The sequence below is a fragment of the Actinoplanes utahensis genome (assembly GCF_016862455.1).
Taxonomy (GTDB): domain Bacteria; phylum Actinomycetota; class Actinomycetes; order Mycobacteriales; family Micromonosporaceae; genus Actinoplanes; species Actinoplanes utahensis.
Map to the genome: position 1 here is coordinate 1 of NZ_BOMZ01000042.1, position 56988 is coordinate 56988.

Annotated in this window: 51 protein-coding genes (1 of these 51 only partly in view); 21 read left to right on the forward strand and 30 right to left on the reverse strand. The window is 72.0% G+C overall.

Annotation, left to right across the window (positions count from 1 at the left end; all coding sequences use genetic code 11):
• Nucleotides 1–209 (reverse strand): ATP-binding cassette domain-containing protein (locus Aut01nite_RS15285; RefSeq protein WP_204037543.1); only part of this gene is annotated, 209 nt, incomplete at its 3' end.
• Nucleotides 210–322: 113 nt separating this feature from the next.
• Between Aut01nite_RS15285 and Aut01nite_RS15290 the strand changes: the two genes are divergently transcribed.
• The 3 genes from Aut01nite_RS15290 (at nt 323) to Aut01nite_RS15300 (ending at nt 2817) form a co-directional block, all read left to right on the forward strand.
• On the forward strand, nt 323–1519 hold the full coding sequence (locus Aut01nite_RS15290) for a sensor histidine kinase (protein WP_043531856.1): 1197 nt from the start codon (nt 323–325) through the stop codon (nt 1517–1519).
• Nucleotides 1516–2196 carry a response regulator gene (locus Aut01nite_RS15295; RefSeq protein WP_043531857.1) on the forward strand — a complete coding sequence of 227 codons (681 nt, stop codon included), beginning with the start codon at nt 1516–1518 and terminating at the stop codon, nt 2194–2196. Before Aut01nite_RS15290 ends, Aut01nite_RS15295 begins: the two co-directional genes overlap by 4 nt.
• Before the next feature lie 90 nt (nt 2197–2286).
• Nucleotides 2287–2817: a phospholipase gene (locus Aut01nite_RS15300; RefSeq protein WP_043531859.1), complete on the forward strand. Its 531-nt coding sequence runs from the start codon at nt 2287–2289 to the stop codon at nt 2815–2817.
• 48 nt (nt 2818–2865) lie between these two features.
• Here Aut01nite_RS15300 and Aut01nite_RS15305 read toward each other — a convergent pair whose 3' ends face one another.
• Genes Aut01nite_RS15305 through Aut01nite_RS15335 form a run of 7 tightly spaced genes read right to left on the reverse strand, consistent with a single transcriptional unit; the run spans nt 2866 to nt 9680 of the window.
• On the reverse strand, nt 2866–4251 hold the full coding sequence (locus Aut01nite_RS15305; protein ID WP_152629068.1) for an alkaline phosphatase family protein: 1386 nt from the start codon (nt 4249–4251) through the stop codon (nt 2866–2868).
• Nucleotides 4245–5378 (reverse strand): metabolite traffic protein EboE, encoded by a 1134-nt coding sequence (gene eboE, locus Aut01nite_RS15310; RefSeq protein WP_043531861.1) that lies wholly within the window; start codon nt 5376–5378, stop codon nt 4245–4247. Before eboE ends, Aut01nite_RS15305 begins: the two co-directional genes overlap by 7 nt.
• Nucleotides 5378–6229, reverse strand: coding sequence for a TatD family hydrolase (locus tag Aut01nite_RS15315; protein ID WP_043531863.1), 852 nt, complete (start codon nt 6227–6229; stop codon nt 5378–5380). The genes eboE and Aut01nite_RS15315 overlap by 1 nt, the downstream gene beginning before the upstream one ends.
• A 10-nt stretch (nt 6230–6239) precedes the next feature.
• Nucleotides 6240–6767, reverse strand: coding sequence for an EboA domain-containing protein (locus Aut01nite_RS15320; protein ID WP_043531864.1), 528 nt, complete (start codon nt 6765–6767; stop codon nt 6240–6242).
• Nucleotides 6764–7651, reverse strand: coding sequence for a sugar phosphate isomerase/epimerase family protein (locus Aut01nite_RS15325; RefSeq protein WP_152629070.1), 888 nt, complete (start codon nt 7649–7651; stop codon nt 6764–6766). Before Aut01nite_RS15325 ends, Aut01nite_RS15320 begins: the two co-directional genes overlap by 4 nt.
• Nucleotides 7648–8538, reverse strand: coding sequence for an SCO3242 family prenyltransferase (locus Aut01nite_RS15330; protein ID WP_043531866.1), 891 nt, complete (start codon nt 8536–8538; stop codon nt 7648–7650). The genes Aut01nite_RS15325 and Aut01nite_RS15330 overlap by 4 nt, the downstream gene beginning before the upstream one ends.
• A complete protein-coding gene (locus Aut01nite_RS15335; RefSeq protein ID WP_043531867.1) occupies nt 8538–9680 on the reverse strand; it encodes an inositol-3-phosphate synthase in 1143 nt (380 codons plus the stop codon). The genes Aut01nite_RS15330 and Aut01nite_RS15335 overlap by 1 nt, the downstream gene beginning before the upstream one ends.
• Before the next feature lie 288 nt (nt 9681–9968).
• Here Aut01nite_RS15335 and Aut01nite_RS15340 point away from each other — a divergent pair, with 288 nt between their 5' ends.
• Together Aut01nite_RS15340 and Aut01nite_RS15345 are read left to right on the forward strand one after the other, a co-directional pair.
• Nucleotides 9969–12080 carry a galactose oxidase-like domain-containing protein gene (locus Aut01nite_RS15340; RefSeq protein WP_083999905.1) on the forward strand — a complete coding sequence of 704 codons (2112 nt, stop codon included), beginning with the start codon at nt 9969–9971 and terminating at the stop codon, nt 12078–12080.
• Nucleotides 12081–12172: 92 nt separating this feature from the next.
• Nucleotides 12173–12682 (forward strand): GNAT family N-acetyltransferase, encoded by a 510-nt coding sequence (locus tag Aut01nite_RS15345; RefSeq protein WP_161790746.1) that lies wholly within the window; start codon nt 12173–12175, stop codon nt 12680–12682.
• Between the two features lie 42 nt (nt 12683–12724).
• Here the strand turns inward: Aut01nite_RS15345 and Aut01nite_RS15350 are convergent, their stop codons facing one another.
• From Aut01nite_RS15350 to Aut01nite_RS15360, 3 genes are all read right to left on the reverse strand, one after another.
• Nucleotides 12725–13930, reverse strand: coding sequence for a hypothetical protein (locus tag Aut01nite_RS15350; protein ID WP_043531869.1), 1206 nt, complete (start codon nt 13928–13930; stop codon nt 12725–12727).
• A 59-nt stretch (nt 13931–13989) separates the two neighbouring features.
• Nucleotides 13990–15390 carry a M28 family peptidase gene (locus tag Aut01nite_RS15355; RefSeq protein WP_236643113.1) on the reverse strand — a complete coding sequence of 467 codons (1401 nt, stop codon included), beginning with the start codon at nt 15388–15390 and terminating at the stop codon, nt 13990–13992.
• A 164-nt stretch (nt 15391–15554) separates the two neighbouring features.
• Nucleotides 15555–15947, reverse strand: coding sequence for a PPOX class F420-dependent oxidoreductase (locus tag Aut01nite_RS15360; protein ID WP_043531873.1), 393 nt, complete (start codon nt 15945–15947; stop codon nt 15555–15557).
• A 63-nt stretch (nt 15948–16010) separates the two neighbouring features.
• Here Aut01nite_RS15360 and Aut01nite_RS15365 point away from each other — a divergent pair, with 63 nt between their 5' ends.
• The 5 genes from Aut01nite_RS15365 (at nt 16011) to Aut01nite_RS15385 (ending at nt 20261) form a co-directional block, all read left to right on the forward strand.
• Entirely contained in the window at nt 16011–16451 is a 441-nt protein-coding gene (locus Aut01nite_RS15365) for a MarR family winged helix-turn-helix transcriptional regulator (RefSeq protein ID WP_043531875.1), read from the forward strand.
• Nucleotides 16452–16656: 205 nt separating this feature from the next.
• Nucleotides 16657–18924: a sensor histidine kinase gene (locus Aut01nite_RS15370; protein ID WP_236643114.1), complete on the forward strand. Its 2268-nt coding sequence runs from the start codon at nt 16657–16659 to the stop codon at nt 18922–18924.
• Nucleotides 18921–19346 (forward strand): roadblock/LC7 domain-containing protein, encoded by a 426-nt coding sequence (locus Aut01nite_RS15375; protein WP_043531877.1) that lies wholly within the window; start codon nt 18921–18923, stop codon nt 19344–19346. Before Aut01nite_RS15370 ends, Aut01nite_RS15375 begins: the two co-directional genes overlap by 4 nt.
• On the forward strand, nt 19343–19681 hold the full coding sequence (locus Aut01nite_RS15380) for a DUF742 domain-containing protein (protein WP_043531879.1): 339 nt from the start codon (nt 19343–19345) through the stop codon (nt 19679–19681). Before Aut01nite_RS15375 ends, Aut01nite_RS15380 begins: the two co-directional genes overlap by 4 nt.
• Nucleotides 19665–20261 (forward strand): GTP-binding protein, encoded by a 597-nt coding sequence (locus tag Aut01nite_RS15385; RefSeq protein WP_043531881.1) that lies wholly within the window; start codon nt 19665–19667, stop codon nt 20259–20261. Before Aut01nite_RS15380 ends, Aut01nite_RS15385 begins: the two co-directional genes overlap by 17 nt.
• Before the next feature lie 158 nt (nt 20262–20419).
• On the opposite strand, the gene Aut01nite_RS15390 is transcribed toward Aut01nite_RS15385, so the two are convergent.
• A complete protein-coding gene (locus tag Aut01nite_RS15390; RefSeq protein WP_043531883.1) occupies nt 20420–21010 on the reverse strand; it encodes an acyltransferase in 591 nt (196 codons plus the stop codon).
• 251 nt (nt 21011–21261) lie between these two features.
• Between Aut01nite_RS15390 and Aut01nite_RS15395 the strand changes: the two genes are divergently transcribed.
• The 3 genes from Aut01nite_RS15395 to Aut01nite_RS15405 are packed head-to-tail and all read left to right on the forward strand — an operon-like array spanning nt 21262 to nt 24403.
• Entirely contained in the window at nt 21262–22326 is a 1065-nt protein-coding gene (locus Aut01nite_RS15395; protein ID WP_043531885.1) for a Gfo/Idh/MocA family protein, read from the forward strand.
• Nucleotides 22323–23288 (forward strand): NAD-dependent epimerase/dehydratase family protein, encoded by a 966-nt coding sequence (locus Aut01nite_RS15400; protein ID WP_201775628.1) that lies wholly within the window; start codon nt 22323–22325, stop codon nt 23286–23288. Before Aut01nite_RS15395 ends, Aut01nite_RS15400 begins: the two co-directional genes overlap by 4 nt.
• 8 nt (nt 23289–23296) lie before the next feature.
• Nucleotides 23297–24403 carry a DegT/DnrJ/EryC1/StrS family aminotransferase gene (locus Aut01nite_RS15405; protein WP_043532131.1) on the forward strand — a complete coding sequence of 369 codons (1107 nt, stop codon included), beginning with the start codon at nt 23297–23299 and terminating at the stop codon, nt 24401–24403.
• 67 nt (nt 24404–24470) lie between these two features.
• Here Aut01nite_RS15405 and Aut01nite_RS15410 read toward each other — a convergent pair whose 3' ends face one another.
• Nucleotides 24471–26201, reverse strand: a complete 1731-nt coding sequence (locus Aut01nite_RS15410; protein ID WP_043531887.1) for a class II glutamine amidotransferase domain-containing protein — start codon at nt 26199–26201, stop codon at nt 24471–24473.
• 165 nt (nt 26202–26366) lie between these two features.
• Between Aut01nite_RS15410 and Aut01nite_RS15415 the strand changes: the two genes are divergently transcribed.
• Nucleotides 26367–27602: an acyltransferase family protein gene (locus Aut01nite_RS15415; RefSeq protein ID WP_043531889.1), complete on the forward strand. Its 1236-nt coding sequence runs from the start codon at nt 26367–26369 to the stop codon at nt 27600–27602.
• Nucleotides 27603–28494: 892 nt separating this feature from the next.
• On the opposite strand, the gene Aut01nite_RS15420 is transcribed toward Aut01nite_RS15415, so the two are convergent.
• Together Aut01nite_RS15420 and Aut01nite_RS15425 are read right to left on the reverse strand one after the other, a co-directional pair.
• The gene (locus tag Aut01nite_RS15420) at nt 28495–29709 is read right to left on the reverse strand and encodes an MFS transporter (RefSeq protein ID WP_052164463.1); all 1215 of its coding nucleotides are present in this window, start codon (nt 29707–29709) and stop codon (nt 28495–28497) included.
• A gap of 8 nt (nt 29710–29717) precedes the next feature.
• Complete coding sequence (locus Aut01nite_RS15425) at nt 29718–30827, reverse strand: DegT/DnrJ/EryC1/StrS family aminotransferase (RefSeq protein ID WP_043531894.1); 1110 nt, start codon at nt 30825–30827, stop codon at nt 29718–29720.
• Nucleotides 30828–31057: 230 nt separating this feature from the next.
• Here Aut01nite_RS15425 and Aut01nite_RS15430 point away from each other — a divergent pair, with 230 nt between their 5' ends.
• From Aut01nite_RS15430 to Aut01nite_RS15440, 3 genes are read left to right on the forward strand one after another with little or no spacing between them, the layout of a single operon-like run.
• On the forward strand, nt 31058–31996 hold the full coding sequence (locus tag Aut01nite_RS15430) for a thiamine pyrophosphate-dependent dehydrogenase E1 component subunit alpha (RefSeq protein ID WP_043531897.1): 939 nt from the start codon (nt 31058–31060) through the stop codon (nt 31994–31996).
• A complete protein-coding gene (locus Aut01nite_RS15435) occupies nt 31993–33003 on the forward strand; it encodes an alpha-ketoacid dehydrogenase subunit beta (protein WP_043531899.1) in 1011 nt (336 codons plus the stop codon). The genes Aut01nite_RS15430 and Aut01nite_RS15435 overlap by 4 nt, the downstream gene beginning before the upstream one ends.
• A gap of 9 nt (nt 33004–33012) precedes the next feature.
• Nucleotides 33013–34122, forward strand: coding sequence for a biotin/lipoyl-containing protein (locus tag Aut01nite_RS15440; RefSeq protein WP_043531901.1), 1110 nt, complete (start codon nt 33013–33015; stop codon nt 34120–34122).
• Nucleotides 34123–34233: 111 nt separating this feature from the next.
• Here the strand turns inward: Aut01nite_RS15440 and Aut01nite_RS15445 are convergent, their stop codons facing one another.
• The 8 genes from Aut01nite_RS15445 to Aut01nite_RS15480 all read right to left on the reverse strand — a co-directional run bounded on the left by Aut01nite_RS15445 (nt 34234) and on the right by Aut01nite_RS15480 (nt 45905).
• A complete protein-coding gene (locus Aut01nite_RS15445; protein ID WP_043531903.1) occupies nt 34234–35535 on the reverse strand; it encodes a lipase family protein in 1302 nt (433 codons plus the stop codon).
• A gap of 158 nt (nt 35536–35693) precedes the next feature.
• Complete coding sequence (locus Aut01nite_RS15450; RefSeq protein ID WP_043531905.1) at nt 35694–36725, reverse strand: glycosyltransferase family 2 protein; 1032 nt, start codon at nt 36723–36725, stop codon at nt 35694–35696.
• Between the two features lie 59 nt (nt 36726–36784).
• Entirely contained in the window at nt 36785–39979 is a 3195-nt protein-coding gene (locus Aut01nite_RS15455; RefSeq protein WP_043531907.1) for a N,N-dimethylformamidase beta subunit family domain-containing protein, read from the reverse strand.
• A gap of 94 nt (nt 39980–40073) precedes the next feature.
• Nucleotides 40074–41297 (reverse strand): hypothetical protein, encoded by a 1224-nt coding sequence (locus Aut01nite_RS15460; RefSeq protein WP_043531909.1) that lies wholly within the window; start codon nt 41295–41297, stop codon nt 40074–40076.
• The gene (locus Aut01nite_RS15465; protein WP_043531911.1) at nt 41294–42094 is read right to left on the reverse strand and encodes a glycosyltransferase; all 801 of its coding nucleotides are present in this window, start codon (nt 42092–42094) and stop codon (nt 41294–41296) included. Before Aut01nite_RS15465 ends, Aut01nite_RS15460 begins: the two co-directional genes overlap by 4 nt.
• A gap of 13 nt (nt 42095–42107) precedes the next feature.
• The gene (locus Aut01nite_RS15470) at nt 42108–43577 is read right to left on the reverse strand and encodes an oligosaccharide flippase family protein (RefSeq protein WP_083999912.1); all 1470 of its coding nucleotides are present in this window, start codon (nt 43575–43577) and stop codon (nt 42108–42110) included.
• A gap of 2 nt (nt 43578–43579) precedes the next feature.
• Nucleotides 43580–44953 carry an O-antigen ligase family protein gene (locus tag Aut01nite_RS15475; RefSeq protein WP_052164465.1) on the reverse strand — a complete coding sequence of 458 codons (1374 nt, stop codon included), beginning with the start codon at nt 44951–44953 and terminating at the stop codon, nt 43580–43582.
• Complete coding sequence (locus tag Aut01nite_RS15480; protein ID WP_043531913.1) at nt 44928–45905, reverse strand: YveK family protein; 978 nt, start codon at nt 45903–45905, stop codon at nt 44928–44930. The genes Aut01nite_RS15475 and Aut01nite_RS15480 overlap by 26 nt, the downstream gene beginning before the upstream one ends.
• A 183-nt stretch (nt 45906–46088) precedes the next feature.
• Between Aut01nite_RS15480 and Aut01nite_RS15485 the strand changes: the two genes are divergently transcribed.
• From Aut01nite_RS15485 to Aut01nite_RS15500, 4 genes are all read left to right on the forward strand, one after another.
• Entirely contained in the window at nt 46089–46772 is a 684-nt protein-coding gene (locus Aut01nite_RS15485) for a hypothetical protein (protein ID WP_043531915.1), read from the forward strand.
• A gap of 82 nt (nt 46773–46854) precedes the next feature.
• The gene (locus Aut01nite_RS15490; protein WP_043531917.1) at nt 46855–48132 is read left to right on the forward strand and encodes a glycosyltransferase family 4 protein; all 1278 of its coding nucleotides are present in this window, start codon (nt 46855–46857) and stop codon (nt 48130–48132) included.
• Nucleotides 48129–48974 (forward strand): glycosyltransferase family 2 protein, encoded by an 846-nt coding sequence (locus tag Aut01nite_RS15495; RefSeq protein ID WP_043531919.1) that lies wholly within the window; start codon nt 48129–48131, stop codon nt 48972–48974. Before Aut01nite_RS15490 ends, Aut01nite_RS15495 begins: the two co-directional genes overlap by 4 nt.
• Nucleotides 48967–49629 carry a polysaccharide deacetylase family protein gene (locus Aut01nite_RS15500; protein WP_043531921.1) on the forward strand — a complete coding sequence of 221 codons (663 nt, stop codon included), beginning with the start codon at nt 48967–48969 and terminating at the stop codon, nt 49627–49629. Before Aut01nite_RS15495 ends, Aut01nite_RS15500 begins: the two co-directional genes overlap by 8 nt.
• Here Aut01nite_RS15500 and Aut01nite_RS15505 read toward each other — a convergent pair.
• The 7 genes from Aut01nite_RS15505 to rfbA all read right to left on the reverse strand — a co-directional run.
• Nucleotides 49626–50603, reverse strand: a complete 978-nt coding sequence (locus Aut01nite_RS15505) for a carboxypeptidase-like regulatory domain-containing protein (RefSeq protein ID WP_043531923.1) — start codon at nt 50601–50603, stop codon at nt 49626–49628. The two genes, Aut01nite_RS15500 and Aut01nite_RS15505, sit on opposite strands and share 4 nt — an antisense overlap.
• A 151-nt stretch (nt 50604–50754) precedes the next feature.
• Nucleotides 50755–51669 carry a glycosyltransferase gene (locus Aut01nite_RS15510; RefSeq protein ID WP_043531925.1) on the reverse strand — a complete coding sequence of 305 codons (915 nt, stop codon included), beginning with the start codon at nt 51667–51669 and terminating at the stop codon, nt 50755–50757.
• Nucleotides 51666–52742 carry a GNAT family N-acetyltransferase gene (locus Aut01nite_RS15515; RefSeq protein WP_052164466.1) on the reverse strand — a complete coding sequence of 359 codons (1077 nt, stop codon included), beginning with the start codon at nt 52740–52742 and terminating at the stop codon, nt 51666–51668. The genes Aut01nite_RS15510 and Aut01nite_RS15515 overlap by 4 nt, the downstream gene beginning before the upstream one ends.
• A gap of 6 nt (nt 52743–52748) precedes the next feature.
• Nucleotides 52749–54077 (reverse strand): UDP-glucose dehydrogenase family protein, encoded by a 1329-nt coding sequence (locus tag Aut01nite_RS15520; protein ID WP_043531927.1) that lies wholly within the window; start codon nt 54075–54077, stop codon nt 52749–52751.
• The gene (locus Aut01nite_RS15525; RefSeq protein ID WP_043531929.1) at nt 54077–55570 is read right to left on the reverse strand and encodes a sugar transferase; all 1494 of its coding nucleotides are present in this window, start codon (nt 55568–55570) and stop codon (nt 54077–54079) included. The genes Aut01nite_RS15520 and Aut01nite_RS15525 overlap by 1 nt, the downstream gene beginning before the upstream one ends.
• A 223-nt stretch (nt 55571–55793) precedes the next feature.
• Nucleotides 55794–56405: a dTDP-4-dehydrorhamnose 3,5-epimerase gene (gene rfbC / locus Aut01nite_RS15530; protein WP_043531931.1), complete on the reverse strand. Its 612-nt coding sequence runs from the start codon at nt 56403–56405 to the stop codon at nt 55794–55796.
• A protein-coding gene (gene rfbA / locus Aut01nite_RS15535; RefSeq protein ID WP_043531933.1) for a glucose-1-phosphate thymidylyltransferase RfbA crosses the window boundary here: on the reverse strand, nt 56402–56988 show its 3' portion. The gene runs 268 nt beyond the window's last position; the window shows 587 of its 855 coding nt (coding positions 269–855); the start codon falls outside the window, past its right edge — the gene reads right to left on this strand; it ends in the stop codon at nt 56402–56404. The genes rfbC and rfbA overlap by 4 nt, the downstream gene beginning before the upstream one ends.

Genomic DNA, 56988 nt, shown 5'->3' on the forward strand with positions numbered 1-56988 from the left:
TGGCGGATCTCGTCGTAGCGGCGGCCGCCGACCAGAGCCTGACCCGACGTCGGGCGGTGTAGGCCCAGCATCATCCGCATCGTGGTGGACTTCCCGGCCCCGTTCGGGCCGAGGAAACCGGTCACCACGCCCGGCCGGACCTCGACGGACAACCGGTCCACCGCGAGTGTCGATCCGTATCGTTTGGTCAGCTCCAGCAGCTCGATCATGTGGTCGATCGTGTCAGTCCGGGCGGTACCGCCGCGTCTGACCGAGGTCGGAACCTGAGGTACGACCTGAGTCATACGTCCGATCCGGCAGCGCGCCGTTATAGCGTGACCGCGTGACCCGGCTCTACGGATTCGAGGTGCGCGGCACATTGATCGATGCCGCTGCCGCCGTCCTGCTGACCTATTTCATCGCCACCGCCACCCTGGACCCGCCGGGCCCGCGGTTCACCGACTCGGCGTGGGTGGCGTGGCCGGCCGCCGCGGCGGTGTGCCTGCCCCTGGTGGTCCGCCGCCGGTGGCCGCTGCCCGCGCTGGCCGTCGCGGTCACGGCCGCCGCGGTCGCCACCGCCACCGGCGCGGCCGGGATCGGCGTCCTCGTGATGACCTGGGCGCCGATCGCCCCGATGCTGTACTCCGCGGCCGCCGCGGCCGGCCGGGTGATGTCGGTGGTCGCATTGACCGGCACCCTGGCCGCCGCCGCCGTCACCATCCCGTGGCTCTACATCCGCACCGGCACCACCCCCGACGACGCGCCGGGCAGCGAGGTGCCGCTGTGGTGGCAGGTCGAGCTGGGCCTGATCGTGGTCAGCCTGGCCACGGCCTGGGTCACCGGCCGGCTGATCCGGTGGCGGCGCGCGATCCGCGCCGACCACGCCCGCCGGGCGGCCCGGGACGCGGTCGCCGACGAGCGGCTGCGGATCGCCCGCGAGCTGCACGACATCGTCGGCCACAGCCTGAGCCTGATCGCGGTCAAGGCGACGGTGGCCAACCACATCGCCGAGGAGCGGCCGGCCGAGAGCCGGGCCGCCCTGCAGACCATCGAGAAGACCAGCAGGTCGGCGCTCACCGAGATCCGGCGGCTGCTGGACGTGCTGCGCGCCGACGACGACCAGGGCGCGGAGCTCGCCCCCTCCCCCGGCGCCGCCGACCTGGCCGACCTCGTGGAGCGGCTGCGGTCGCCGAAGTTCCAGGTCGACCTGACGGTGCAGGGCACCGGGGACCTGCCCACGGCGGTCGGGCTGACCGTCTACCGGATCGTCCAGGAGTCGCTGACCAATGTGATCAAGCACGCGGAGGCGAGCCGGTGCGCGGTGACGGTCCGGGCGGCGGACGGCGTGGTGCACATCGAGGTCGCCGACAACGGCCGGGGCCGTAAGCAGCAGAACAAGGGCCGCGCGGGGCAGGGACTCATCGGCATGCGCGAGCGTGTGACGATGTACGGCGGCACGCTGTCCACGGAGACCCGTCCCGAGGGCGGCTTCCGCGTGGCCGCCGACATCCCGTACACCACCACGGAGGACACCGTATGACCGAGACCGCGCCGGACATCGCCGTGCTCCTGGCCGACGACCACGCGCTGATGCGGGAGAGCTTCCGGGCACTGCTCGACGCCTCCCCCGGCTATGCGGCGGTGGGCGAGGCGGGCAACGGCGCCGAGGCGGTCCGGATGGCCCGGGAGCTGCGGCCGGACGTGGTCCTGATGGATGTCCGGATGCCGGAGATGGACGGCATCGAGGCGACTCGGCGGATCTGCTCGGCGCCGGAGACCGCGGACGTGAAGGTGCTCATCCTGACCACCTTCGACCTGGACGAGTACGTGTACTCCGCGCTCCAGGCCGGGGCCAGCGGCTTCCTGGTCAAGGACGCCACGGCGGCCGAGCTGCTCAACGGCATCCGGCTGGTGGCCGCCGGCGAGGCGCTGCTGGCCCCGCGGGTGACCCGGAAGCTGATCGCCACGTTCACCGGGCAGGGTGGCCCGGCGGCGGCGCCGCGCGGGCTGGAGGTGATCACCGAGCGTGAGCGTGAGGTGCTCGGCCTGATCGCCCGCGGGCTGTCGAACACCGAGATCGCCGAGCACCTGCACCTGGGTGTGGGCACGGTGAAGACGCACATCACCCGGCTGCTGAGCAAGCTCGGCGCCCGGGACCGCGCGCAGCTGGTGATCACCGCGTACGAGTCGGGGCTGGTGCGGCCGAACGCCCGCTGATCCGGAGTCGTTCGGCCACGCCTGAAAGACATAGATACGTACCAATACGCGTTGTTACGTTTCTCCCGTCCGAAACTCTGGGAGGTAGCAATGCGCACCACACTCAAGACCATGGTCGTCGCGGCGGCCGCCGTCATCGGCATGCAGGCGGCCCTGCCGGGCGTCGCGTTCGCGGCGGCCACCGAGGCGCAGCGCGTCGCGCAGGCCACCGCCTGGAGCCAGGCGACCACGGCCAGCCGGCAGTCCTGGGACGCCGGCCGGCAGAACCAGGGGGCCTGGGCCGACTACGGGTTCGACTGGTCCACCGACTATTGCTCGACCAGCCCGGACAAGCCGCTCGGCTTCGACTTCAAGCTGTCCTGCCACCGCCACGACTTCGGCTACCGCAACTTCAAGGCGCTCGGCATCTTCGACGCCAACAAGGACCGCATCGACAACGCGTTCCTGGCCGACCTGCGGGCGGTCTGCGACGGCTACAGCGGACTGCAGCGCTCCACCTGCCGCGGCCTGGCGAACACGTACTACGAGGCGGTCCGGGTGTTCGGGTTCACCGCCGTGTCGGAGGAGCAGATCAACGAGGCCGCGCAGACGGCCCTCGCGGAGTTCGGTCTCGCCTCCTGATCTCCCCGGGCCGCCGGCCGTCGCGGTCGCGACGGCCGGCGGCCCGGGTCATCCGGCCAGACCGGCCAGGCGCAGCAGCAGATCCTTGACCTCGGTCGCGGCGAGAGCCTCCCGGCCGTACGCCGGGTCGCCGCAGATCAGCACCGGCCCGTCCCGCGGATCGTCGGGCAGCCGCCCGTGCGAGCCGCGGACCGCCCGGGCGCCGGCGTCCAGGCCGATGGCGTTCATCGTGTACCGCATCCCGGCCTTCTTGCGCAGCAACGCGGCCGCCACCCGGCCCTTGGCCCGCAGCGGGTTCGCCGGATCGAGGAGCAGCTCCGCCGGGTCGTAGCCCGGCTTGCGGTGGATCTCCACCAGACGGGCGAAATCGGGGGCGTACGCGTCGTCGAGCCAGTAGTAGTAGGTGAACCACGCGTCCGGGTCGGCGACCAGGACCAGCTCACCCGCCCGCGGATGGTCCAGCCCGTACTCCGCCTTCCCCGCCGCGTCCAGGACCTGGTCCACGCCGGGCAGCGCCGCACAGATCCGCGCCACCCGGTCCACGTCGCCCGGATCCCGGACGTAGACGTGCGCGACCTGGTGATCGGCGACCGCGAAGGCGCCGGACGTCCACGGGTCGAGGTACTCCATCCCGGCCTGGGTGTGCACCCGCAGCAGTCCCTCGGCGCGCAGCGCCCGGTTGACGTCGACGGGACGGCTCACGTCGGTGATGCCGTACTCGGACAGGACCACGGCGGTCACCCCGCGCGCCGCCGCGGCGTCGAGCAGCGGCGCCAGCACCGCGTCGAGCCGCCGGGCCGCCTGGACCGCCTGCGGCGACGACGGGCCGTACCGTTGCAGGTCGTAGTCGAGATGCGGCACGTAGGCCAGGGTCAGGTCGGGGGCGTGCGCGGTCAGGATCCGCTCGGTGGCCCGGCAGATCCAGTCGGACGAGGCGATCCCGGCGGCCGGGCCCCAGTAGGAGAAGAGTGGGAAGGTCCCCAGCTCGCCGGTCAGCTCGTCGTGCAGCTCCGGCGGGTCGGTGTAGCAGTCCGGCTCCTTGCGCCCGTCCGCGTGGTAGACCGGCCGGGGCGTCACCGTCCAGTCGACGTCCGCGCCCATGGCGTACCACCAGCAGACGTTCGCCACCGTGTAACCGGGATGCGCCCGGCGCGCCGCGGTCCACAGCTTCTCGCCGCCGACCAGGGCGTTGTGCTGCCGCCAGAGCAGCACCTCGCCGAGGTCCCGGAAGTACCAGCCGTTGCCCACGATCCCGTGGTCGCGCGGCGTCTCACCGGTGAGGAAGGTGGACTGCACCGAGCACGTGACGGCCGGCAGCACCGTGCCGAGGCGCGCCTGGAACCCCTGGCGGGCCAGGGCCGACAGCGCCGGCATGTGCTCCAGCAGGCGCGGGGTGAGCCCGACGACGTCGAGCACCAGCAGCGGTGTCACCACAGCGCGGTCACCTCGTCCCGGGCGAAGGCGAGCTCCGCCGCGATCCCGCCGGCCAGCCCGGCCGCCGACCGCGGCCGCTGCCCGGCCGGCAGCACGTCCCACGTGTAGGTCTCCACCTCCAGGTGGTCGCAGACCGGCGCCGGCCCGCCCACCAGGGACCGCAGGGCGTCGCGGAGCACGTCCACGGTGGAGGTCAGCGGCGGCTCGGGGGTCGCGTGCAACGGCACGTGGTAGTGCACCCGCCACGGGTCACCGGCCGGTCCCCGGTCCAGGGCCCCGGTCAGGTCGTCGGTGGCGAGGCCGTCCCGGCTCCGGGTCTGGTGCAGGAACCGTGGTTCCACGTACCGCCGCAGGGCCTGTTCCTCGGCGGCCGGATCGGCGCTGGCCAGAGCGGCGGACACCTGCACCTTGACGACCGGCAGGCCGGCCGCGTGCAGGCCGGCGAGCGCGGTCGCCGGGTCCTCCCAGGCGCAGGCCAGGTGGGCCAGGTCCAGGCAGACCCCGAGCCGCCGGGTGTCCACGCCGGACAACCAGGTGACGGCGTCGGCGGTGGTCTCGACGACGCAGCCGGGCTCGGGTTCGAAGGCGACCCGGACGGTACGGCCGGTGCGGTCCGCCACCGCCGCGAGTCCCGCGGCGAGGTCGTCGAGGTTGCGCCGGCAGCTGTCGTAGCGTTCGGTGTCCCAGGGTTCGCGCCAGGCCAGCGGCAACGTGGAGATCGATCCGCGGGCCGCGTCGTCGGGCAGCAGGCCGGCCAGGATCCCGGCCAGCCTCAGGGTGTGATCGAGCCGCTCGGGCGTGGTCCAGTCCGGGTGGTAGACGGCGTGTTTCACCACCGGCGCCTGGAACGCCCGGTACGGGAATCCGTTGAGGGTCACCACCTCGAGACCCCGCGCGCGCAGTTCGGCGGCGAGCCGGCGCACCGTCGCGGGGTCGGCGGCGAGTTCCGCGGCCACCGGGGCGGCCAGCCACAGGCCGAGGCCGAGCACGTCCGTCCCGAGCCGCTCCCGCACCGGCACGGCGTAGTCGTCGAGCTGGCCCAGCACCCCGGCCAGGTCCTCGGCCGGGTGCACGTTCGTGCAGTACCCGAGGTGCAGCGTGGTGCCGTCCGGATGTCGCAGCCGCATCAGCTGCCGCCCCGGGCGATCGAGCTTCCGGCGAAGGTGGCCGCCGGCGCCGGCTCCACGGTCAGGTCGAGTTTGCCGGACTGCCCGTAGAACGTCACCGGGTTGCGCCAGAAGACCGTGTCGACGTCCTCGGCGCTGAAACCGGCGGCCAGCATGGCCTCCGCGGTCCGGCGGGTGAGCAGCGGATCCGAGGTGCCCCAGTCGGCCGCCGAGTTCACCAGCACCCGCTCGGTGCCGTACTCGCGCAGCAGGGCGACCATCCGGTCCGGTGACATCTTGGTCTGCGGATAGATGGAGAACCCGGCCCAGCAGCCGGTGTCGCGCACCGCCCGGACGGTGACCTCGTTGAGGTGGTCGATGACGACCAGGCCCTCATCGATGCCGGACTCGGCGACCACGTCCAGGCTGCGCCGCAGGCCGCGGTCCTTCTCCCGGTGCGGGGTGTGCACGAGCACCGGCAGGCCCGCGTCCACGGCCATGGCGAGCTGGGCGGTGAACGCCGCGTCCTCGGCCGGGGTGATCGCGTCGTACCCGATCTCCCCCACCGCGACCACGTTCTCCTTCAGCAGGTACCGCGGCACCAGGTCGAGCACGGCCGTGCACCGCGGGTCGTTGGCCTCCTTCGGGTTGAGCGCGATGGTGGCGTGGTGCCGAACGCCGAACTGCGACGCCCGGTACGGCTCCCAGCCGACCAGCGCGTCGAAGTAGTCGGCGAAGGATCCCGGGTTGGTGCGCGGCTGCCCGATCCAGAACGCCGGCTCCACCACCGCTCGCACCCCGGCCGCCGCCATCCGCACGTAGTCGTCGGTGGTCCGGGACGTCATGTGGATGTGCGGGTCGAAGATTCGCATCAGATTCCCCTCACTGGCGGGTTTCGGTCAGCAGTGCGGCGGCGTCGGCCGGCAGGGCCCGGCCGGCCGCGTCCCGCTCGGCCGCCAAGCCGCCGAGCATCGCGATCAGTTCCGGGTCGGCGCGCCGGTCCAGGTCGTGCACGCCGGCGAGCGGAATGCCGAGGAACACGCACTTGAGCACGCCCTGCCGCCAGGTCCCCTGATCGAGGGCGGTCGCGGCGGGTCCCAGGGCGGCGGCGACGAGGCGGGCGTCGTTGCTGCGCAACGCGTCTTCCAGCAGGGGTACGGCCACCGCTTGCGGAACCGACGGCAGCGCCGCGAGCACGGCCAGCCGCTCCCCACTGTCCCCGGTCCAGTACACGCCGGCCACGTGCGCCGGGCCGTCCGGCAGTTCCGCCAGCGCCGTCAGCAGGGTCACGCGGGCCGCGGCGGACGCCCGGCCGAGCCGCCGGGGCGCCTCGGCGAGCAGTCGTGCCGCCGCCGTGGGGTCCTGCCGGATCCCGGCCTGTGCCGCGGGCAGCCACTCGTCCGGCGTCATCGCTGCCCCGCCGCGTCCCGCAGGAATTCGATGGCCGACTCGGCCACCGCGGCCGCGGCGTGCGAGTGTCGGGGCAACTCGACGGCGACCAGCCCGCGGTAGCCGCCGTCGCGCAGCGCTCGCAGCACCGGCGGGAAGTCGATCTCTCCGGCGCCGAACTCGAGGTGCTCGTGCACGCCTCGGCGCATGTCGTCGATCTGCACGTTGACCAGGTACGGCGCCGCGTCGGTCACGCACTGCGGCACGTCCACCGGCTCCAGGCACCGGCAGTGCCCGATGTCGAGGGTGAGACCGAAGCGCGCGGGCGCGCCGAGCGCGGCCCGCAGCCGGTGCCAGCCGGCCAGGTCCTCGACGAGCATGCCCGGCTCGGGTTCGAACCCGAGCGTGACGCCGGCCCGGTCGGCGTGGGCGACCACGTCGGCGCACCCGTCGACGAGCCGCTGCCACGCCACCCGCGGCGGCACGCCGGCCGGCCGGACCCCGGCCCAGAACGACACCGCCTCGGCGCCCAGGTCGGCGCCGATCGCCACGGCATGGCGCAGGAAGTCGAGGCGTTTCGCCCGTTCGTCGTGCAGCAGGGTGGGCGCGTGCTTCTCCCGCGGATCGAGCAGGTACCGCGCGCCGGTCTCGATCACCACGGCCAGCCCGAGGTCGCGCAGCAGGTCGGCGGTCGCGGCGACCCGGCGGCCCAGGTCCGGGGCGAACGGGTCGAGGTGGCAGTGGTCCAGGGTCAGCGCGACCCCTTCGTAGCCGAGGTCGGCGAGCACCCGCAGAGCGTCGGTGAGGCGGTGGTTGGCGAAGCCGTTGGTGCCGTACCCCCAGCGCAGGGCCGGGGGTGCGGGGGTCGCCGGGCGGTCCGCCGGGGCGGTGGCGGTCAGGTTCATGTCGGTGACACCAGACGTGCCAGCCGGCGGCCCGCCGGCGCCGCGGCGGCGACCGCGAGGGCGGTGAGCGGGCGGCCCGCCCGGACGGTGAGGGCCGCCTGGAGCAGGGGGAACGAGGTGATCCCGGCGCTGACCGCGGCCCGTACCGGTCCCGCCTCGGGGGCGCGGACGGCGCGGGCCTGGGCGCCGCCGAACCGGCGCAGGTAGGCGCCGGCGAGGGCCGGGGCGAGCCCGGCGCCCAGCAGCCGGGCGGCGGGACGGGCGGTCCGGCCGCCACCGAGCGCGAGCGCCGCGCCGGCGATCGCCCCGGTCGCGGCCAGGGTCGTCGCCGGGACGGCGGGGTCGGTGCCGGTGACCTCGTCGCGGGAGAGCACGGTGACCGCGTACGTGTGTGCGGCGACCACCGTGGCCGCCGGCATCGCCCGGCGCAGACCGCCCGCGCCGCGGGGGCTCGCGCCGAGCAGGACGTCGAGGCCACGGCACGCCGCCATCACCGCCGGCCCGGCCGCCGTCTCCTTGGCGACCAGGTCGTACGTCCAGACGGCGGTGGCCAGCCCGGCGGCGGTGGCCAGCGCGCGGCGCCCGCCGGACGTGCCCGCCAGCAGCAGCCCGGCGGCGGTCAGGCCGCCCGCGACGGCCAGGGCGGCGCCGGGCCGCACCCGGCCGGACGGGATCGGGCGGCCGGGTCGTTCGGTCGCGTCCCGGTGCCGGTCGGCCCAGTCGTTGGCGGCCATCCCGGCCCAGTACAGGCAGGTCGACGCGGCGGCCAGCCCGCCGGTGACCGGTCCGGCCACACCCGCGGCGGCGGCGCCGGCGATGGTGTCGCCCGGCACGGACAGCGCGGCGGGAGCGCGGACGAGCTCCGCGAGATCGGCCAGCGTCGCCATCAGCGGAGGATCTCCGCGTCGTGGGCGAAGGTGACCAGGGTGGCCCACTGCTCGCCGAGGCTCGCGGCGCTCTCGCCGACCGGGTCCTTGAAGAAGAAGGCCAGCTCCGGTACGGGCCCGGACCGGCCCCGGTGCAGCGCCAGCGCGGTGAGCCGGGCCAGGTCGAGCACCAGCGGGGCGGCCAGCGCGGAGTCGCATCCGTGCCAGGTGAACTCCATCCGCATGCCGGTGCCGAGGAAGCCGGAGAAGGTGATCAGATCCCACGCCGTCTTGAAGTCGCCGAGCTCCGCGACGTAGTCGATGCGGGTCGCGCCCTCGGGCCGGTATCCGAGCGCCTCCTCCAGCACCCGGCTCTTGCTGGCGGTCTTGGCCGCGTTGGCGCCGGGTTCGGCCAGGCGCGCGCCGTCGCCGCCGCCGAGCAGGTTGGTTCCGGACCAGCTGCGCACCGCCAGGTTCCGCAGCGCGAACATCGGCGCGAGCACCGAGCGGACCAGCGTCTCGCCGGTCTTGCCGTCGTGCCCGGCGTACGGCATCCCGCGCAGCCGGGCCAGCGCGGCCAGGGCGGGCAGCCGCGCGCCGGTGGACGGGGTGAAGTCGACGAACGCGCAGCCGGCCTCGAACGCCGCGTACGCCATCAGGCTGCTGGGCGCCAGCACGTCGGTGGTCCGCTCCATCGCGGCCCGCAACGCCCCGAGCTCGGCCGGTACGGTGTCCTCGGCGGTCCGCGGCTCGGTGCTCGCCACGTTCACCACCACCACGTGGTCGAGCCGGTGCCGGTCCCGGAAGTCGCGGAGGTCGCGGGCCACCGCGGCCGCCGTCTCCGCCTGGACGGCCCGGACCGGCACCGGCCGCAGGTCCGCCTCGACCGTGAACAGCTCGGCGGCGATCGCGTTGACCAGGGTGGCCGGCACGACACCCGCGGCGGACAGCTCCTCGGCTCGTTTCAGCAGCGGCGTGTCGACGATGTCGTGGCCGCCGACGACGATGTCGTCGAGTTCCGGCAGTCCCGCGTCGCGGAACTGGGGCAGCTCGGTGACGCAACCGGCCGGGTCCGTGAGGCCGGCCCGGACCGCCAGCAGCCCGGTGATCGCCGTGACGGCCACCGACCCGCGGACACCTACCAACCACAATCCGGTACGCATGGCGTTCCACTCCCTTTCAGACGCAGGGGACGGGCGGGAATACCCCGAACACTAGGAATCTGCTGATCACGGGCCAACCCCTACGCGCGGCGGCAGCCCCTCACGCCGCGCGGTGATCCGCTACCGGGAGTCCGCCGTTCGGCCGACGGCCGCGCGATGATCGGCCATGCGGAACCAGCCCATATTAAGCGTTGTTAATATTGATGAGTACCTTAGTCGGCGTTATGGTGACCGAATCGGAAACCGGAAACGGGCGGTGTGCATAAAACGATCTCGGGGGAAATCATCATGCGCCTGGGCCATGGCATCATCGCTTTTCTATTCTTCTTCTCGGCCGTATCGGTCAGCGTCCCGGGCACCCGTTCCGCGGCCGCTCACGAGCACGCGGGCCATACCGGTCACGAGCACGCCGCGCACGAGCCCGCCGCGTACGAGAACGTCGCGCACGGGCACGCCGACGACGACGCGGACCACCGGGCCCAGGACCTCGTCGGCACACCGATGCGGGTCATCGAGGAACAGACCAAGGCCAACGCCGACCGGATCCAGCGCGCGACCGGCCTGCGTCCCGGCGTCACACCGAACCGCAGGATCGCCGCCGACCCCGGCGCCGACGGGGCGTGGAGCGCGGTCGTCAACACGCCGGTGGTGCCGGTCTTCACCGCGGTGCTGCCCAACGGCAAGCTGCTGATCTGGGACTCCGTCGGCGACAACCCGGTCGAGACGTACCCGTCGCACACCTTCACCCGGGCCATGGTCTTCAACCCGGCGAACAACACCGCCAAGCGCGTCGACCTCCAGGGCACCAACATCTTCTGCGCCGGGTTCGCGCATCTGCCCAACGGCGACATCCTGATCGCCGGCGGCAACGCCAACGCGCAGATGGCCGGGACGGTGCGGACCTACGTCTTCAACTGGCAGGCCGAGACGTGGACCCGGGGCGCCGACATGGCGGCCGCGCGGTGGTACCCGTCGGTGGCCACGATGGCGAACGGCGAAGAAGTGATCATCGGCGGCGGACCGTCGGTCGCCGAGGTCTATCAGACCAACGGCGCCATTCGGAAACTGACCGGTTTCGACAAATACAACCAGCGGATGTATCCGTTCATGGGCTCCCGGCCGGATACCCAACTGGGATTCTTCGGTCCCTGGCTGACCGGATTCACGATCACCACCTCCGCCGACGGAATCATCACCGGAACATCGACCCGGGACTCGGTCGCCCGGATCTACGGCAGCTACTCCACCTACGACGTCGGCAAGACCCTCGTGGTCGGCGGCGGCGACATCACCGAGAACGGGGCGACCCGGGTGCCGACCCGGACCGCCGTCCTGCTGGACGCCAACAACACCATCAACCCGGTGGTCACCGCGACCGGGTCGCTCTCGACCGGGCGCCGCCAGCTCAACGCGACAGTCCTCGCCGACGGGTCGGTGCTCGCCACCGGCGGTATGAACAGCGCCGCCGTCGACGGGCTGGTCGACCTCCAGCACGCCGTCACCACGGCGGAACGCTGGGACCCGGCCACCGGGCAGTGGAGCGTCCTGTCCGGCGCCGCGCGCATCCGGCAGTACCACTCCACCGCCGCGCTGCTACCGGACGGCCGGGTGCTGACCGGCGGCGGCGGGATCTGCGCGCGCTGCCGGACCGTCGGCTACCTGGAGAAGAACATCGAGTACTTCAGCCCGCCGTACCTGTTCAAGAAGGACGGCAGTGGGCAACTCGCCGCCCGGCCGGTCATCTCCGGCGCGCCGGCCACCACCAGCGGCCGGTTCACCGTCACCACCCCGCAGGCGGCCGACATCCGCAAGGTCGCCCTGGTCGGGCTGGCCGACGTCACGCACGGCGTCGACCAGGGGCAACGCTATGTGCCGCTGAAGTTCACCGCCGACGGCACCACGCTGACCGTCATCGGGCCCCCGTCCGGCGGGTCGACGCCGCCCGGCTACTACATGCTCTTCATCGTCGACAGCGCCGGCGTCCCGTCGGTGGCGAAGATGGTGCAGGTCGGCTTCGGGCCGAAACCGCTGATGAGCCCGATCAAGAACAGCACCGGCCGGTGCCTCGACGTGCCGGGCGCCGCCCTGGCCAGCGGCACCTACGTGATGACCTACACCTGCATCGGGTCCAAGGCGCAGGCGTGGAACCGGGTCGGCGAGACGATGCGGGCGGTCGGCAACTGCCTCGACGTCCCCAACCAGAACTTCGTGACCGGGCAACGGATCTGGGCGTGGACCTGCAACAACGGCCCCGCCCAGCGCTGGCAGGGCTACGCCGACGGCACGATCAAGCCACTGCAGAACACCACGTTGTGCCTGAGCGCGGCCGGATCGGCGAACAGCGCCCAGATCCTCGTCTCCACCTGCAACGGCAGCGCCCTCCAGAAGTGGACCCTGTAGGACCGACCGGCCGGACGGCGCCCAGGGCGGGCGCCGATCCGGCGTCACCTGCGGGAAAGGCGGTTATCCTTGCCGCCGTGCAAGGACCATCGTTGACCACCGTTGTCCGCCAGGCCGTCGTGGCCGACGTGAGCAGCATCGCCGAGATCTGTTCCACCGCCTACCGCGACGCCTACCGGGAGCTGCTCCCGCCCGGTTACATCGATCGCAGTGTCGTCGCGTTCTACGACGCGGAGCGGGTCGCCCGGGACGTCGCGGCCGCGCCGCCGGACTGGTTCGGCTATCAGGTCGTCGAGGAGGGCGGCCGGGTGCTCGGCGCCGCCGGCGGCGGGATGAGCGGGCCGGCGACGGGTGAGCTGTCGCTGATCTATCTCGCCGCCGCCGCGCGCGGCCGCGGGCTCGGCACCCTGCTGCTGGACCGGGTGACCGAGCAGATTCGGGCGGCCGGTGGCACCGAGATGTGGGTGTCGGTGTTCCTCGGTGACCAGCGCGGCATCGGGTTCTACCGGGCGCGCGGCTTCGAGCCGGTCGACACGGTGCGCGCCGCCCTGTCCCGCGTCGACGACCACATCCGCAGCCTGCGGATGCGCCGTCTCCTCTAGCGTGCCGGCTTCGGGCGCGCGGGACGGCCGAAGTCCACCCGGTCAGCCGAGCTTGGATCCGCTGATCGCCGGGTCGCCCTTGCCGAGGTAGAAGATGCCGGGCAGCCCGGTCGTCTCGAACGTCTCGCTGACGTTGCGGCGCAGCGTGGAGTTGCGGACCGCCAGCGTGCCGGTGCGATCGTTGCTGACGAAGAACACCGCTCCGCCGCCCTCCTCGGCCCGGTTCCTCTCGATCAGCGTGCCGTCCAGCTTCAGGTCGTAGTCGTCGCCGTCCAGGTAGATCGCGCCGCCGCTGCCGCCGCCGGGAGTGCCGTCCCGGGCCGGGTTCGCGCCCTTGCCGACCGCCGCGTTGCCGGAGAACACACTGTTCAGCACGGTCCAGGAGACGTGCAGGCCACTGAGCGCGCCGCCGTTGGCGCACTCGCCGCCGGTGAACGTGCTGCCCACCACGTAGACGGGCTGGTTGCCGCCCTGCAGCCGGACCCGGATCGCGCCGCCGCCGACGTCCGGGCCGGTCCGCTCGCACCGGTTGCCGGTGAACCGGGAGCCGATCACCCTGAGGCCGCCGCCGATCACGAAGATCGCGCCGCCGCCGCCGGCCGCGTCACCGCCGCCGGCGGCGTTGCCCCGGGTGAAGGCGAGGTTCTGCACGGTCAGGCGGGGCGTCACCTTGTCGTGGCAGTGGCCGCTCGCGGAACTCACACCCTGGGCGGTGTCGCAGACGTTCATGTACAGGATGCGACGGCTGCCGCCGCCACTGAGGGTGACCCGGCCGCCGCCGTCCAGGACCACCTTCGCCACGTTGTTGCGGACCTTGGCGGTGGCGGTCATGGCGATCGTGACCGGGGACGGGCCACAGTCGAAGGTGATGACGCCGCCGGCCGCGACCGCTTTCACCACGGCGGCGGAGGTGCAGCTCGCGGGGGTGCCGTCGCCGATCGTCCGGTCGGGCCGGCTCGTGTCGACAGCCCTCGCCGCCGCCGGAACGGCCGCCCGGCCCGACGCGTTGCCGGGTCGGGGGAGCTTCTTGACGGCCGGTGGCCTCGCCGTCGCCGACACCGGTGCCGACGTCGCCGGCTTGGCGGGCGGCGTGACGGCCACGGCCGAGGGGGGCGTGACGGACGAGGCGGCCGGAGCCGCCGGCGCCGGCCGGGACGGTGCGGAGACCGGTGTGCTGGGTGGGGCGGACTGACAGGCGGCCAGAGCGCCGGCGAGCAGCAGGGTCAGAGCGATCCGTCGAATTCGCACCGGCCGATGGTAAGCGTGATCCGGGACCCCACGGGGCCCCGGACCACCCGGGCGATGTGTCAGCGTGCGGTCGCGTACGCCGCGGATCCGATCAATTCGAGTGAAACCTGAAGCCGTTCCAGGCTGATGTTCTTGGCGATGGTGTCCTCCGGGCTGTGGTACGGCGGCTCCAGCAGCGCCGGCGACTCCTCGCCACGCCAGCTGAAGTTCGCCGACGCGATCCCGACCTCCTGGAACGACTGGTGGTCGCTGGAGCCACGCAGGGTGACCGGCGAGATGCGCGGCGCGTACCCGAGCCGGTTCGCCGCCGCCGCCACCTCGTCGGTCGCCCGGTTCGGCTGCCCGGTGAACGACAGCAGCCAGTACCGGGTCGCCGGGTCCCAGCTGGTCGCCACCATGTCGTTCTGGAAGACCGCGACGATCCGGTCCCGCTCCGCCTGCGGCAGCTGGGCCACGTGGTAGCGGGAGCCGATCAGCCCCTGCTCCTCCGATCCCCACAGCGCGAACCGCAGGGTCGCCGTCGTCGGCAGGTGCCGCAGCACCCGTGCCACCTCGAGGGTGAGGACGGTGCCGGAGCCGTCGTCGTTGGCGCCGGGCGCGCCGATGACGGTGTCGTAGTGGGCGCTCACCGACACCACCGGGCCGTTCGCCGGGCCCCGCCCGCGGCGCTCGGCGAGCACGTTGTGCGAGGTCAGGCCACGGTGTGCGGCGGTCGACACGGTCAGCTTGAGCCGGCCCTTGGCGAGCAGGGCACGCAGCCGGTGCTTCTGCGCCTGGGCGACGCCGACGACCGGGATGGGCACCGGGTTCTCCGCGGAGGCCGGCAGGGTCGGGCTGAACGCCGAGGCCCGGCGCGGCTCGACCAGGTCGGCGGGCAGGAAGATCACGGCCGCGGCGCCGCGGGCCACGGCGGTGGCGACCAGCGCCTCCCGGGTGGCGGCCACGTAGTCGATCAGCAGGATCTTGCCCTTGACGTCGGCCGGGTAGGCGTCGTCGGCGCCGGAGCCGGCGTCGAGCACGTCGCCGCGCACCCGGACGTCGAGGGCGGCGTGCGGTGACGCCCCGGCCTGCCAGCAGAGGTCACGCGGCAGCCCGCGCGGCGACTCCAGCTGGGCCAGGAACTTGTCGGCGACCGGGAACGGCTGCAGCGTCACGTCGTAGCCCAGCCGGTCGAGCACGCTGGAGATGTAACCGGCGGCCTTGTGCTCGGAGCGGGTGCCGCCGATGCGCGGGCCGATGCCCTCGGAGAGCACTCGCAGATGCTGCAGGGCACGCTCGGCGGAGACCCGGTTGACGACCTTGAGGTCGTGCGGGGTCAGGGTCGGTGGGCGCACCGCCCCCGGCCGCTGATCGCCGGCCGCCCAGGCGGGCGCCGGCAACGCGACTGTCGCCGCGCCGCCGAGCGCGATCGTGAGCATCCGGCGGCGGGACAGTGAAGACTTCTCGGCAGGTGTTTCCAAGACTCCCCCTCGCTGAGGAGATCGCCGATCCCGGTGAGGATGACGATCCACGTGCGAGGAAGACTATTGTCTATATAGCCACCGAGCAATGATTCCGGCTGGTTCTCCGTGCCGTCTCAGCGGCGCCGAGGCAGCACGGAGAACCAGCCGGAAGGGTTCGGCGGTTATCCCTGGTAACTCGCTCCCGTGGGCCGCACGACGTAGACGACCCGGTGCGCCACGTCGCCGGGCGGGCCGTCCATGTGCAGCCCGTACCGATCGGCCAGCGACGCGAAGAACACGCCCTCGGTGTCCGGCTCGATCCGCTCCACCCGGCCGCGCACCTCGAGGTAACGGTAGGGCCGCTCGGGATCGTTGATCGACAGGCTGACCCGCGGCTCGCCGGTCACGTTCCGGTACTTGCGGCGGGTGGTCGTGTTGGTGAACCGCAGGAACTCGCCGTCGTAGCTGAACCACATCGGGTTGACCTGCGGCTCGCCGTCGTCGCGCACGGTGCCCAGGTGGCCGAAGAGCGGCCGCTCCAGCAGATCGGTGTAGCTGTCCGGGATGATGCTCATGTGACAGAACCCTGTCATAGAACAGCACACGAATTCAACCCGCCCGCATGGCAGAATGCGGTCATGAGCGCGACGGACGGCCGGCTGGGCTTCGTGATCAAACGGGCCGAGCAGGCGCTGATCGCCCGCAAGTCCGCCGCGCTGCGCGAGTTCGGCCTGACCGTCCCGCAGTACGCGGCCCTCCTGCTGCTGGCCGAGGCCGGCGACACCGGGATGTCCGCCGCCCAGCTCGCCCGCGAGTCCCTGGTCACCCCGCAGACGATGGCCACCGTGCTGACCAACCTGGAGACCAAGGCGCTGATCGAACGCGGCCCCTCCCCCCTGCACCAGAAGGTCGTCGTCAACCGGCTCACCGCCGCCGGCGCCGCCCTGCTGACCGACGCCGACGACGCCGCGCTCCGGGTCGAGCGGCACCTCTCCGCCGCCTTCACCGAACCGGAGCTGGCCGCGTTCACCAGCCTGCTGGAACGCGCGGTCGCCGCGCTCACGGCCACCCGTTCGTAGGACCGGGCCCGGTTCCGGTCCGCCGCGAACGCGCAGGCCGGAGGGGGTGCGACCGACCCTGTCGCTCGTTAGGGGTGTTGACCCCATGTAGGCATCCGTCAATTCTGTCCGGCGTCGTGAAAACGAAATCCGCCTCGCGGCGGATCCCGGCGGAGGGGAACCGATGACCCGGAGCGCACGCTCGATCCGGGGGCGTATCGTCCGGATGCTCGCGCTCCCCGTCGCGGCCATGATGCTGCTGCTCGCGGTCGTCGTGGCCGAGGAGTTCGGCACCTACCGGCTGGCCTCCCGTACCGACCAGGCGATCGCCCTCGACCTGGCCGTCCAGGCGATCGCCCAGGAGATCCAGACCGAGCGCGGTGTGACCCTCGGCATGCTGGCCGGCGACACCGCCTTCCGCGAGCAGATCCCGCCCGCCCGGCAGCGGGTCGACGCCCGGCGCGCCGAGGCCGCTGCGCTGATCGCCGAACGCGGCGACCTGGACGGCCAGGTCGGCGAGGCGCTCGAACAGGCCGCCGCGCTGACCGAGATCCGCGCCGAGGTCGACCGCGGCGGCGCCGAGCGGACCGAGATCTTCGAGGACTACAACGAGGTCGTCGAGGAGCTCGGCGAGGTGTACTTCGCGCTCGACAACGCCGCCGACGCGACCATGCGGCTCGGCTCCGAGTCGCTCGCCATGCTCAACCTGGCCAAGGAGGCGACCGCCCGGCGGACCGCGTTCCTCAACGCGGTGCTCGCGTCCGGAGGCTTCGCCGAGGGCGAGTTCCTGCGGTTCGTGCAGCTGGGAGCCGACCTGGACGCGGCCCTGGCCGAGTTCGAGGAGTACGCCACCCCGGAGGCGCTCGCCGCCAAGGACCGCATCTACACCACCGCTCCGGCCAGACGGGCCGAACAGCTGCTGGCCCGGGCGCTGGACTCCGGCGACGGGCAGGTGCTGCGCGCCGACCCGCAACTGTGGTGGACGTCGGCGAACGCCGTGCTCGCCGACATGGCCAAGCTGGCCGGCGAGATCGGCGCCTCGCTGCGGTCCCGCGCCGAGGTGCTGCGCGACGAGGCGAACCTACGGCTGGCCGGGCTCGCCGCGGTGGTCCTGGCCTGCGTCGGCATCGCGATCTATCTGGGTACGGTCGCCGCCCGGTCGGTGGCGAGCCCGCTGGCCCGGCTGGCGGCCGAGGCCAACCGGCTGGCCGGGGTCCGGCTGCCGGAGGCGGTACGCCGGGCGGTGGACGGCGACGCGACCGGGCCGCCGGGGCCGATCACGGTCGCGGAGCACGCCAGCGCCGAGGTGCTACTGGTGGCGGACGCGTTCGAGCGGGTGCAGGAGACCGCGTACGAGCTGGCCACCGAACAGGCCGCACTGCGCCGGGCCAGTGCCGAGTCCCTCGCCAACCTGGGCCGCCGCAACCAGAACCTGCTGCGCCGCCAGCTCGGCTTCATCACCCGCCTGGAACAGGAGGAGTCGAGTCCGGCCGGGCTGGCCAACCTGTTCGAGCTGGATCACCTGGCCACCCGGATGCGGCGCAACGCGGAGAGCCTGCTGGTGCTGGTCGGCGCGGCCAGCCCCCGGCAGTGGTCCCGGCCGCTGCCGCTGACCGACGTGATCCGGGCCGCGGTGTCCGAGGTCGAGGAGTACCGGCGGGTGTCGCTGCGCCGGCTCGACGAGCAACTGGTCTCCGGCGCGGTGGTCAGCGGACTCGCCCACATGCTCGCCGAACTGATCGAGAACGGCCTCGCCTTCTCCCCGCCGGACATGGACGTGGAGATCCACGGCCGGTCGGTCGACGACGGCTACCTGATCGCCGTCTGTGACCAGGGTGTCGGGATGAGCGAGGAGGAACTGGACCGGGCCAACCGGCGGCTGCGCGGCGAGGGCGACTTCATCACGGCGCCGGCCCGGTTCCTCGGGCACTACGTGGTCGGCCGGCTCGCCGCCGAGATGGGCATCGACGTGCACCTGGCCCGGTCCGCGGTGACCGGGGTGACCGCGCGGGTCACCCTGCCCCCGGCCCTGCTCGGCGAGAACCCGGCGGTCGACGCCCCACCGGACGAGGCCGTCGTGGGGCCCGACCTGCCGTCCCTCAAGCCGCCGGCGGGAAGCACCCCGCTGGCGGTGGAGGTGGTCGACTACGTGGTCCTGGAGGAACGGCCGGTGGTGCCGGCCCAGCGCCGGCCCGAGCCCGAGCCCACCCTGGGACAGCGCTTCGCCGAGAGCCAGGTCGTCGTCGACGACGGGCACATCGGCAACGGCGGACACACGGGCAACGGCGCGCACACCGTCAACGGGCTGCGCCGGCGCGTCCCACGAGCGCAGCGGCCGGCGCCGCCCGCCGCCGTCCCGGACAGCCGCCCCGAGCCGTCGGCGCCGGTGGCCGGCTCCCCCGAGGCGGTGCGCACCCGGCTGACCGCCCTGCGCGACGGCATCCAGCGCGGCGCCGGCCACCACCGGCACGCGATGAGTGAGGAGACCCTGTGAGCGTCGAGGCCCCTGCCGACCGCCATCAGTTCAACTGGCTGCTGGGCAACTTCGTCCATCAGACCGACGGGGTTCGGGACGCCGTGGCGGTCTCGTCCGACGGGCTGCTGATCGCCGCGTCCGACGGCCTGGCCCGCGCGGAGGCGGACCAGCTCGGCGCGATCGTCTCCAGCATGGCGAGCCTGGCCCGCAGCGCGTCGCGCCGCTACGACTTCGCCGGCCTCAAACTGATCATGATCGAGATGCACCGGGGCTTCCTGGTGATCTCGGTGATCCCGGGCGGCAGCTGCCTGGGCGTGGTCGCCGCCGGGGACAGCGATCTCGGCCTGGTCGGCTACGAGATCTCCCTGCTCGCCGACCGCTTCGGCGACCTGCTCACCCCGGCCCTGATCGCCGAGTCCCGGCAGCATCTCCCCCGATGAGCACGGACGGGGAGGACATGGTGGTCCGGCCGTTCATGCTGACCGGCGGGCGGACCACGCCACTGCACGACGGGCTTCGGATCGAGACCCAGTTGTACGCCGTACCCGCCGCCCTGTCGGCGCCGCTGCGTTTCGAGTCGCGGCGGATCGTCGAGCTGTGCCAGCGGCCGATGTCCGTCGCCGACCTGGCCGCGACCCTGCGGGCCCCGCTCGGCGTGGTCCGGGTGATCGTCGCGGACCTGATCACCCAGGACCTCCTGCGCGCCGGGGAGGCGCCGGGTGAGCTGACCACCATGTTGATCGAAAGGATCCGGGATCGTGTTCGGGCGCTCTAGCACGGTGACGGCGGCGGCGCCGGTCGCCGTCAAAATCGTCGTCAGCGGCGGGTTCGGGGTCGGCAAGACCACCTTCGTCAGCGCCATCTCGGAGATCGAGCCGCTGGTCACCGAGGCGGAGCTGACCGAGAAGTCGATCGGGGTGGACGACACGTCGGCGGTCGCCGGGAAGACGACCACGACGGTGGCGCTGGACTTCGGCCGGATCACCCTGGACGAGACGCTGCTGCTCTACCTGTTCGGGACGCCGGGGCAGGACCGGTTCGCGTTCCTCTGGGACGACCTGGTGAACGGGGCGCTCGGCGCGATCGTGCTCGTCGACACCCGCCGGATCGAGGACTGCTTCCCGGCGATCGACTACTTCGAGGAGCACGAGATCCCGTTCATCATCGGGGTGAACGCGTTCGACGGGGCACGCCGTTTCGAGCTGACCGAGATCCGTGACGCGCTCGGGGTCGCGGACGGCATGCCGATGCTGGAATGCGACGCCCGCCGGCGCGAGTCCGTCAAGTCGGTGCTCGTCGCCCTGACCGAACGGGTCCTGGCCCGCCGCGTCGACCGCCGAGTCGGCCAGTCCTGAGGAACCGGCTGGTCGTCACTGCCGTCTCGGCGGCGCCGGGACGGCAGTGACGACCAGCCGGAGAGAACCACCGCATATGCCCGCAGCGGGCGGGTCGGCCGTGCCCGGCCGCCCACCCGCCCCGGAGCGCCACGGTTCTGTTCGTGGCCCGTACCGGATCAGGGTTTCTCGGTGAGGACGCCGTCCGTTTCGAGGTACGCCGCACCGGTCGCCGGGCAGACCCAGGCGTCGCCCTCGGCGACCAGCGGCCGGCCGGCGCGGCCGACCCAGCCGACGCGCCGGGCCGGAACGCCGACGACGAGCGCGAAGTCGGGGACGTCCTTGGTGACGACGGCGCCGGCGGCGACCAGGGCCCAGCGGCCGACGGTGACCGGCGCGACGCAGACCGCCCGCGCGCCGATCGCGGCGCCCTCGCCGACGGTGACGCCGACAGCGGTCCAGTCGTCGCCGGTCTTGAGACGGCCGTCGGGGGTGACGGCGCGCGGGTACTCGTCGTTGGTGAGGACCGCGGCCGGGCCGACGAAGACGCCGTCGCCGAGGCGGGCCGGTTCGTAGACGAGGGCGTGGTTCTGCAGCTTGCAGTTGTCGCCGAGGACGACACCGGGGCCGACGTAGGCGCCGCGGCCGATGATGCAGTCCCGTCCGATCGTGGCGTCCTCCCGAATCTGGGCGAGATGCCAGATCCGGGTGCCCTCGCCGACACCGGCCCGTTCGTCGACGTCGGCGGTCGGAGCGACGGTCACTGGCATGCGCGAGCCTTCCGGAGAGTGCGGCGGAGATCCGGCACAGGGTAGTGCCCGCCGACATGAGAAGTTGTCGGCAAAGCGACGGTGGGTGTCCAATCTGGCCGTGCGGCGTAGTCGCGGATGACCGAAGGTATCGGGCTGTCCCCCGCCTCCGCCGGAAATCCACTCACGATCTGGCGTACGGCCACCGGGGATCGATAGCTTTCCAGCGGGCCGCGTCCGGGGTCCGTCCACTTCCGACGAAACGGATCGCTGTGAATTCTCAGCCTCCCGCGCCCATCGGCGTGGCCGTCGTCGGGGCCGGTTACTGGGGCCCCAACCTCGTCCGCAACTTCCAGGGCAGCTCCGCCTTCCACCTGCGCTGGCTCTGCGACCTCGACGTCGAGCGGGCCCAGCGGGTGCTCGGCGACTACTCGACCGTGCGGGTCTCGGCGGATCTCGACGAGGTGCTCGCCGACCCGGACGTGCACGCCGTCGCCATCGCCACGCCCGCCGGCACCCACCTGCCGGTCGCCATGGCCGCGCTGCGGGCCGGCAAGCACGTGCTGGTGGAGAAGCCGCTCGCGGCCACCTACGCCGAGGGGCTCGAGCTGGTCGAGGAGGCCGGCCGGCGCGGGCTGACCCTGATGTGCGACCACACCTACTGCTACACCCCGGCGGTGCTGCGCATCCGTCAGCTGCTCGCCGACGGGGAGCTGGGCGAGCTGCACTTCCTCGATTCGGTACGGATCAACCTCGGTCTCGTCCAGCGCGACATCGACGTGATCTGGGACCTGGCGCCGCACGACCTGTCGATCCTCGACTTCGTGCTGCCGCCGTCGGTGCGCCCGATCGCGGTCGCCGCGCACGGCGCCGACGGGATCGGCGCCGGCCGGGCCTGCGTCGCCTACCTGACGTTGCAGCTCAGCAACGGCGCGATCGCGCACATCCACGTGAACTGGCTGTCCCCGGTGAAGGTCCGCACCGCGATCATCGGCGGTTCGAAGCGGACCCTGGTGTGGGACGACCTGAACCCCAGTCAACGGCTTTCGCTGTACGACCGGGGCGTGGACGTGGCCTCGCCGGAGGAGCTCGAGGACGAGCAGCGACGCGACATCCTGGTGTCGTACCGGTCCGGGGACATGGTCGCCCCGGCGCTGACCGAGCGCGAGGCGCTGCGGACGATGGTCGACGAGTACGCGCGGGCCATCACCACCGGAACTCCCGCACTGACCGACGGCCGGTCCGGGCTGCGGGTGCTGGAGATCCTCCAGGCCGCCTCGCGCAGCCTGGCCGAGGGCGGAACCATGATCAAGCTTGACGAAAGGCACATGGCGTGACTGGGGTACAGATCGAGGGCGCGCGCGCTCTCGTCACCGGCGGAGCGGGCACGATCGGCTCCCACGTCGTCGACGAGCTGGTGCGCGAGGGCGCGTCGGAGATCGTCATTCTCGACAACTTCGTGCGGGGCGTCTCCTCGAACCTCGCCTGGGCGGTGGAGAACGGGCCGGTCCGCGTCGTCGAGGGGGACATCCGCGACCGCGAGCTGGTCTCCGCCCTCACCGCCGGCAAGGACCTCGTCTTCCACCTGGCGGCCATCCGGATCACCCAGTGCGCCGAGGAGCCGCGGCTGGCGAACGAGGTGCTCGTCGACGGCACCTTCAACGTCATCGAGGCGGCCGCCGAGGCGGGGGTGAAGAAGCTGATCGCGTCGTCGTCGGCGTCGGTCTACGGGCTGGCCGAGGAGTTCCCGACCACCGAGCGGCACCACCCGTACAACAACGACACGTTCTACGGCGCGGCGAAGGCGTTCAACGAGGCGACGCTGCGCAGCTTCAAGGCGATGAAGGGCCTGGACTACGTCGCCCTGCGGTACTTCAACGTGTACGGCCCGCGGATGGACATCCACGGCCTCTACACCGAGGTGCTGATCCGCTGGATGGAGCGGATCGAGTCGGGCACTCCCCCGCTGATCCTCGGCGACGGCCTGGCCACCATGGACTTCGTGCACGTCGCCGACATCGCCCGCGCCAACATCCTGGCGGCCCGCGCCGACGTCACCGACGAGGTGTTCAACATCGCGAGCCACACCGAGACCAGCCTCAAGGAGCTGGCCGCCGCGCTCAGCGCCGTGATGAAGTCGGACCTGGCGCCGGAGCACGGCCCGGCCCGCGCGGTCAACGGCGTCACCCGGCGCCTGGCCGACATCTCCCTCGCCGAACGCAAGCTGGGCTGGAAGCCGCAGCTCACCCTCGAAGAGGGCCTGCGGGGCCTGGTCGACTGGTGGCGGGCCTCCCAGTGATCCCGGTGATGATCCCCGACCTCGGGGAAGAGGAGGCGCAGGCCGCGGCCGAGGCGATCCGGTCCGGCTGGGTCGCCCAGGGGCCGCGCGTCGCCCGGTTCGAGACCGAGTTCGCGGCCACCGTCGGCGCCGAGCACGGCGTCGCCGTGTCGTCCTGCACGACCGGCCTGCACCTGGCGCTGGTGCTGCTCGGCATCGGGCCCGGCGACGAGGTGATCGTGCCGTCGCTGTCGTTCATCGCCACCGCCAACGCGGTCCGCTATGTCGGGGCCACGCCGGTCTTCGCCGACGTGGAGCTGACCACCGGGAACGTCACGGTGGAGACGGTGGACGCGGTCCGCACCGAACGGACCCGGGCGGTCGTCGCGGTGCATCAGGGCGGCGTGCCGTTCGACACGGCCGGGCTGCGCAAGGCCGCGGAGAGCTGGGACGTCGGGCTGGTCGAGGACGCCGCGTGCGCGGCCGGTTCGACGGTGTACGGGCAGCCGGCCGGCGCCGGAGCCCGGGTGGCGGCCTGGTCGTTCCACCCGCGCAAGCTGCTCACCACCGGCGAGGGCGGCATGGTGACCGTCGACGACGCCGAGTCCGCGGCCCGGCTGCGGCGGCTTCGCGAGCACGGCATGAACGTGTCGGCCGCCGACCGGCACGCGGCGAAGCAGCCGGTGCTGGAGGCGTACCTGGAGACGGCCTTCAACTACCGGATGACCGACATCCAGGCGGCGGTCGGGCTCGTGCAGCTCGGCAAGCTGGCCGGTCTGGTGGCGCAGCGGCGTGCCCTGGCCGCCCGCTACCATGCGCTGCTCGCGGAGATCGACGGCCTGGTGCCGGTGCGGGACCCGGCGTACGGGACGACGAACTACCAGTCGTTCTGGGTGCTGCTCGACGGCTTCCGGACGAGCCGCGACGAGGTGCTGACGTCACTGGCGGCGCAGGGTGTGTCGGCCCGGCGGGGCATCATGGCGGCCCACCTGGAACCGGCGTACGCGGACGTGACCCCGGCGCCGCTGCCGGTGACCGAGCGGATCACCCGAGAGTCGCTGATCCTGCCGCTGCATCACAAGCTCACCGAAGCCGACCAGAACCACATCGTCGAAGTCCTCCGCACCCTCGCGTGAGTACCACGTCCGACGGCCGCCGCCCTGCCGGGGCGGCGGCCGTCGTCGCACATCCGCGGGGTACCGCCTAGATCGCCAGCAGGTTGATCAGGAAGGCGACGGTGGCGGGCTCGGGCTGGGTGCGGCCGGCCAGCACGTCGTCCAGCCAGGTGGGGTTGATCAGGCCGGTGTCGCGCAGCGGGGCGGCCACCTCCGGTTCGGCGCGCCAGTGGGCGACCACCAGGGCGGCCATCTCGGCGGCGCCGAGCTGCGGGCGGCCCTGGCCGCGGAGCTTCTGCCGGATCTTGCGGGCCGCTTTCCGGGCGGTGACCCGGTACGCCGCCGTCCGTGCCGCGAGACCGGGCCTGCCGAGCCGGTTCGGGATCAGGCCGGAGTCCAGCGGCACCGCCGCGAGTTCGGCGTCGAGCAGGCTGATCAGCCGGCCGGTGAGCAGCCCGCCGCGTTTGTCCTCGGGCCGGACCGCGTGCGCGAGCTGGATGAACCGCCTGTCGAACATCGGGTTGACGAAGTGCCGGTTGGCCGCCGCCACCGACCCGTGCGCACCGGACCAGCGCTGCATCCGCTGGTAGAGGTAGAAGTGGTCGGTCGCCGCGAGCCACTCCGACGGGTAACCCTCGAACGACTCGGTGATCAGTGCGAGGGAGTCGGCCCGCGCGGACGCCGCGAAGTCGGGCGCGAGGGCCGCGGTCTGGACGGCCTCGTTGGCGTAGAGCCGCCAGGTCGCGAGTTTCTCGATCAGTCGCGGTCCGGTGACCGCTCCGCCGGGCTGCCCGAAGTAGTAGAAGCCGCGGCACGTCTCGCCGCCCAGCCCGGACAGCCGGTGACCCTGGTCGAGCCGGGCCTCGGCGCGCAGCAGCGGGGCGAGCGCGAGCGGGCTGGCCATGCCGTCGAGCTGCCGCGCGGCGGACAGGGCCAGGCGGTGCGCCTCGGCCGGGGTGACCGCGGGCCCGTCGTCGAGCCAGTGGATGTGCAGGTCCATCCCGGTCAGGCCGGCGAGGCGGGCGGCGAACCGGGAGTCGGTGCCGCCGTGCACGTCGAGGGTGAGCGCGGCCAGGCCCGTGCGCAGGTCCGGCGGGATCGCGGCGAGCAGCACCCGGGTGTCCTGCCCGCCGGTCAGCTGCAGCACCGTGTCGGGATGGTCACGCAGATAGGCCCGGTGGAATTCGGCCATGATCTCGGCCTGCTCGGCGGCGGCCTCCTCGACCGACGGCGGCGGGCCGTCGACGGCCAGGGACTCCTCCACATAGCGGTGCAGGGTGACCCGGCCGTCCTCGAGCACCGCCAGGTTGCCGGCCGGGATCTTGCCGACGCCGGCGAAGAGGGTGCGCAGGCCGACCTGCCAGCCGACCAGGCTCTGCACCGCGAGGGCCTGCCGGTCCAGGCGGGCGCCGACCAGCGCGGCGAGCGCGAGGGCGCTGGTGGAGACGGCGGCGACACCGTCGCCCTGCCACCAGAAGAGCTGCTGGAAGCCGAGCCAGTCGGTGGCCACCACGATCGGCGCGCCGGGCGCGTCCCGGTGGGCGGCGGCGAACGGCGGGACGATGGCGGCGAGCCGGCCGCCGTCCACTTTGACGCCGTCGCGCAGCAGCGCGCCGAGCGAGGCGTCGGAGACATCGGCCGTCCGCGTCCGGGCGGCTCTGCCGAGGCGGACGGTGAACGCCCCCTCCGCCGCGCCGGGACCGTCCATCGCCACCCAGCCGGCGCCGGTGCGGGAGACGGCCGGTGAGCCGAGGTGCGCCAGAACGGCTGCTGACGGGGCCACGGCGGACGCCCCGGAAACCGCGAGGAACGACCTCACCGCAGAATTCCAATCATATGCTCACCCTAGTCGCCGCGACGGTCCTGGAGAAAGCGCCGGCGGCACGGGCGAAACAGACATTTACCGAGTTATTCGTGTCATTCTTCCGACCCTGCGGAAAGAGGCTGTGGAAACGCGATTCCGTGCCGTGGTTGACTACGTGTCATGCTGGCTCGGATCTGGTCGCGGCGAACCGTCGACACGGCGTTCTCCACCCCGGACAACAGTTTCGGTTTCCTTCGCCTGCTGTTCGCCTTCGCCGTCCTCGTCTCGCATTCGCTGCCGATCGGTTACGGGCGTGACGACCCCGGCGTCGGGTTGAGCCACGGTCAGACCGGCCTGGGTGAGATCGGCATCCTGGGCTTCTTCACGATCTCCGGCTTCCTGATCACCCGCAGCGGCGGGCGGCTGCCGCTGCCCCGCTACCTGTGGCACCGCGCGCTGCGGATCCTGCCCGGTTTCTGGGTGTGCCTGCTGGTGACGGCGTTCGTGATCGCGCCGGTGGTGGCGCTGATCGAGGGCGGAGGGCTGTCCGGGCAGGTCAGCTACGTGCTGAACAACGCGCTGGTCAAGATCCGGCAGTACGGGATCGGCGAGCTGTTCCTGGACACGCCGTACGGGGAGCGCACCGGCACGTCGGTCGTCAACGGATCGCTGTGGAGCCTGTTCTACGAGTTCCTCTGTTACCTGATGGTCGCCGGGCTGGCGCTGCTCGGGGTGCTGCGCCGGGCCCGCTGGGTGGTCGTACTGCTGGCGGCCGGTGGGCTGGCCCTGATCGTCCGGGACCTCGTGCGGGCGCCGCGGATCCCCGGCCCGCAGGGCGCGCACGAGCCGTTCCTCGGCATCGCGGCGCTGGACGCGTACTCGCTGATCTACCTGACCTACATCTTCCTTCTCGGCGCGCTCTTCGAGTTGTACCGGCGCCGGATCGTGCTGAACGACTTCGGTGCGATGGTCGCCGTGCTGACCGTGGCCGGGACGCTGCAATTCGGTGCTTTCGCCGTTCTCGGCTATCCCGCGTTCGCCTATCTGGTGCTGTGGCTGGCGGTTCGGCTGCCGGCCCCGTTCCGCCGGATCGGCCGTCATTCCGACTACTCGTACGGTTTCTATATCTACGCTTTTCCGGTACAGCAGTTGCTGGCGCTTCTCGGCGTACCGAAGCTGGGCCTGGTGGTCTATGTCCTGCTCGCCACCGCGGGCACCTTCGCCCTCGCGATCCCGTCCTGGCACCTGATCGAACGGCCCGCGATGGCCTGGAAGAACTGGTCGCCCCGCGGTCAGCGGATCACGGCTGGCGACCAGGCGTCCGGGATGAACAGTCGCGGCGAGCCGCTGCCGTCCGCCGGGACCGTCCACACGTCACTGGCCGACGGCCCGACACCGGAACGCGGCAATCCGTAGAGGACGTTCGTGTCGTCGAGCCATTCGATCTGGTCGTCGACGCTGCGCTTCTCGGCGAGCCGGGTGGTCCGGCCGGTGGCCAGGTCGTACACGGCGATCAGCCACTGGCCCTCCGCCTGCCCGTTGCGGGTCTTGATGGCGACCCGGGTGCCGTCCGGCGACAGTGCCGGGCACTCGGCGTCCTCCCGCAGCGCCACCAGCTTCCGGTCCCTGATGCTGCCCTCGACCAGCCAGGTCTTCGCCCCGGACGCGGCGGTGGCGTAGAAGCGGCCGTCGGCGCCGGTGAACGTCACGCCCCACATGTTGCGGTCCTGGCTGCCGTTGCGCCTCCCGTCGACGAGCAGAGTGAAGTCGCTCTCCAGGTTCAGGCTCACGCCGCCCGCCAGCGGCGTCACCAGGGTCTCGGTGGAGAACTCGCCCGGCGAGGTGTAGTCGTGCCCGGCCACGAAGGTGGTGGTGGCCGCCCAGGCGCCGTCCGGGGACAGCCGGGTGCGGCTCGGCACGCCGGACAGCGGCAGGTCCCGGGTCACCGTCCAGTCGGCGTTCAGCACCTCGGCGCGGTACGTGGTGACGAAACCGGGCTTCGCGTACAGGCAGACCGCCGCGCCGTCGCGGGAGTACACCCGGTCGCAGCGGGCGCGGGTGAACGCCCGCGCGCCGCCCGGGTCGGCGAGCGGCACCACGGCCACCCGCCCGTAGTCGTCGCCGATCGCGGTGCTGCGGAAGACGATCCGCGGCCGCCGGGACACCGCGGCCAGGTCGGTGACCGGCACCGGCGGCGCGGCCGCCACCAGCTGATCCTGCTGACGGCGGGTGTGCACGACGAACGCGACAGTGCCCGTCACCGCCAGGACCAGCACGGCCGCGAAGATCGCCAGCCGGTTGCGCAGACTCACTCGATGCCTTTCAGCAGCCGCCAGGCCGCCACCATACCCACCGTCAGCAGCCCGGCCGCCAGGCACAGCGCCGCGGACGGACCCAGGAACTGCCACAGCACGGCGAACGCCAGCGCCATCGCGAACCGGGCCAGCACCACCACGGTCTGCGCGGCGGCGATCCCGCTGCCCCGCGCCTCGGCCGGCACCCGCGGGCTGATCAGCGCCGGCAGCACCCCGTCGGTGGCCGCGTAGTACGCCCCCAGCAGTCCCAGCGCCAGCAGGGTCAGCCACAGCCCGCCGCTCGGGGCGGCGGCGACCAGGTAGACGGCCAGCAGCGCGACATGGCCGCCGAGGAACACCCGCGCCCGGCCCACCCGGTCGGCGAGGCGCCCCACCGGCACGGCCAGCAGCAGGTAGACGAGGTTGGTCCCGACGTACATCAGCGGGAACCAGCGGGCCGCGAAGTCGTCGCGGTGCTGCAGCGACAGGTAGAGGAAGCCGTCGCCGACGGTCAGCAGGCCGAGCACCCCGACGGCGATCAGCGGCCGGCGCAGCCGCGGGCCGGCCAGCTCGGTGAACAGCCGGCGCAGCGGCAGGCCCGCGCCCCCGCCGCCGGTGCGCCGGTCCGGCACGAACAGCACCAGCACCGCGACACCGAGGACGCCGAACGCGAACGAGGCCACGAACACCGAGGTGTAGCCGCCGGGCACGGCCAGCAGCAGCGCGAACGCGGCGAGCGGGCCGAGCGCGGCGCCGATGGTGTCCAGGGTGCGGTGCACGCCGAACGCCCGGCCCAGCGCCGCCGGGTCGGAGACGTCGGCGATCAGCGCGTCGCGGGGCGCGGTCCGGAAACCCTTGCCGAGCCGGTCGGCGGTCACCACCGCGGTGACGGCCGCGAAACCGTGCGCCGGGATCAGCGCGATCCGGCTGAGCGCGGACACGCCGTACCCGGCGGCGGCGATCCACTTGGGCCGGTTCGACCGGTCGTTCAGATAGCCGCCGAAGATCCGGACCAGGGCGCTGACACCCTGGTACAGGCCGTCGACGACGCCGTACGCGATGAGGCTGAGCCCGAGTTCGGCGGTCAGGTAGAGCGGCAGGACCGCGGCCACCATCTCCGACGACACGTCGGTGAGCAGGCTGACCACGCCGAGCAGGAAGACCGTTCCCGCCACCCGGGTCCGCCGGTCACGAGGGCCGGCGGGCCGGTCGCGGATCGAGATGTACACGGTGGTGCTCAGTCCTCCAGTGCCGCTGCCAGCGCGCGCACGACCGTCTCCTGCTGGTCCGCGGTGATCTGCGGGTACAGCGGCAGGGAGAGGATCTCGCCGGCCGCCTGCTCGGCGAGCGGGAAGCTGCCGGCCGGGTACCGCTCGTCGGCGAACGCGGGCGTCAGGTGCAGCGGGTACGGGTAGTGGATGGCCGCGCCGACCCCGGCGGCGTGCAGCCCGGCCAGCACGGCGTCGCGGCGCTCCGGGCCGCCGGGGATCCGGACCACGTACAGGTGCCAGACGTGCTCGTTGCCGTCCAGCGTGGCCGGGCGGACCACGTCCAGGCCGTCGAGGAGCTCGTGGTAGCGGGCGGCGGCCGCGCGGCGGGCGTCGTTCCACACGGCGAGGCGGGCCAGCTTGGCGCGCAGCACCACGGCCTGGAGGGCGTCCAGGCGGCTGTTCACGCCGACCAGGTCGTGCACGTACTTGCGCAGGCCGCCGTGGCTGCCCAGGGTCCGCACGACGGTGGCCTGATCCTCGTCCGGGGTGAGGACGGCGCCGGCGTCCCCGTACGCCCCCAGGTTCTTGCCGGGGTAGAAGCTCGTCGCCGCGATCCCGTCGGCGCCCGCGGCCCGGCCGTGCCGCAGCGCCCCCTGGCTCTGCGCGGCGTCCTCGACCACCGCGACGCCGCTGCCGGCCAGCGCGGCCCGCAACTCGTCGGCGGCGGCGAGCTGGCCGTAGAGGTGCACCGGGACCACAGCGGTGGTCTTCGGGCCGACCGCGGCGAGCATCTTCGGCACGTCGACCAGATAGGTCGCCGGGTCGATGTCGGCGAGCACCACCCGGGCGCCGATCCGGGCGACCGGCTCGGCGGTGCCGACGAACGTGTTGGCCGGGACGACCACCTCGTCGCCCACCTTCACCCCGGCGGCCCGCAGCGCCAGCTCGACGGCGTCGGTGCCGTTCGCCACGCCGACGCAGTGCGGCGCGCCGGAGAAGTCGGCGAACTCGCGCTCGAACGCCGCCACCTCGGGGCCGCCGACGAAACCGGTGGTGGACAGCACCCGCTTGAAGCCGGCGTCCACCTCCTCGGCGACCTCGGCGTGGGCAGCTTGAAGATCGACGAGCGGAATCATCTTGTGTGGTCTCCCCCGAAATCCGGACGCCCTCGAACGGGCCGAAGCCTCGTCTACTGTAGTCAGCACGATGCTGGGCGTAGCCCTCCGAAGGGTGGGGCGGACCGTCCGTTCGGCTCGTATTCATCGATCCCCGGCGCGTCCACGGTGACTGAAGGTGTCTCCATCGGACTCGCCCCGCGTCGGTAGGGTCGGGCGCGATGGGATCTGGGCTCAGGGGGAGGCCAATTGTGAGTTCGACGGCGCTCGCGCCCGCGCCGGCCGGGACCGACGAGAGGCTCACCGGGGTCCCCGGCGAACCGCTCGCCCACCGGCGGTACCGGCGCATGCGGTTCATCCGGCGCTTCGAGGAGACGCTGCTCCAGCTGTTCGAGGAGGGCGCACTCAACGGCACCACACACGCCTGCATCGGGCAGGAGGCCGACGCGGTGGCGGTGACCGAGCACCTCGCCGACGGCGACCACATCTTCAGCAACCACCGCTGCCACGGCCACTACCTCGCGCACTCCGGCGACGCGCTGGGCCTGATGGCCGAGATCATGGGCAAGGAGGCCGGCGTCTGCCGCGGCATGGGCGGCAGCCAGCACATCTGCGCGCCCGGCTTCAAGTCCAACGGCGTGCAGGGCGGCATCGTGCCGAACGCGGCCGGCATCGCCCTGGCCAACCAGCTCGACGGCGACGGCGCGGTGAGCGTGGTGTTCATCGGCGACGGGACGCTCGGCGAGGGCGTGGTCTACGAGACGCTGAACATGGCGGCCCTGTGGAGACTGCCGCTGCTGGTCGTCTGCGAGGACAACCGGTGGGCGCAGAGCACGCCGGTCGCGGCGAACCTGGCCGGCGACATGGCCGCCCGGTTCGCCGCCTTCGGGGTGCCGGTCCGGGAGATCGACAGCACCGATGTGGAGGAGCTGAGCACGGTCGCCGGCGAGGAGGTGGCGGCGGTGCGGGCCGGGGACGGCCCGCGGGTGCTGCTGATCCACACCTATCGGCTGTGTCACCACTCCAAGAGCGACGACGAGCGGCCGCAGGACGAGATCGACGCGCACTGGCTGGTGGAGCCGCTCGTGGTGCACGGGCGGCGGCTCGACGGCGCGGACCGGTCCCGGATCGACGACGAGGTGGAGGCCGCGCTGGCCGAGGTCGTGGCGACGGCGAGGGCCCTGCCGTGATCTTCGCGAAGGAGCTCAACGACACGCTGCGCGGCGCCCTCACCGGCGACCGGCGGGTGGTGCTGCTGGGTGAGGACATCGCCGATCCGTACGGCGGCGCCTTCAAGGTCACCCGCGGCCTGTCCACGGCGTTCCCGCAGCGGGTGCGGACCACGCCGATCAGCGAGGGCGCGATCGCCGGGATCTCGGCGGGGCTGGCGCTGGCCGGTTACCGCCCGATCGCCGAGGTGATGTTCGGCGACTTCCTGACGCTGATGTTCGACCAGGTCGTCAACCACATGGCCAAATACCAGGCGATGTACGCCGGGCAGGCGACCTGCCCGGTGGTGATCCGCGCGGCGACCGGCGGGCACCGCGGTTACGGCCCGACGCACAGCCAGAGCCTGGAGAAGCACTTCCTCGGCGTCCCGCACCTGCGGGTCGTCGCGGCGTCGCTCTACCACGACCCGCGCACGGTCTTCGCCGACTTCCTCGGCCGCGACGAGCCGGTGCTGTACGTCGAGCACAAGCTGCTCTACCCGCAGCACCTGACGTCGCCGGTGAACGGCCGGGTCGGCGACCTGATCGCCGGCAGCGACGCCTCGCCCGGCGCGCTGCCGACGATCCGGCTCTCCGCGGTGCCCGCCGAGGACTGTTCGGTGAGCGTTCTGGCGTACGGCTACCAGGCCCACCTGGCCGCGCAGGTGATCGAGCGCCTCGCCATCGAGGAGGAGATCTTCGCCGAGCTGATCGTCCCGGCCCAGATCGCCCCGATGGACTGGGCGCCGGTCGAGCGCTCGGTCGCCGTCACCGGCCGGCTCGTCACCGTCGAGGAGGGCGCCGACGGCTGGTCGTGGGGCGCCGAGGCCGCGTCGGTGATCTCCCGGCGGCTGTTCGGGCGACTGGACCGGCCGGTCGACGTCGTGGCGAGCGATGCCACGGTCATCCCGTCGTCGAAGACGAAGGAGGCCGCGGTTCTGGTCGGCAGTGCCCGCATCGAGGCGGCCATCCGCGCCGCCGCCAACTGAGGAGACCCGTTGAATCCCGTCCTGGTGCCCACCAACGACGTCAACAGCGAGCACGGCATCCTGGTGATGTGGTTCGCCGACGACGGCGCCGAGGTGGAGAAGGATGAGCTCCTCGCCGAGGTGGAGACGAGCAAGGCGGTCCTCGAGGTGGTCGCCCCGGCCGCCGGGGTGCTGCTGCACACGGCGGCCAAGGGCGCCGAGGTGCCGTTGAAGGAGCCGATCGCGTTCCTCTTCGACGACATCGCGGCCCGCGACGCCCATCTAGCCGCCGAGCAGGCGAAAGCGGCCGCCGCTCCGGCCGGGGGTCCGCGCGCCACGGTCAAGGCCGTGCAGCGGGCCAAGGAACTGGGGGTCGACCTGGCCACGCTGAGGCTGGACCGGTTGATCACGGTCAAGGACGTCGAATCCGTTCAGCCCGTCGCGGAGATACCGGACGATCTGCCCGAACCGCTGGCCGGCGCGCCCGGCCGACAGCGGATCCTGATCATCGGGGCGGCGCTCGGCGCGACCCAGGTGCTCGACATCCTGGCCGGCAGCATCACCCAGCAGGCGGTGGCGATCGTCGACGACGACACGTCCCGCTGGGGCGCCGACGTGCACGGCGTTCCGGTGGTCGGCGGCACCGGCCGGCTCACCGAACTGTTCGCGGCGGGCGCCTTCGACGCGGCGATCATCGCGATCGGGAAGTCGCCCGCCGTCCGCGCGAGGTTCCGGGCGGCCTGCGCCGAGGCGGGCGTCCCGCTGGCCAACGCGATCGACCCGACCGCGAAGATCGCCACCGACGTGACGCTCGGGCAGGGCAACATCATCTGCGCGTTCTGCCACGTGGCGACCGGGGTGAAGGTCGGTGACAACAACTTCTTCTCGGCGTACAACTCGTTCGACCACCACAGCGTGATCGGCGACGACAACGCCACCGGCCCGTCCGTCTACACCTCCGGCAAGGTCACCATCGGCAGCCGGACCCGGTTCGGCACCGGCATCGTGATCGAGCCGGACGTGGTGATCGGCGACGACGTGGCGGTGGCGTCCGGCGCCGTGATCGTCAGCTCGGTCCCGGCCGAACACGTCGTCAAGACGAAGATCGTGACGACCACGGTCGTGCCGCTGCGCCGTTAGAGATCCGGCTGGTCGTCAGTGCTGTCTCGGCGACGCTGAGACAGCACTGACGCCCAGCCCGGTTTCAGCAGTCGGCGGCGGCGGACCGACCGGCCAGCGGGTGCCGCGGTGTCAGCAGTCGGCGGAGGCGGGGCGGCCGGCCAGGCGGTCGCGCAGCCAGTCGACGGCGGCGCCCTGGTCGGACAGCAGCGGGCCGAAGTGGTTGAGCAGCGGGCTGCCGGTCTTCGGCAGGCTCACCGGGGCGTAGACCACGTGGCCGCCGAGGCCGCACCAGTCCGTGGCGAGGGCGCGAGCCTGGGCGTGCGGCACCAGATCGTCGTTGACGCCGGTGGCGACGCGGACCACGCCCGCCGGCTTCCGCGTGCCGATGGTCTGCGCGTCGAGGAACGCCCGGAAGCGCGGCTCGGCCTCGACGAGGCTCGCCAGGGGCTGTCCGCTGGTGGTCCAGCCGGTGCTGCGCTTGTTCGCGTACCCGAAGATCGCGTCGCCGACGCACGCCGTGGACAGGTCGGCGAGGGCGGCCTTGCCGGCGGCGCTGAGATAGCGTTCGGCCAGCGGCCGCAGCTCCGGGTCGGATTGGAAGAACCCGTTGACCGACCAGCCGAGCGCGCCGACCAGTTCACTGCCGTCGATGGCGGCCATCACCTCGGTCAGGTCGGCGGGCGGGGCCCCGGCGTAGGTCGCGGTCAGCCGGACGTCCGGCGCGTAGGACGGCTGCAGTTCGGCGGCCGCCGCGACCGCGCCACCACCCTGGCTGTAACCGTAGAAGCCGACGGCCGACGACGCGGTGATCGACTTCTTCGGCAGAGCGAGAGCCGCCCGGGCCGCGTCCAGGACGGCGTGGCCCCCGTCGACCCGGTTGACGTAGGTGTGCAGCCGGTCGGTGGTGCCGAGCCCCGGGTAGTCGGTCTGGACGACGGCGATGCCGCGGGCCAGCAGCCGGTAGATGGCCAGGACCTCGTAGCCGATCGACACCGTGGTCTGGTTCTTCTCCAGGCCGACGATCAGGCCGCGCTGCAGGGCGAGGGAGGTGGAGCACTGGTCGCCCTGGCCCATGGTGCCGGGCGCGAGCACGACCAGCGGCCGTGGTCCCGGCCCCCACCAGCGGGCGGCCGGTTCGAGGTAGGCGCCGGTCACCGCGACGGGGCCGCCGTTGGAGTCGGTGGACTTGTACATGATCCGGGTGGCGGTGGCCGGCAGGGTGCCGGTGATGCCCGGCAGGGACAGCGCCAGCGGGAGGCGTTCGGTGCGGATCAGCGTGCCGTTCGCGTCCGGGAGGGCGGCGGGCGGCGTGTAGAAGGCGGGGATGGTGACGCCACGGGACGTGGCGGCCTGTGCGGGCTGCGGGCCGAGGGTGACGCCCGCGAGGGCGGCGGCGAGCAGCACGGCAGGGATACGGGTACGAAGCGGCATGTCCAGCCTCCGTAGGCTCAGCTCAGAGTCACCGGAAGGTAACGAAGCGAACCGAGACATTCCAGAGGCCGGAGTTCTCACTACTTCTCCGGCTGGCCCTCAGTGCTGTGTCAGCGGTGCCGAGGCAGCACTGAGGGCCAGCCGGATCACGACCGCGATCAGATGCCGCGGCGGCGCCAGGACTGCCACCAGAGCCACTCACGGCCCTTGGCCGCGACGGCCGACAGGACCAGAGGCTGGAGGTACGGCATGGTCCGCGCGCCGACCCTCCGGCGCACCGACAGCGCCCGGTACTCCGTCAGCCTCCGGTAGTCCGGCCAGACCTCCGCCGCGAACGCCTCCAGCTCGTCGACCGGCACGATCGCCGTCTTGCCGCGGTCGTAGGCGCGGAACGCCCGGCGCAGCGCGAACCGGGCCAGCCGCTGGTGCACCATCGCGTCCAGGCGGTCCGCGTCGGGCAGCAGGTGCCGGCACTTGGTCAGCACCGACTCGTACGCGATCTTCCGTTCCCGCAGGTCGTCGATCGCCCCCGCGTCGGCGTGCATGTTCTTCGCGTGCAGCCGGTAGTACGCCTGGTCGGCCCGCACGTAGCCGACGTCGGCGTGCGAGGCGAGCCGCATCCACATCTCGATGTCGGCGGCGTGCGGGAGGTTCGGGTCGTACCCGCCGACCTGCTGTTGCAGTTTGGTCCGCACCACCACCTCGGGCGAGGTGATGCAGCCGGTGCCCTCCCGGAACCGCCGCTCCAGCCACCAGTGGCCGTTGTAGACGGTGCTCCGGCCGCTGTCCCTGGCCGGCGGCGGCGGGCCGGGGTGCTGGAAGTGCACCGGGTGGCCGTAGGCGAAGCCGACGTTCGGGTTGGCGTCGAGCAGCGCCACCGCCCGGGTCAGCGCGCCCGGGGTCAGCAGGTCGTCGGCGGAGAGCAGCACGGTGTAGTCACCGTCGGCCCATTCCAGGAGACCTTCGTTGTACGTGGCGATGTGCCGCTTGTTCTCGGCGTGCACCAGGACCTCGACGCGTGGGTCGGCCTCGGCGATGGCCCGCGCCTTGTCCGCCGAGTCGTCCGGCGACGCGTCATCGATGATCAGCACCCGGACATCGACGCCCGGGTTGTCGAGCACGCTGTCCACGCACGCGCGCAGGTAATCGCCGTACTTGTAGCACGGGATCACGACGCTGACCGAACTCACCTTGTTCTCCCCAGGTAGGAAATGGCGGACCCGGCGCCGGTGGCGCCGGGCCCGTCGATTCACGATGCGGTCGGCGAGAAGATCGCGTCGACCCAGTAGTTGGCGGCGTTGTAGCTCGACGTCGGGAACACCCGGCTGGTGCTCGCCTTGAAGAGCCCGTTCCGCGCGCCGACCATGTCGGCGGTCGCGGTCAGCGGGTACGACGACCGCGCAGTGGTGAAGTACGCGCCGCTGTACGAGTAGAAGCCCACCTCGGTGTGGTACGACACCACGTACGGCACGTTCGCGTCGATCGGCACCGGGCCGGCGAACTGCAGCGTCTGCCAGCCGCTCGCGGTCTCGTTGACGAACGTGCCGGTCGCCAGCTCCTGGCCGCCGGCTGTCCACAGCGTGCCGGTGTGCGTGCCGGTGTTGCGGTCGCCCTTGTAGAAGCGGACCCCGGTCACGTAACCGTCGATCGCCGACACGAACCGCATGCCGAGCTCCAGCGAGCCGGCCTCACTGGCGCTCTCCACCGCCGGGGTGGAGGCCGGGCTGAACACCGTGCACGGGCAACTGACCCCGGACCCGGTGGTGAACTGCCAGGTGAGCGCGTTCGGCATGGTGTTGCCCCACAGGTCGGCGGCCTTCACCGACGCGGTGAACACGGTGTTCGCCGCCAGCGCGGTGTCCGGCCGCAGGGTGGCCTTGCGGGTGGTGTCGTCGTAGGAGACCTTCGCGGCGACCGCGGCGCCACCGGCCGTGAGGGTGAACTCCAGCGTCTCCGGGTTGATGTCGTGGTCGAAGGTCGCGGTGACGGCGGTGTTGCGGGCGACGCCCGCGTCCCCGGCCGCCGGGGTGCGCACGGTGACCACCGGAGGCGTGGTGCCCGCGGTCGCGGTCTCCACGATCGCGTCCACCCAGTAGTTGGTGTTTCCCCAGCTCAGGTTGGGGAACCCGCCGCCGGTGCCGTACTTGTAGACGCCGTTCGGCCCGGCGACCCCGGACTGCAGCTGCTTCACGATGCCGTCGCCGGCGCCCTTGTTGCTGAAGTAGCCGCTGCTGTACGAGTAGTGCCCGGTCGGCGTGTAGTACGACACGATGTACGGGGTGTTCGCGGCGATCGACACCGCTTTGGCGAAGTTCAGCGTCTGCCAGCCGCTGGCCGTCTCGTTGCTGAACGTCCCGGACGCCAGCAGCTTGCCACTGGTGGTCCAGAGCTTGCCGAGGTGCGTGCCGGTGTTCGCGGCCGACTTGTAGAACCGCACGCCGGTGACCTGCGCCGGCACCCCGACCTGGAACTTCACGCCCAGTTCGTTGGCGTTGCCGTCGAAGGAGTCCACCTTCTCCGGCACGTCCGTCGTCTTGTACGTGGTGCACGGGCACTGCTGCGGCCCGACGGTCACGTTCACCGTGCGGAGCGCCCCGAAGTTGAGGCTGTCGTCGATGCCGCGGACCAGGATCTGGGCCGGTCCCTCGACGATCGGTGTCCAGGTGTACTGCCAGGTCGCCAGCCCGTCCGCGGCCCGCCAGGTGGTGCCACCGTCGGTGGAGACCTCCACCCGGGCGAGTTGCCCGGACGCGTCGGCCGCGGTGCCGGTCACGGTGATCGGCGACAGCTTCGGCACGGTCGTGCCGGCCGCCGGGGCGGTGACGGTGCTGACCGGGCCGACCGTGTCGGTCGACTTGGTGGGCGTCTTCAGGAGGCTCTGCAGCGTCCTCGGCTGCACGCCCATGTCGGCGAAGAGGTTGGCGGTGGCCTGCTGCATCCGCAGGTCCTCGGAGGTGGCCGGGCCGGTGTGCTGGGCGCTCAGGCCCCACGACCACTGCACCGTGCCGGAGCCGAAGACCAGGGCGCCGGAGCTCTGGTCGCGGTACATCACCACGTTGTGGGTGGCGACGCCGTTGCCGTAGTTGTTGCCCTCGTCGAGCAGCAGGGTGCCGTCGGTGATCTGCAGGGTGGTGGAGGAGAACCGGACCATGCCCGGCGGCCGGGCCGCGTTCTCGATGTCGGAGTCCCACTCGTAACCGAGGGTGCCGGCCGGGAAGGTCGCCACCTCGCCGCTGTTGAGGTTCCGGATCGTGGTGTCGCGCCACAACCGCAGGTTCTTGAACTCGGCCGAGACGGTCATCGCGTCGAACCGGTAGCCGTTGACCGTGAAGAGGGTGCCGGTGATCTTGTTCTGCGGCTGGTTGCCGCCGGTGCCGGCGCCGGCCGGGTCGATCCAGGTGCCGGTCCACTGGCCGCTCGGGTCGGCGACGCCGTTCGGCGGCGTCATCTTCATCTTGGTCATCTTGTAGCAGACCAGGGTGCGGTTGGCGCCGCCGCTGGTGGCGATGGACGGCTCCAGCCGGGTCCGCCAGAACGCCTCGTTGCCGCTGAAGAACGCCAGGTTCGTCCCGGACTCGCGGGCCGCCTCGACGTTGTTCCAGAGGTTCTGGTCCCAGTACTCGTCGTGGCCCGACGAGAGGTAGACCTTGTGCTGGGGCAGCAGCGACGGCTTGGTCGACACGTCGATGTTGGAGGCGTAACTGACGTCGTAGCCGTTGCGCTCCAGCCAGGAGATCATCGGGTACTCGCTGGACAGGATGGCGTTGTCGCCGGCGATCCGCATCGGCCGGTTGTAACTGACCTTGTACGCGCGGCCGTCCGGGGCCGGGCCGCCGCCCTCGTACATGTTCTGGCCGCCCCACTTGTTGTAGGCCTGCCAGGTCTGGTCCGAGGTCTGCACCAGGATGTCGGAGTCGCTGTCGTCGTCGGCCACGACGAACGGGTACGGCATGTAGCCGGCGCCGCCGCCCTGGTCGAGCATGGCCAGGTAGACGCCGGAGACCGCGTCGGCCGGCACCTGCCAGCTGACGTTGGTGGTCCAGTTGCCGCAGTCGACCAGGCCCACGGCCGGGTCCTTGAGGCACTCGTCCTGCACCTTGGCCGGGAACTCGGCCGTCGGCGAGGTCGGCATCCGGCGCGCGCCGGCGCCGTTGTAGTAGCCGAGTCGCAGGAAGCTGACCGTGAACGCGGTCGGCGAGTTCACCTTCATCTGCAGCGTCTCGCCGGGCTGCACGCTGACCTTGGTGGTGAATCCCTCGATGTCACCCCAGGAGCTGTCACCCCACCAGTCCTCGAGGGGCGTGCCCGGCTTGGAGTTCTCGCAGACGATCGGGTTGGAGTTCGCGCCGCAGGGGTCCTCGGCCGCGAGGACCGCCGCCGGCGTCAGGATCGCGGCTGCGATGACCAGCGCGGATATTGCGCCTGATGCGAGCCTGTGTATCACTCGACTTCTCTTTTCATGGGAATGGTGATATCGACCGGCAGGGCGCTGCGGGCCCTGCCGGCCGTGCGGGGTCAGGTGAGACCGGCGGTCGGTGTTACCGCGCCGGTTTCGGCACCTGCTTCGTGGTTGGTACGCCGTCGATCGTTCCGACGACATTGTTCGACCACTCCCCATAAGTGGTGGAACAGTTGCTGTCGCAGCCGCCGGCCGCGTCCCAGTGGGTCGGGCCGAAGACGTTGTCGGTGATCTTCAAGTCGACGCCGGTCTGGGCGTACAGCCCGTAGGCGCCGAGGGATATGAAACTGTCGCGCACCGAGTAACCGCGCAACTGGGACCCGTCGACCTGCTGCGTGAACAGGACGGCGGTGATCGCCTTCCAGTAGTTCGCCACCGGCTTGCCGGTGTACGCGTCGATACCGGGTTCGAGACGGCTGTTCTCGATGGTGACCGGGCCACTTCCGCCGTACGGGAACACACCTCCGGTGTGCGCCTGCCCGGGGTCGCTCAGGTTGGCGATGTAGTTGTCGTGCAGCCAGCTGTTGCGGATGGTGGTGCGTGCCCCGCACAGGCACATGCCGCCGGTGTTCGCCACGTCCACCCGGTTGAGGGTGATGGTGCAGGTGGCGCAGTCGTTGATGGCGTGGTCGTTGAGCGGGACGCTCTTCTCACCCAGTCCGGCCGGCTCCGGCCGGATGGTGACGTTCGTCAGGTTCAGCTCCAGGCTGCCCTTGGCGTCGGAGTTCACCAGGATCGCCCGGTTCTGCGCGCCGGGCGGCGGCGCGATGATCGAGTTGGTGATGTTGACCTTGCCGTGGCAGCTGGTGCCGATGTAGATGAAGGCCCGGAAGTACATCCGGTCCAGGTTCACCGTGCCCTTGCAGTCGTAGAGATCCCATTCCAGGCTCTCCTTGTTGTGCGCCTGGACCAGCTTGTAGCCCGGGGGCACCGGCAGCCGGGCGTCGGACTGCTTGTAGCGCTTCACGCCCGGGGCGCCGACGGAGAACCGGGCCGGGTACCGCCCGCCGCCGGTCGCGTTGACCGGCAGCGCCTTCGTCCGAACGGGCGCGGCGGTGGGCTCGGCCGCGGGCCCGGGCGCCGACGGCACGGCGGAGCCGGGCACCGACGACGGCGGTGTCCGCCCGGGCGTCCCGCTGGGGGCGGCCGGCACCGAACTGCCGGGCGTCCCGGCGCCGGTGGCGGTCCCGGCGACCGGGTCCCCGCCCTCGTCGCGCAGCAGCACCACGGCCGTCAGCCCGGCCGCCAGCAGGACGGCCAGCCCGGCCGGAAGAAGGAAACGGCGCTTGCGGTCCGTCGTCACGACAGCTCCCACGGGGTCCAGTAGCTCTCCGGGTTGATGGTGTAGTTCACGGTCGGCTCCGGGATGTGCTCGACCCGGTGCCGGCGGCTGAACCGGTAGATGAGCTCCCAGTCCTCCTTCGGCGCCACCGAGGTGGTGCGCCGCAGCCGGCTGAACCGGGTGTCCGGCAGCCGCCGCAGCACCAGCGGGTTGTTGTCCAGGTAGCAGCGTTCCCAGGCGAGCTTGCGGTCGAACGGCACGGACAGCACGTCGCGGACGGTGCCGTCCGGCGTCAGGCGCCGCATCGCGGTGTAGACCGCGTCCGGCCGGTCCGGGACCGCCGAGCCGTCCAGGCGGGCCAGCGCCGTCTCCAGATGGTGCGGATCCCACGTGTTGTCGTCGTCGAGGAACGCCACGAACGCCGAGTCGGTCAGGCCGATCCCGACGTTGCGCCCGACCCCCGGCACGTTGATGTTGTGCCGCAAGGCCACCACGTGCAGCCGGGGATCGTCCGGGAACTCCGGCAGCCCGCCGCCGCCGTCGTCGACCACCACCACGACCAGGTCCCGCATCGTCTGCGCCAGCACCGACGCGACCGCCTGCGACACCCCGGCGGGCCGCTTGTAGGTCAGCACGATCACCGCGACCCGGGCCCGCGGGCGCGTCCCGCCGGGCAGGCCGGCCAGCAGGCGGCGCACCTCGGCACGCTCGAACCGGCCCAGGCCGACCGCGGTGTGCCCGAGCACCACCTTGTTGCGCAGCTCCTCGAGGGGCAGCCAGCCGTACCTGTCGCGTAGTCGCTGCTTCAGCGAACGCATGTCTCGGCTTCTCCTAAACGGTTTCGGTGGCCGTGGCGGCGAGCGCGGGGGCCGGCTCCTCGGCGGCGGGATCGCCGGCCCGAAGACGCTTGACGAGCGGAAGGACGAACGGGAGGTACGTGGCCAGGGCGGCGAGACCGGCCGCGGTCAGGCCGAGGAAACCGTCGCCGAGCCAGCGGTGCACGAGCCAGGCGACCACGCCCATCGCGAGGCCGCCCAGCGCCGGGCGGACACAGCTGAGCAGGATCGCGCGGGCCGGGATGCCGAGCCTCACCAGCGCGACCAGGAACACCGGGGCGACCAGCAGACCGGCCACCACCACGTGCCCGGCCGCGACGCCGGACACGCCCCACGGGTGCGCGAACAGCACCAGCACGGGGGTGAGCGAGAGCAGCCACCACGCCTGCATCAGCATGAGCGTCTTACGGACCCGGGTGGCGAGGCAGTCGTACGCCAACTCGACCGCGACCCGCAGCAGCCCCAGCGCCACCAGGAACCGCAGCGGCAGGCCGGCGGCCGCCCACTGGTCGCCGTAGACGAACGTGATGATCGGTGTGGAGAGCACCCCGAGCACCACGCAGATCGGCACGGCGGCCGCGATGACGAGGCTGAACGCGCGGAGGAAACCGGCCGCGAACCGTTCCGGCGACTCGTCGGCGAGCCGGGAGAAGCCGGCGAACGACACCCGCCGGGCGGTCTCCGACACCATCCGCACCGGCCAGCTCGACATGTTGAACGCCATCGCGTACACCCCGACCGCGGCCGGCCCGAGGACCGAGCCGACGACCACCGTGTCCACGTTGACGATGCCGAGGGTCAGCAGGCTCGCCGACGCCAGCGGGAAGCCGTACCGGATCAGGCTCTTCGCCTGGCCGGTGTCCCAGCCGAAGCGGAGCATGCCGGGCGCGCAGAGCCCGAAGCCGACCAGGGCGACCAGGTTGCCGATCAGCGAGCCCCAGGCGAAGCTCATCGCGCCGACTCCGGCCGCCGCGAAGGCGATCATGGCGCCGGTGCTGACGGCGAAGTTCAGGATGTCCACCACGGTGCGCTTGAACTGCTGGAACTCGCGGTTGAGCAGGCCCAGCGGGACACACGCGATGCCGTCGATGATCACGCTGATGCAGAGGACCCGGAGCATCGTGGTGGCTTCCGGGGAGCCGAGCAGCGAGGCCACGGTCGGCGCGGTGAGATAGAGGACCACGTACAGCGCGGTGCTGCTGAGCGTCGAGATGGTGAGCACGGTCGGCGCGAACCGCCGGATGTCGCCCTCCCAGCGGACCAGCGCGAGGCTGACGCCCATCTCGTTGAGCGACAGCAGCATGGCCAGCACCAGCAGGCCGACCGCGTAGAGACCCCACTCGTACGGCCCGAAGAAGAGACGCGCCAGGATGACACCGGACGCGAACGTGCCGACCCGGCGGACGATGGTGTTGATCAGGCTCCACCGGGCAGCCGTCGCCACCCGCCTGTTCAAATCCGTCACTGTCAGGGTTCTCCGATTCTCGCCATCTCACGGCGCGCCACGCTCAGGTATGCACCCGACAGGCCCAGCATCAGGAAAGTGGATCCGGCCACGATCGGGAAGCTCAGCGTGTCGAATGTGGCCGTTACGACGAGCATCACGAACCCGACGGCCACAAAGGCCTGACCGGTCTCCCGGCGCTCCTCGGCGGCGAACCGGCGACGGCCCGCGCCGCCACAGTGGATCATCGTGATGTAGAGCGCGACGATCGCGATCACCCCGACGATGCCGATCTCCAGCCGGGCGAGCAGGTACTGGTTGTCGGTGAAGCGGTACAGGTCGGGCAGGAAGGTGCCGGGGCCGCGACCGAACCACTCGTGCCCGGCGATGAAGCCGTCCACGTCCTCGCTGGTGGCGGTCCGCGAGTTGGTGCTGTCGTCACCGCCGTCCAGCATCGCGCTGAACAGGCCGATCAGGGTGCCGATCAGGCCGGGCACGACGACCCGGGTGGCGCCCAGCGCCGGGATCAGCACCAGCAGCGTCCTGCCCACCCGGTCGGACTTCCAGGTGACCATCAGCGCGATCATGACGATGCCCAGGCCGATCACCGAGGTCCGGGACACGGTCATCACCGAGGCCAGCGCGATCAGGGCGACCGGCACCCACTTGCGCCAGGCGCTACGGTCCCCGCCGTGGAAGGCCTGCGCGATGGCGAACGGCAGCGCGGTCACCATGGTGGTGGCCAGTTCCAGGGTGTTCGACGCGGTGGAGGTGGGCCGGACGAAGTCGCCGCGGCTGATCAGCTCGACCGCCGCGTTCGACTGGAAGCCGGGGATCACGATCCAGGACGTGAGGCTCTGCTTGAGCAGGAACTCCGCCATCCCGACCGCGGCCATCACCGCGCAGCAGCGGACGAACAGGCGCAGCAGCCGGTCGATCTGCCGGTACTCGGTCAGCGACGTGGTCAGCAGGATCAGGGGCAGCCAGATCATCAGTTGCAGCAGGGCCCGGTCGGCGGCGCTGTACTCCATCACGTCGGCGTCGCGCCGGCCGACCGCCACGTACGCCAGCAGCACCGCCACGCTGTATCCGAGCAGCGCGAGCCGGGGCAGCCGGGTCCCCTCGGCCGGCTGGACCCGGCGCATCAGCCAGCTCACCGCGTACCACAGCAGGGCGACCAGCAGGAACAGGTTGGCCACCGTGCCGGTCGCGCCGATGCTCGGCACCACCAGCCGGGCCGGGACGATCAGCAGAAGGACGATGTAGACGGCCAGCAGCGAGTCCGGGCCCAGTCGGCGCAGGCGCTGCTGCGATCGGTAGAGACGGCCCTGCTTGGCGGGAGCGGCCGGGTGGCGGGTGGTGGCGCGCGCCTCAGCTGCCGTTGACCCGGTTGGCATCCTGGCCCCTGCGGTCCACCCCGGACTGGTAGGTCCGGGAGAGCGGCGGATTCGCCCCCTGCTGCTGCGGCACCACCAGCCGCTGCGTCTTCTCGGCTCCGGACGGAGCGGCGGGCGGCGGGGATGCCTGGAACGGCTGCCTCGGGGGTGGCAGCGGCTGGGACGGGGGAAGCTGCGGCGGCACGGGCAGCTGCGCCGGCGCGGCCGGGCCCTTCGCCGGATGCGGCGCCTTGGGCGGGACCTGGATGACCACGGTGCCCTCGATGTCGGCCGGCGCGGCGGCCGAGCCGGTCGCCGGAGTGGTCTCCGGCGCACTGCCCGCGGCCAGCGCCTTGCGCCGCTTGCGGGCGCGGCTGACGCTCTCCACCACGAAGGCGATGATCAAGCCGAGCGCGGCGACACCGCCGCCGACCACGATGACCGGCTGGAGTTTCTCCTTGGTCAGCGTCTCGGGTTTCTGCGGCGGGATGACCTGGGTCAGCTTGATCCGGTCCCGCTCGTTCACGCCGTTCTCCACCTGGATGTCCAGGAGCGTGCTGTCGGCGTACTCCGCCAGCTTGGCGGCCGAGTCGAGCAGGTGCGCGCGGTCGTCGCCGGTCAGCGTCAGGGTCAGGAACGGGCCCTGGGCGTTCTCCGCCAGGGCGACCGTGTACTCCTCGGTGATGCCGCGGTCCTTCAGCGCCAGCACCGTGTCGGTGGACTGCAGCCGGCGGCCGAGGAAGTCGGCGGTGGCGACGAGCGAGCCGTTGAAGTTCAGGAACGGGTTGTCCTGGCCCTGGGTCGCGGCGGTGGTGGCGGCGGGCGCGCTGAGCAGACTGACCATGGTGTACGTCGAGTAGGTCGTGGGCACCATGGACCAGGTGGCGCCGCCCAGGCCCACCGCCAATGCCAGCATCGGCACGACGATGTACCAGCGCGAGCGCAGAATGCTCAGGATCTCGCCGAGGTCCACGGACGCCTCTCCAAAATTCCCGCCAGGACGTCTTCAGTCGCCACGGATTCCACAGCGGAGCGCCACCGATGTGGCCCCCCGACACACGATCGCCAAGCTATACGACGATCGCGATGCTGGCTATCGGCAGTCGGGCCGGGCCAGAGGTTGACAAGCTTCGACTCGACCGGCTAGAGCGGAGCGATGTTTCTGTCCGACATGGCCGGCGTACTCAAGCGCCGCTGGTACGTGATCCTCGCCGGGGCGGTGATCACGGCCGCCTCGGTGCTGCCCGCGGCCCGCACCCAGGATCGTTTCCTCGCCTCCGAGGTCCTGATGATCCAGCCGCCGGTCTCACACTACGCGCCGAACCCGGTCACCGGCCTCTACCCGTCGATCGCGATCACCGCGGCCGCGGTGGCGAACCGGCTGAACACCGCCGACTCCCAGGAGATGTTCCGGTCCAAGGGGGTCATCGGCACCTACCGGTTCGAGCCGCGCAACACCGGGACGCGGCAGCAGCCGCGGTACGTGATCGGATCGATGTCGATCACCAACATCAGCACCGACGAGGAGGGCGGCCTGCACTCGATCAAGGTGCTGCGCACCACCTTCGAGCAGGAGCTGGACGCCATGCAGGACGAATGGAAGGTGAAGCGGGATCTGCGGATCACGGTGGCGCCGCTGGTTCCGCCGTCGTCGACGCTGCTGACCCACTCGCCGATCCGGTCGGTGATGGGCGTGGGCCTGATCGGCATGCTCGTCACCGCGGCTGTCGCAATGTGGACAGACGAGTTCGCCCGCCGTCGGCGTAGGACCGTCGCCACGCCACTGTCCTCGGCAGATTCACCGCATTGGACCGAACCACTGGTCCGTTCAGCCCTCTAGCTGTGTACGACGCGGCATGTCTACGTGAGCGCTTCTCTGAAATGTTGTTCGCGTCGACAGTGCCGAACCGGGGGGAACAGTTGTGAAGGACCGGCGACCCAGTGTCGCGATTCTGGTGGCGAACCTGCCCGCCGAGAAGGATCGCCGGGTCATCCGCGAATGCCTCAGCCTGGAAGCGGCCGGGTTCGACGTGACCGTGATCGCCCCGCGCGGCGATCGCAGCCTCACCGTCCTGCCCGGCAGTGATCGCACCCGGCTGCGGCCCTACCCGGTGATCATGTACGGCAGCGGCGTCCTGTCGTTCGCCGCCGAGTTCCTCTGGTCGTTCCTGTGGATCGCGATCAGGCTGGCCGGCGAGATCGTCCGCGGCCGGGCCCAGGCGGTCCAGGTGTGCAACCCGCCGGACGTGTACTTCCCGCTCGCGTGGGTGCTGCGGGCGCTGGGCCGGCCGTGGGTGTTCGACCACCACGACCTGTCGCCGGAGGTCTACGTCTCCCGCGGCGGCGACCCGAACCCGCTGGTCTCCAAGCTGCTGGTGGCCTTCGAATGGTTGACGCTGCGCTCGGCCACCGAGGTGTTCGCCACCAACGAGTCGTTCAAGGACAACGCCGTACGCCGCGGGGTGCGCCCGGAGAAGGTCACGGTGGTCCGCAACGGGCCCGCTCACGCCGAGATCGCGGCGAAGGCCGCCTCCTCGCCCGGCGACGAGGGCCTGCTCAAGGTGGTCTATCTGGGCGTGTTCGGTCCGCAGGACAACGTCGAGGGCGCCGTCCTGGCCGCCGAGGAGCTGGCCCGGCGGCGCGGCCGCAGCGGCTGGCGGATGATCCTGGCGGGCGACGGTGAGACCGCGTCCGCGCTGCGCAAGCTGACCGCCGAACGCGGTCTCACCGACGTCGTCGAGTTCACCGGCTGGCTGAACGGCCCGGAGGTGGACGCGCTGCTGCGCGACGCGACCGTGGCGATCCAGCCGGACCTGCCGACCCGGATGAACCAGCTCTCCACCATGGCCAAGACCGTGGAGTACCTGGGCCGTGGCGTGCCGGTGGTGGCCGCCGACCTGATCGAGACCCGGGCCACCGTCGGCGACGCCGGCGTCTACGTGCCGAACGGTACGCCGCTCGAGTTCGCCGAGGCGATCGACGCGCTGCTCGACGACCCGCAGGCGCGGCAGCGGATGCACGAGATCGGCCGTGAGCGGTTCCGCGACTTCCTGTCCTGGGAGCACCAGGCCGAGAAGTACGTCGCGGTGTGGCGGCGCCTGCTCGCCAAGCGCCTGCCGCGCGAGGCCCCCACGGCCCCCACGGCCCGCATCCCGTCGCCGCGCAAGCCCGCCGACGAGACCACCCGGGCCGAGCCGTGACCAGTGTGGTCATCGCCGCCCACAACGAGGCCGCGGTGATCGGCCGCTGCCTGGACGCGCTGCTGGCCGAGGCGGCGCCGGGCGAGTTCGACGTGACGGTCGCCGCGAACGGGTGCACCGACGACACCGTGGCCGTGGCCGCCGACCGGGGCGTCCGCGTGCTGGATCTCCCGGAGCCCGGCAAAACCGGCGCCCTCAACGCCGGCGACGCCGCGGCCGTGGGTTTCCCCCGCGTCTATCTGGACGCCGACATCGTGCTGAGCACCGCCGGGCTGCGCGAGCTCGCCGCCGCGGTGACCGGCCCGGTGCCGGCCGCCACCGCGCGCCGCGAGCTCGACCTGACCGGCCGTCCGCTGCCGGTCCGTGCCTACTTCAGCGTGCACCGGCACCTTCCCGCGCTGCGTACCGGGCTCTTCGGCCGCGGCGTGATCGTGCTGTCGGAAGCCGGCCGCGCCCGGTTCGACCGTTTCCCGGACATGGTCGCCGACGACCTCTTCGTCGACTCGCTCTTCACCCCGGAGGAGAAACGCCAGGTGGAGACGGTCCCGTCGGTGGTGGCGACACCCCGCAGGACCGGGGATCTGATCCGCCGGCTGATCCGGGTCCGGGCCGGCAACGCGGCGTTGCGGGCGGCGGCCGCGCGGGGTGAGATCTCCGCTGCGGTACGGCCGTCGAGCGGTTCCTCCTGGCTCAAGGACGTCGTGCTGCGCCGCCCGTGGCTGGCTCCCGCCGCCGTCGCCTACGTCGTGATCACCCTGTACGCGGCGGTGCGGGCCAAACGGCGCCCGGACACCGGCTGGGGACGCGACGAATCGACCCGCCAGGAAGAAGCGAATGCCTGAGCACGTCAACATCCTGTTCCACGGCATCGGCGAGCCGCAGCGCGAGCTGGAGCCGGGCGAGGACGCGTACTGGATCACCGAGGGCGCGTTCACCGCGATCCTGGACGAGGTCACGTCCTGGCCGGACGTGTCGCTGAGCTTCGACGACAGCAACTCCTCCGACGTCACCGTCGCCCTGCCCGCCCTGCTCGACCGCGGCCTGACCGCCGAGTTCTTCGTGCTGGCCGGCCGCCTCGGGCAGCCCGGCAGTCTCGGCGAGAAGGACCTGCGCGCCCTGGTGGACAGCGGGATGCCGGTCGGCAACCACGGCATGTGGCACCACCCGTGGCGGGGCATGTCCGCCGCGACCACCCACGAGGAGCTGGCCGAGGCCCGGGACCGGATCGCCGCGGCGATCGGCCGCCCGGTGACCCGGGCGGCCTGCCCGCTGGGCCGCTACGACCGGGCCACCCTGTCGTCGCTGCACCGGCTCGGCTACACGACGGTCTTCACCAGCGACCGCCGTCCCGCCGTGCCGGGCCGCTGGCTGCAGCCCCGATTCAGCGTCTACCGCGACGACACCCCGGAGTCGGTGCGGCTCGCGGTCCAGCGCTCACGGCGGATTCCAGTCCGGCTGCGCAACGCGGCAGCCGGACTGGTGAAGCGCCTGCGTTAGTTCGTGGCCGGAGCAGGCGTCGCGAGCAGCTGGTCGTCGACGACGGCGGTCTGGCCGGACGTCACGGTGTAGGTCGCCGCCGACGCGAAGTCGGGCTGCTGGGGCGCGTACTGGGTGGCGCCGTCAGCGGTGGTGAACTGCACCTTGTAACGGCCCGGCGCCAGGGTGCCGGTGAGGTCGTAGGCGCCGTTCTCGTCGGTGGTCCGGTAGTGGCCGACGGTGGTGTCCACGTTGATGACGGTGACGTACACGCCGGCGGCCGGCGCCCCCGCGGCGTCGGTCACCCGGCCGGTGATGCCCGCGGCCGCGACGGCCCGGTCGTTGACGCGCAGGGTCTGGCCGGGGCGCACGAAGAACCGGGTGGCCTCGGCCGGGTCGAAGGTGTGCGGCACGTACTGGTTGACGACACCCACGGTGTAGTCGACGGTGAAGGTCGCGTTCGGCTTGACCTTGATCCGGTAGGTGCCGTCGGCCGCGGTGACGGTGGCGCGCGGGTTGGCGGTGTCCACGTTCGTCGCGGTGACCGGCGCGTTCGCCAGCGGCGCGCCGTCCGGGCCGAGGAGCCGGCCGGCGATGGTCCCGGCGGTGGTGACGGTGCTGGTGGCGTTGGTGTCACGGTTCGCCCGCACCTGATAGACCTTGGCCTGGCTGACGTCGGAGATGCGGCCCGGCGCCCACTCCGACCAGCCGCCCAGGCCGATCTGCAGCCGGTAGGCGCCCGGCTCCAGCCCGGTCAGCCGGAACCGGCCGTCGGCGTCGACCGACCGCTCCTGGGACGGGTCGATGCGGCCGTCGAGGAAGACCGAGACGGTGGCGTCGGCGACGACGGCGCCGCGGCCGTCCCGGACCACACCGGACAGGCTGCCGGCCGGGTCGGCGGCGAACGCCGGGCCGGCGACGGCGGTGGTGGCGGCGGTCATCCCGGCCAGGGCGGTGGCCAGGACGATGCGGCGGGTCATGCGGCTGTTCTGCATCGTGGATCCCCTTCGGTGCGGCGCCCCCGTGCGGCGCGCCTGTTTCGTTCGTCGCTTGGTGCGATGCGCCCGCGGACCACCGAGTTCGGAGATCTTGGTAACGGATCGATAACGGAAGCGACGCCCGATGCCGAGAGGTCCGCCCGCCCGGTCAGGACCGTACGACGCTGGCGGGACCCGGAGTCTCGCGCAACCGTGCCGGGCTCAGCAGATCCCGGGTGGCGGCCCGGCTGGGCCGTTTGCCGAGGGCCGCCCGGCTGGACTCGCGCAGCAGCAGCGCGGCCCAGAACGCCCCGGCCCGCACCCGCCCGTGCCGGCGCCGGAACAGCCGCACCTTGTTGAGGGTGAGCAGCGCCCACAGCCCCGGCGACACCCGCGAGTCGCCTTCCAGGTGGACGGCGCGGGCGTCCGGGACGTACCGGGTGCCCAGCCCGGCGTCGCGGGCCCGCAGCGAGAAGTCGGTCTCCTCGGAGTAGAGGAAGTACGACTCGTCCCACGGCCCGCACCGCTGCCAGCATTCGGCGCTGATCAGCATGGTGGAGCCCTCGGCCCAGTCGGTGAACCGTTCCGCGGCGTACAGCCGCTCGTCCGCGACGACCTCGCCGAGCAGCGGGAACCGCCCGGCCCGCCGGGCGCCGAGGACGGCGTCGCCGAGCGTCCGCAGCACGCTCGGCTCACGGCGCTGGGTGTAGATCAGCCGCCCGTCGCCGTCGACGATGTTCGGCACCGCCACACCGGTGCCGGGCTCCTTCAGCGCCTCCAGGAGCCGGGCGATGCAGCCGGGCCCCAGCCGCACGTCCGGGTTGAGCACGAGGATCGCGTCGTGCGCGGGCGACGCGGCGACCGCCGCGTTGATGCCGGCCGCGTACCCGGCGTTGCGGCCCATCTCGACGACCGTCGCGGCCGGGGCCAGCCGGCGGACCGCCGCGACGCTGCCGTCCCTGGAATCGTTGTCGGCCACGGTGAAATGCCAGTCCAGCCCGTCGAGGCCGGCCTGGAGCCCCTCGACGAGGTCGGCGATCAGCCGTTCGCTGTTGTAGGTGACGACCGCCACCAGAACCGTCATCGGGCGGCCAGCCTCGCCTTCAGTCCGCGGAGCACCCGGCCGGTGCGCCCGCTCTTGAGCTTCTCCCCCAGTGCGCCCTGCCGGACCGACCGGGACACCGCGGATTGGGTACGCCGTACCGCGGTCACCGTCCAGGACCGGCCGACCCGCCCGGCCGCCACCGGCGTCTCGTCGTTGCTCAACCGGGTCTTGTACAGCGCCTCGGACTTGCCGAGGTCGATCGTCGCGATGCCGTCCGCGGCGCCGGCCTCGGCCATCCGCAGGCACAGCAGGATGCCGGCGGAGTAGCGGGACAGATCGACGTCGTACGACGGGAACCAGTAGGCGAGCACCGACTCGCTGCGCAGCCCCAGGTGTGCGGCGACCGGCCGGTCCCCGGCGTAGACCGTCGACACCACCGCCCGGCAGTCTCCGGACTGCGACGCCAGCAGCTCCTCCAGCACGCCCTCGATCCACGGGGTGGTGAACCGGTCGTACTGCTGGGTGCGCCGGTACTGGGCGCCCTTCCAGGCGCGCAGCGCGGTCAGCGCGGCCGGGTCCCGATCGTCCCAGACGAACCGTTCCTCGCCGACCTCACGGACCATCTTGCGCTGCTTGCGCAGGGTCTGCTTGACGACGTCGCCGGCCCGGTTGCGATCCTCGACGTACGCGGCATAGCCGTCCCCGAGATTCATCAGCGGCGACCCGGTGGTCTCGGTGTGGAACCGCGCGAACGGCCGCTGCCCGGCCATCAGATGGTCGAACTCCCACACCGGAAGACGGCAGGCCCGCAACAGCCCGATCGCGTCCCACTCCAGGCCCGCCCGGTGAACGAGTCCCTGACAGTCGCTGATCCCGGCGCCGACCGGCACCCCGACCACCCGGTTGCGCACCTCGAACGGGAAGAACCCGGCGAGGCCGCCCCCGTCCTCGATGACGGCGACCCGCGCGGCCGGGCGCCGGCGGGCGACGGCCACGGTGAACTCCGGCGCCAGGAACGGGTTCTGCAGAACCGGCTGATCCTTCCGGAACTGACGCCAGGCGGCCAGCTCACCGGGGCCCAGCTCATCGGGGCGGACCACGGAAATCTTCACTGTTCGTTACGCTCCTTGCACGACGGGCCTACCGAGGGCCCGGTACTCCCAGCCGGCCGCACGCCAGCTGGACGGGTCGAGGGCGTGCCGGCCGTCAACGATCTTCCGGCGCCGCACCACCGCGGCCATCGCGGACGGCTCGATCTCCCGGAACTCGTTCCACTCGGTCAGCAGCGCCACGACGTCGGCGCCGCGGGCGGCGTCCAGGGCGCTCGTCGCGTACGCCAGCTCCGGGTGTGCCCGCCGGGCGTTGTCCATCGCGGCGGGATCGTAGACGACGACGTGGGCGCCCGCGGCACGCAGCGTCGCGGCGACGTCGAGGGCCGGCGCGTCCCGGATGTCGTCGGAGTTGGGCTTGAACGCCGCGCCGAGCGCGGCGATCCGCTTGCCCGCCACGTCGCCGCCGCAGATCTCCACGACCATGTCGACGGTCCGGGCCCGGCGGCGGCGGTTGATCCCGTCGATCTCGCGCAGGAACCCGACGGCCTGCCCGACGCCCAGCTCCTCGGCCCGGTGCGCGAACGCGCGGATGTCCTTGGGCAGGCAGCCGCCGCCGAAGCCGAGCCCGGGCCGCAGGAACCTCCCGCCGATCCGCTCGTCGTAGGCCAGCGCCTCGGCCAGGTCGTGCACGTCGGCGCCGGTCGCCTCGCAGATCTCGGCCATCGCGTTGATGTAGGAGATCTTGGTGGCCAGGAACGAGTTGGCCGCGACCTTCACCAACTCGGCGGTCTGCAGGTCGGTGACCTTGACCGGCACGCCCTGGGCGAGCACCGGCTCGAACACCTCCCGCAGCCGCTGCTCGGCCCAGGCCGAGGTGACGCCGAAGACCATCCGGTCGGGTTTCATGGTGTCGTCGACGGCGAAGCCCTCGCGCAGGAACTCCGGGTTCCACGCCAGCTCCACCCGGTCCCCGGCCGGCGCCAGGCCGTGCAGCAGGTCGGCGAGGCGGGCCGCGGTGCCGACCGGCACCGTCGACTTGCCCGCCACCAGGACGCGGCGGGTCAGGTACGGCGCGAGGGTGGTGACGGCCGCGTCGACGTACGTCAGGTCGGCGGCCTCCGAACCGCTCTGCTGCGGCGTGCCCACGCAGATGAAGTGCACGTCGCCGAACGCGCCGGCCTCGGCGAACGAGGTGGTGAACCGCAGCCGCCCGGACTCCAGGGCCTTGGTGAGCAGTTCGGGCAGGCCGGGCTCGAAGAACGGCACCCGCCCCTGGTTCAGCGTGTCGACCTTGGACGCGTCGACGTCGACGCCGAGGACCTCGAAGCCCATGACCGCCATGCAGATCGCGTGGGTGGCGCCGAGATAGCCGGTGCCGATCACGGTGACGCGCATCAGTAGGCCCCCGAACTGCGCACCACAGCGCTCACGGTACGGAACAGAATGGCCAGGTCCATGGTGAGCGACCAGTTCTCCACGTAGCTCAGGTCGAGCCGGATCGACTCCTCCCAGGACAGGTCGGACCGGCCGGACACCTGCCACAGGCCGGTCAGCCCGGGTTTCACCACGAGCCGGCGGCGCATGTCGGCCGGATAGTCGGCGACCTCGCGGGCCAGCGGCGGGCGCGGCCCGACCAGGGACATGTCGCCCTTCACCACGTTCATCAGCTGGGGCAGCTCGTCGACGGAGAACCGGCGCAGCCACTTGCCGACCGGGGTGATCCGCGGATCCTCCCGCATCTTGAACAGCGCCCCGTCGTGGTCGTTGAGGTTGCCGAGCTCGAACAGCTTCGTCTCCGCGTCGACCTGCATGGTGCGGAACTTGTAGAGCGTGAACGGCTTGCCGTCCCGGCCGACCCGCTCCTGCTGGAAGATCACCGGGCCGCGCCCGCCCCGGCCGAACCGGACCAGGGCCGCGACCACCGCCAGCAGCGGGGAGGCGAGCATCAGCAGCGTCAGCGCGCCGACCCGATCGAACATCTCCTTGACCGCGCGGGCGCTGCCCTTCAGCCGCGGATGCTCGACGTGCAGCATCGGCAGGCCGTCGACCGGCCGGATGGTGGTCCGGTCGCCGGCCACGTCGACCAGCGTGCTGGCCACGATCAGGTCGATGTCGTCGCGTTCCAGCTGCCAGGCGAGCCGGCGCAGCGCCGGGCCGTCGATCTCCGGGCAGGCGAGCACGACGACGGTGTCGGCGTCGGAGCGGGCCACCGCGGTGGCGACGTCGTCGAAGGAGCCGTAGACCGGCGGCAGCCCGGCGACGGCGCTGGTCCGCGAGCCCGGCGGCAGGCAGGCACCGATCACGCCGAGACCGTGGTAGCGCTCCCGGCTGAGCCGGCGGGTGGTGTCGACGACCGCGCGCTCGTGGCCGACCAGGACCACCCGGTTCAGCCGCTGGCCACGGCCCCAGGCCCGGTGCAGGCGCTGGCGGAAGACGTACCGGGCGCCGAGGCTCACCAGGATCGCCAGCGGCATCGCGATCACCACGTAACCGCGGGCCAGCCGGAGATCGAAGGCGAACGAGACGAGGGCGAGGGCGGCGGTGAGCCCCAATCCGGCACGGAATACGCGGGCGTACTCCTCGGTGCCGACGAAGAGATGGCGTGACTCGTACGCCCGGTTGAACACCAGGCAGGCGATCCAGGCGATCGGGAAGAACAGGGTGAGCAGAAGATAGTCGCGCTGATGGCTCGAGACGCTGTCGGCGCCGAACCGCAGCAGCAGTGCCCACGAGGCCGCGCTCAATCCGACCACGAAGTCGATGAGATAGAGGGTCAGGGCGTACCGGCTCTGCCATCCGGAACGGGCCCGGCTCGCCCGGGATCGGGCCTTGAGCTGGGAGGCCGTCGCCGCCAGGTCGACGGTCTCCAGGGATTCAATTGTCTGCACGCCTCTGCCCCCATCAGCGTTGCAACCGATTCATGAACACTCACCCCGGCACTGGACGGCGCCGGGAACGTCCCACGAGTGAAACCCCGAGGACACATGAGACAGACTCTCAATGCGGCACGGCCCGCGCTACAGCTTTCCGTTCGGCAGCGATGACGATTCGGAGGATGCGGGGAACCGATACGGCGCAAGCTGTCCAATGAGGACTTTCGGACATTATCGGTTATCGAATGTCGTCAATCTGACGCAATGATTCGACGAAGTCGTTACAAACGTCGAAACGAGGCAGCAGGCCGCTCTCCACGGCCTCCGCCAGCGTCGGCGCCTCGGCGTCCTTGGCGGACAGTACGGGGTCGTCCACCGGCCAGGCAATGCCCAGCTGCGGATCCAGGGGGTGCACCCCGTGCTCCCGTCCCGGCTGATAGGTGGACGAGCAGAGGTACGCCACCGTGGCGCCCTCGCTCAGCGCGCAGAAACCGTGACCCAGACCCTCGGCGAGATAGACGGCCCGCCGGTTGTCGTCGTCCAGCTGCACCGCCTCCCACGCGCCGAACGTGGGCGACCCGGTCCGCAGATCCACGATCACGTCGAGGATCGAGCCGGCCACGCACGTCAGATACTTCGCCTGACCGGGCGGCACATCGGCGAAGTGGATGCCGCGGACCACGCCGCGGGCCGAGGTCGACAGGTTCGCCTGGGCCAGGTCGAGCGGATGCCCGACCGCCTCGGCCAGATGGTCGAACCGGTACCACTCCAGGAACCGGCCCCGGGCGTCGCCGTGCTGCACCGGCGTGATCTCGAAGGCGCCCTCGATCGTCAGCGGCCGGATCTTCACCGGAGGCCACCGTCCAGGAGCCGGATCAGGTACTGGCCGTACCCGCTCTTCAGCAGCGGCTGTGCCAGCTCGCGCAACTGCCCGTCGGCGATGAAGCCGGCCCGCCAGGCCGCCTCCTCCACACAGCCGATCTTCAAACCCTGCCGCTCCTCGATCACCCGTACGTACTCCGAGGCCTGCACCATCGACTGGAACGTGCCGGTGTCCAGCCAGACCGTGCCCCGGTCCAGCACCGTCACGTCGAGCCGGCCCTGGCGCAGATACTCCTCGTTCACCGCGGTGATCTCCAATTCGCCACGCGCGCTGGGCTCGAGCTGATCGGCGATCTTCACCACGTCGGCGTCGTAGAAGTAGAGACCGGGCACCACGTACGTCGATTTGGGACGCTCCGGCTTCTCCTCGATGGACAGCACCCGGCCGGCGCCGTCGAACTCGACCACGCCGTACCGCTCGGGATCGGCCACCGGGTAGGCGAAGACCCGCCCGCCGGACGGCTCGGTGAAGCTGTTCACACCGTGGAAGATGTTGTCGCCGAGGATCAGCGCCACCGGCTCGTCGCCGATGAACTCCGCACCGATCCGGA

What these genes read in the sequence shown, in the direction of transcription:
- Aut01nite_RS15295 (WP_043531857.1), top strand. Translation starts at nt 1,516, where the DNA reads ATGACCGAGACCGCGCCGGACATCGCCGTGCTCCTGGCCGACGACCAC.
- Aut01nite_RS15300 (WP_043531859.1), top strand. Translation starts at nt 2,287, where the DNA reads ATGCGCACCACACTCAAGACCATGGTCGTCGCGGCGGCCGCCGTCATC.
- eboE (WP_043531861.1), bottom strand. Translation starts at nt 5,378, where the DNA reads ATGCGGCTGCGACATCCGGACGGCACCACGCTGCACCTCGGGTACTGC.
- Aut01nite_RS15315 (WP_043531863.1), bottom strand. Translation starts at nt 6,229, where the DNA reads ATGCGAATCTTCGACCCGCACATCCACATGACGTCCCGGACCACCGAC.
- Aut01nite_RS15320 (WP_043531864.1), bottom strand. Translation starts at nt 6,767, where the DNA reads ATGACGCCGGACGAGTGGCTGCCCGCGGCACAGGCCGGGATCCGGCAG.
- Aut01nite_RS15325 (WP_152629070.1), bottom strand. Translation starts at nt 7,651, where the DNA reads ATGAACCTGACCGCCACCGCCCCGGCGGACCGCCCGGCGACCCCCGCA.
- Aut01nite_RS15330 (WP_043531866.1), bottom strand. Translation starts at nt 8,538, where the DNA reads ATGGCGACGCTGGCCGATCTCGCGGAGCTCGTCCGCGCTCCCGCCGCG.
- Aut01nite_RS15335 (WP_043531867.1), bottom strand. Translation starts at nt 9,680, where the DNA reads ATGCGTACCGGATTGTGGTTGGTAGGTGTCCGCGGGTCGGTGGCCGTC.
- Aut01nite_RS15340 (WP_083999905.1), top strand. Translation starts at nt 9,969, where the DNA reads ATGCGCCTGGGCCATGGCATCATCGCTTTTCTATTCTTCTTCTCGGCC.
- Aut01nite_RS15360 (WP_043531873.1), bottom strand. Translation starts at nt 15,947, where the DNA reads ATGAGCATCATCCCGGACAGCTACACCGATCTGCTGGAGCGGCCGCTC.
- Aut01nite_RS15365 (WP_043531875.1), top strand. Translation starts at nt 16,011, where the DNA reads ATGAGCGCGACGGACGGCCGGCTGGGCTTCGTGATCAAACGGGCCGAG.
- Aut01nite_RS15370 (WP_236643114.1), top strand. Translation starts at nt 16,657, where the DNA reads ATGCTCGCGCTCCCCGTCGCGGCCATGATGCTGCTGCTCGCGGTCGTC.
- Aut01nite_RS15380 (WP_043531879.1), top strand. Translation starts at nt 19,343, where the DNA reads ATGAGCACGGACGGGGAGGACATGGTGGTCCGGCCGTTCATGCTGACC.
- Aut01nite_RS15390 (WP_043531883.1), bottom strand. Translation starts at nt 21,010, where the DNA reads ATGCCAGTGACCGTCGCTCCGACCGCCGACGTCGACGAACGGGCCGGT.
- Aut01nite_RS15405 (WP_043532131.1), top strand. Translation starts at nt 23,297, where the DNA reads ATGATCCCCGACCTCGGGGAAGAGGAGGCGCAGGCCGCGGCCGAGGCG.
- Aut01nite_RS15415 (WP_043531889.1), top strand. Translation starts at nt 26,367, where the DNA reads ATGCTGGCTCGGATCTGGTCGCGGCGAACCGTCGACACGGCGTTCTCC.
- Aut01nite_RS15425 (WP_043531894.1), bottom strand. Translation starts at nt 30,827, where the DNA reads ATGATTCCGCTCGTCGATCTTCAAGCTGCCCACGCCGAGGTCGCCGAG.
- Aut01nite_RS15445 (WP_043531903.1), bottom strand. Translation starts at nt 35,535, where the DNA reads ATGCCGCTTCGTACCCGTATCCCTGCCGTGCTGCTCGCCGCCGCCCTC.
- Aut01nite_RS15465 (WP_043531911.1), bottom strand. Translation starts at nt 42,094, where the DNA reads ATGCGTTCGCTGAAGCAGCGACTACGCGACAGGTACGGCTGGCTGCCC.
- Aut01nite_RS15475 (WP_052164465.1), bottom strand. Translation starts at nt 44,953, where the DNA reads ATGCCAACCGGGTCAACGGCAGCTGAGGCGCGCGCCACCACCCGCCAC.
- Aut01nite_RS15485 (WP_043531915.1), top strand. Translation starts at nt 46,089, where the DNA reads ATGTTTCTGTCCGACATGGCCGGCGTACTCAAGCGCCGCTGGTACGTG.
- Aut01nite_RS15500 (WP_043531921.1), top strand. Translation starts at nt 48,967, where the DNA reads ATGCCTGAGCACGTCAACATCCTGTTCCACGGCATCGGCGAGCCGCAG.
- Aut01nite_RS15505 (WP_043531923.1), bottom strand. Translation starts at nt 50,603, where the DNA reads ATGCAGAACAGCCGCATGACCCGCCGCATCGTCCTGGCCACCGCCCTG.
- Aut01nite_RS15510 (WP_043531925.1), bottom strand. Translation starts at nt 51,669, where the DNA reads ATGACGGTTCTGGTGGCGGTCGTCACCTACAACAGCGAACGGCTGATC.
- Aut01nite_RS15520 (WP_043531927.1), bottom strand. Translation starts at nt 54,077, where the DNA reads ATGCGCGTCACCGTGATCGGCACCGGCTATCTCGGCGCCACCCACGCG.